Annotated in this window: 43 protein-coding genes and 1 pseudogene; 35 read left to right on the top strand and 9 right to left on the bottom strand. The window is 70.9% G+C overall.

The genetic code is table 11. From position 1 onward, the window contains the following. Nucleotides 1-66 precede the first annotated feature (66 nt). Nucleotides 67-1716 (top strand): chaperonin GroEL, encoded by a 1650-nt coding sequence (gene groL, locus ACPYOM_RS03340; protein WP_481341255.1) that lies wholly within the window; start codon nucleotides 67-69, stop codon nucleotides 1714-1716. 9 nt (nucleotides 1717-1725) lie between these two features. Next, nucleotides 1726-1875, top strand: coding sequence for a hypothetical protein (locus ACPYOM_RS03335; protein WP_481341256.1), 150 nt, complete (start codon nucleotides 1726-1728; stop codon nucleotides 1873-1875). A 99-nt stretch (nucleotides 1876-1974) separates the two neighbouring features. On the opposite strand, the gene ACPYOM_RS03330 is transcribed toward ACPYOM_RS03335, so the two are convergent. Beyond that, a complete protein-coding gene (locus ACPYOM_RS03330) occupies nucleotides 1975-2178 on the bottom strand; it encodes a hypothetical protein (protein ID WP_481341257.1) in 204 nt (67 codons plus the stop codon). A 151-nt stretch (nucleotides 2179-2329) separates the two neighbouring features. Here ACPYOM_RS03330 and ACPYOM_RS03325 point away from each other — a divergent pair, with 151 nt between their 5' ends. The 5 genes and pseudogenes from ACPYOM_RS03325 to ACPYOM_RS03305 all read left to right on the top strand — a co-directional run bounded on the left by ACPYOM_RS03325 (nucleotide 2330) and on the right by ACPYOM_RS03305 (nucleotide 8259). Further along, entirely contained in the window at nucleotides 2330-3589 is a 1260-nt protein-coding gene (locus tag ACPYOM_RS03325) for an Nramp family divalent metal transporter (protein ID WP_481344878.1), read from the top strand. Between the two features lie 129 nt (nucleotides 3590-3718). Next, nucleotides 3719-4478, top strand: a pseudogene (locus ACPYOM_RS03320) ((Fe-S)-binding protein); the annotation flags it as partial. Between the two features lie 284 nt (nucleotides 4479-4762). Beyond that, on the top strand, nucleotides 4763-6070 hold the full coding sequence (locus ACPYOM_RS03315; protein WP_481341259.1) for a multidrug effflux MFS transporter: 1308 nt from the start codon (nucleotides 4763-4765) through the stop codon (nucleotides 6068-6070). Nucleotides 6071-6202: 132 nt separating this feature from the next. Then, nucleotides 6203-7051 (top strand): alpha/beta fold hydrolase, encoded by an 849-nt coding sequence (locus ACPYOM_RS03310; RefSeq protein WP_481341260.1) that lies wholly within the window; start codon nucleotides 6203-6205, stop codon nucleotides 7049-7051. Nucleotides 7052-7083: 32 nt separating this feature from the next. Further along, on the top strand, nucleotides 7084-8259 hold the full coding sequence (locus tag ACPYOM_RS03305; protein ID WP_481344877.1) for an acyl-CoA dehydrogenase family protein: 1176 nt from the start codon (nucleotides 7084-7086) through the stop codon (nucleotides 8257-8259). A 140-nt stretch (nucleotides 8260-8399) separates the two neighbouring features. Here the strand turns inward: ACPYOM_RS03305 and ACPYOM_RS03300 are convergent, their stop codons facing one another. Then, the gene (locus ACPYOM_RS03300) at nucleotides 8400-9206 is read right to left on the bottom strand and encodes an IclR family transcriptional regulator (protein ID WP_481343219.1); all 807 of its coding nucleotides are present in this window, start codon (nucleotides 9204-9206) and stop codon (nucleotides 8400-8402) included. A 312-nt stretch (nucleotides 9207-9518) separates the two neighbouring features. On the opposite strand from ACPYOM_RS03300, the gene ACPYOM_RS03295 reads away from it, so the two are divergent. The 14 genes from ACPYOM_RS03295 (at nucleotide 9519) to ACPYOM_RS03230 (ending at nucleotide 22729) form a co-directional block, all read left to right on the top strand. Continuing rightward, a complete protein-coding gene (locus ACPYOM_RS03295) occupies nucleotides 9519-10514 on the top strand; it encodes an ABC transporter substrate-binding protein (RefSeq protein WP_481343218.1) in 996 nt (331 codons plus the stop codon). 33 nt (nucleotides 10515-10547) lie between these two features. Beyond that, nucleotides 10548-11339 (top strand): ABC transporter permease, encoded by a 792-nt coding sequence (locus ACPYOM_RS03290; RefSeq protein WP_481343217.1) that lies wholly within the window; start codon nucleotides 10548-10550, stop codon nucleotides 11337-11339. A gap of 1 nt (nucleotide 11340) precedes the next feature. Then, complete coding sequence (locus ACPYOM_RS03285; protein ID WP_481343216.1) at nucleotides 11341-12123, top strand: ABC transporter permease; 783 nt, start codon at nucleotides 11341-11343, stop codon at nucleotides 12121-12123. Further along, nucleotides 12120-12974 carry an ABC transporter ATP-binding protein gene (locus tag ACPYOM_RS03280; protein WP_481343215.1) on the top strand — a complete coding sequence of 285 codons (855 nt, stop codon included), beginning with the start codon at nucleotides 12120-12122 and terminating at the stop codon, nucleotides 12972-12974. Before ACPYOM_RS03285 ends, ACPYOM_RS03280 begins: the two co-directional genes overlap by 4 nt. Further along, nucleotides 12971-13447, top strand: coding sequence for a GlcG/HbpS family heme-binding protein (locus tag ACPYOM_RS03275; RefSeq protein WP_481343214.1), 477 nt, complete (start codon nucleotides 12971-12973; stop codon nucleotides 13445-13447). Before ACPYOM_RS03280 ends, ACPYOM_RS03275 begins: the two co-directional genes overlap by 4 nt. 77 nt (nucleotides 13448-13524) lie before the next feature. After that, entirely contained in the window at nucleotides 13525-14709 is a 1185-nt protein-coding gene (locus tag ACPYOM_RS03270) for a flavin reductase (RefSeq protein ID WP_481343213.1), read from the top strand. Between the two features lie 106 nt (nucleotides 14710-14815). Then, a complete protein-coding gene (locus ACPYOM_RS03265) occupies nucleotides 14816-15685 on the top strand; it encodes a VOC family protein (RefSeq protein WP_481343212.1) in 870 nt (289 codons plus the stop codon). Nucleotides 15686-15708: 23 nt separating this feature from the next. Further along, complete coding sequence (locus ACPYOM_RS03260; protein ID WP_481344876.1) at nucleotides 15709-16875, top strand: acyl-CoA dehydrogenase family protein; 1167 nt, start codon at nucleotides 15709-15711, stop codon at nucleotides 16873-16875. Continuing rightward, nucleotides 16875-17759 carry an alpha/beta fold hydrolase gene (locus ACPYOM_RS03255; protein ID WP_481344875.1) on the top strand — a complete coding sequence of 295 codons (885 nt, stop codon included), beginning with the start codon at nucleotides 16875-16877 and terminating at the stop codon, nucleotides 17757-17759. Before ACPYOM_RS03260 ends, ACPYOM_RS03255 begins: the two co-directional genes overlap by 1 nt. A 145-nt stretch (nucleotides 17760-17904) precedes the next feature. Then, a complete protein-coding gene (locus ACPYOM_RS03250) occupies nucleotides 17905-18696 on the top strand; it encodes an IclR family transcriptional regulator (RefSeq protein ID WP_481344874.1) in 792 nt (263 codons plus the stop codon). A 135-nt stretch (nucleotides 18697-18831) separates the two neighbouring features. Further along, a complete protein-coding gene (locus ACPYOM_RS03245; protein ID WP_481344873.1) occupies nucleotides 18832-19569 on the top strand; it encodes an IclR family transcriptional regulator in 738 nt (245 codons plus the stop codon). A gap of 92 nt (nucleotides 19570-19661) precedes the next feature. Next, the gene (locus ACPYOM_RS03240; RefSeq protein ID WP_481344872.1) at nucleotides 19662-20552 is read left to right on the top strand and encodes a fumarylacetoacetate hydrolase family protein; all 891 of its coding nucleotides are present in this window, start codon (nucleotides 19662-19664) and stop codon (nucleotides 20550-20552) included. 9 nt (nucleotides 20553-20561) lie between these two features. Further along, nucleotides 20562-21530: a cupin domain-containing protein gene (locus tag ACPYOM_RS03235; RefSeq protein WP_481344871.1), complete on the top strand. Its 969-nt coding sequence runs from the start codon at nucleotides 20562-20564 to the stop codon at nucleotides 21528-21530. 11 nt (nucleotides 21531-21541) lie between these two features. Continuing rightward, nucleotides 21542-22729: an FAD-dependent monooxygenase gene (locus tag ACPYOM_RS03230; RefSeq protein ID WP_481344870.1), complete on the top strand. Its 1188-nt coding sequence runs from the start codon at nucleotides 21542-21544 to the stop codon at nucleotides 22727-22729. 86 nt (nucleotides 22730-22815) lie between these two features. Here the strand turns inward: ACPYOM_RS03230 and ACPYOM_RS03225 are convergent, their stop codons facing one another. From ACPYOM_RS03225 to ACPYOM_RS03210, 4 genes are all read right to left on the bottom strand, one after another. After that, nucleotides 22816-24225 (bottom strand): MmgE/PrpD family protein, encoded by a 1410-nt coding sequence (locus tag ACPYOM_RS03225; protein WP_481344869.1) that lies wholly within the window; start codon nucleotides 24223-24225, stop codon nucleotides 22816-22818. 70 nt (nucleotides 24226-24295) lie between these two features. Then, nucleotides 24296-25096: a cyclase family protein gene (locus ACPYOM_RS03220; protein WP_481343041.1), complete on the bottom strand. Its 801-nt coding sequence runs from the start codon at nucleotides 25094-25096 to the stop codon at nucleotides 24296-24298. Further along, on the bottom strand, nucleotides 25093-25974 hold the full coding sequence (locus ACPYOM_RS03215; RefSeq protein WP_481344868.1) for an HpcH/HpaI aldolase/citrate lyase family protein: 882 nt from the start codon (nucleotides 25972-25974) through the stop codon (nucleotides 25093-25095). The genes ACPYOM_RS03220 and ACPYOM_RS03215 overlap by 4 nt, the downstream gene beginning before the upstream one ends. Continuing rightward, the gene (locus ACPYOM_RS03210; protein ID WP_481344867.1) at nucleotides 25975-27237 is read right to left on the bottom strand and encodes a CaiB/BaiF CoA transferase family protein; all 1263 of its coding nucleotides are present in this window, start codon (nucleotides 27235-27237) and stop codon (nucleotides 25975-25977) included. It abuts the gene before it with no gap. A 209-nt stretch (nucleotides 27238-27446) separates the two neighbouring features. On the opposite strand from ACPYOM_RS03210, the gene ACPYOM_RS03205 reads away from it, so the two are divergent. From ACPYOM_RS03205 to ACPYOM_RS03150, 12 genes are all read left to right on the top strand, one after another. Further along, on the top strand, nucleotides 27447-29030 hold the full coding sequence (locus ACPYOM_RS03205; RefSeq protein WP_481344866.1) for a thiamine pyrophosphate-binding protein: 1584 nt from the start codon (nucleotides 27447-27449) through the stop codon (nucleotides 29028-29030). A gap of 54 nt (nucleotides 29031-29084) precedes the next feature. Further along, the gene (locus tag ACPYOM_RS03200; RefSeq protein ID WP_481343037.1) at nucleotides 29085-30269 is read left to right on the top strand and encodes an acyl-CoA dehydrogenase family protein; all 1185 of its coding nucleotides are present in this window, start codon (nucleotides 29085-29087) and stop codon (nucleotides 30267-30269) included. Between the two features lie 3 nt (nucleotides 30270-30272). Next, nucleotides 30273-31751: an MmgE/PrpD family protein gene (locus ACPYOM_RS03195; RefSeq protein ID WP_481344865.1), complete on the top strand. Its 1479-nt coding sequence runs from the start codon at nucleotides 30273-30275 to the stop codon at nucleotides 31749-31751. Beyond that, nucleotides 31748-32905, top strand: a complete 1158-nt coding sequence (locus ACPYOM_RS03190) for a beta/alpha barrel domain-containing protein (RefSeq protein ID WP_481344864.1) — start codon at nucleotides 31748-31750, stop codon at nucleotides 32903-32905. The genes ACPYOM_RS03195 and ACPYOM_RS03190 overlap by 4 nt, the downstream gene beginning before the upstream one ends. Further along, the gene (locus tag ACPYOM_RS03185; RefSeq protein WP_481344863.1) at nucleotides 32902-34170 is read left to right on the top strand and encodes a CaiB/BaiF CoA transferase family protein; all 1269 of its coding nucleotides are present in this window, start codon (nucleotides 32902-32904) and stop codon (nucleotides 34168-34170) included. Before ACPYOM_RS03190 ends, ACPYOM_RS03185 begins: the two co-directional genes overlap by 4 nt. Continuing rightward, on the top strand, nucleotides 34167-35630 hold the full coding sequence (locus ACPYOM_RS03180) for an aldehyde dehydrogenase family protein (RefSeq protein ID WP_481344862.1): 1464 nt from the start codon (nucleotides 34167-34169) through the stop codon (nucleotides 35628-35630). Before ACPYOM_RS03185 ends, ACPYOM_RS03180 begins: the two co-directional genes overlap by 4 nt. A 26-nt stretch (nucleotides 35631-35656) precedes the next feature. Further along, complete coding sequence (locus ACPYOM_RS03175) at nucleotides 35657-36436, top strand: enoyl-CoA hydratase/isomerase family protein (protein ID WP_481343996.1); 780 nt, start codon at nucleotides 35657-35659, stop codon at nucleotides 36434-36436. Nucleotides 36437-36521: 85 nt separating this feature from the next. Continuing rightward, entirely contained in the window at nucleotides 36522-37817 is a 1296-nt protein-coding gene (locus ACPYOM_RS03170; protein ID WP_481344861.1) for an MFS transporter, read from the top strand. Nucleotides 37818-37922: 105 nt separating this feature from the next. Then, nucleotides 37923-38771 carry a 2-keto-4-pentenoate hydratase gene (locus tag ACPYOM_RS03165; RefSeq protein WP_481344860.1) on the top strand — a complete coding sequence of 283 codons (849 nt, stop codon included), beginning with the start codon at nucleotides 37923-37925 and terminating at the stop codon, nucleotides 38769-38771. Then, nucleotides 38768-39748 carry an acetaldehyde dehydrogenase (acetylating) gene (locus ACPYOM_RS03160; protein ID WP_481344859.1) on the top strand — a complete coding sequence of 327 codons (981 nt, stop codon included), beginning with the start codon at nucleotides 38768-38770 and terminating at the stop codon, nucleotides 39746-39748. The genes ACPYOM_RS03165 and ACPYOM_RS03160 overlap by 4 nt, the downstream gene beginning before the upstream one ends. Then, on the top strand, nucleotides 39745-40842 hold the full coding sequence (gene dmpG, locus ACPYOM_RS03155) for a 4-hydroxy-2-oxovalerate aldolase (protein WP_481344858.1): 1098 nt from the start codon (nucleotides 39745-39747) through the stop codon (nucleotides 40840-40842). Before ACPYOM_RS03160 ends, dmpG begins: the two co-directional genes overlap by 4 nt. A 539-nt stretch (nucleotides 40843-41381) precedes the next feature. Continuing rightward, nucleotides 41382-41705, top strand: coding sequence for a histone-like nucleoid-structuring protein Lsr2 (locus tag ACPYOM_RS03150; protein WP_481343116.1), 324 nt, complete (start codon nucleotides 41382-41384; stop codon nucleotides 41703-41705). 345 nt (nucleotides 41706-42050) lie between these two features. Here the strand turns inward: ACPYOM_RS03150 and ACPYOM_RS03145 are convergent, their stop codons facing one another. Next, nucleotides 42051-42464 carry a cupin domain-containing protein gene (locus ACPYOM_RS03145; protein WP_481344857.1) on the bottom strand — a complete coding sequence of 138 codons (414 nt, stop codon included), beginning with the start codon at nucleotides 42462-42464 and terminating at the stop codon, nucleotides 42051-42053. 520 nt (nucleotides 42465-42984) lie between these two features. On the opposite strand from ACPYOM_RS03145, the gene ACPYOM_RS03140 reads away from it, so the two are divergent. Both ACPYOM_RS03140 and ACPYOM_RS03135 read left to right on the top strand, forming a co-directional pair. Beyond that, nucleotides 42985-44871 (top strand): NAD(P)/FAD-dependent oxidoreductase, encoded by a 1887-nt coding sequence (locus tag ACPYOM_RS03140; protein ID WP_481344856.1) that lies wholly within the window; start codon nucleotides 42985-42987, stop codon nucleotides 44869-44871. After that, the gene (locus ACPYOM_RS03135; RefSeq protein WP_481343113.1) at nucleotides 44864-46306 is read left to right on the top strand and encodes an adenylate/guanylate cyclase domain-containing protein; all 1443 of its coding nucleotides are present in this window, start codon (nucleotides 44864-44866) and stop codon (nucleotides 46304-46306) included. Before ACPYOM_RS03140 ends, ACPYOM_RS03135 begins: the two co-directional genes overlap by 8 nt. A 160-nt stretch (nucleotides 46307-46466) precedes the next feature. Here ACPYOM_RS03135 and ACPYOM_RS03130 read toward each other — a convergent pair whose 3' ends face one another. Both ACPYOM_RS03130 and ACPYOM_RS03125 read right to left on the bottom strand, forming a co-directional pair. Continuing rightward, complete coding sequence (locus ACPYOM_RS03130; protein WP_481344855.1) at nucleotides 46467-46649, bottom strand: hypothetical protein; 183 nt, start codon at nucleotides 46647-46649, stop codon at nucleotides 46467-46469. Between the two features lie 527 nt (nucleotides 46650-47176). Then, nucleotides 47177-47465, bottom strand: a 289-nt coding sequence (locus ACPYOM_RS03125) for a DUF4386 family protein (protein ID WP_481344854.1), incomplete at its 5' end; no start/stop codon positions are given.

Here is a 47465-nt window from a genome sequence, read left to right as displayed (position 1 = left end):
CGGCCGGTCCGGCCGTCATCGGCGGCCGGCCCCGACCACGTCCGAATCACGAAGGACTGACACACCATGGCCAAGGAACTGCGCTTCAACAAGGACGCCCGACGACTGCTCGAGTCCGGCGTCAACGCCCTCGCGGACGCCGTCAAGGTGACGCTCGGACCGAAGGGACGCAACGCCGTCCTCGAGAAGCTGACCGGACCACCGACGATCACGAACGACGGCGTCACCATCGCCCGCGAGATCCAGCTCCGGGAGCCGTTCGCCAACATGGGCGCCCAGCTCGTCAAGGAAGTGGCGATGAAGACCAACGGTGTCGTCGGTGACGGCACCACGACGGCCACCGTGCTCGCCCAGGCGATGGTCCGGGAGGGGCTTCGCGCCGTCGATGCCGGCGCCAACCCCATGCGGGTGCGCCGGGGCATCGAGCGGACCGTGCCCGTCGTCGTCGAGACCCTCACCGGTTGGGCGGCCGACGTGGGTGGCCCGGGCGACCTGCGCCACATCGCCACGCTGGCTGCCAGCGACGACGAGTCCATCGGTGACGCCGTCGCCGAGGCCGTGGGCAAGGTGGGCCGGCGAGGCATCGTCACGACCCAGGAGTCGGACACGCTCGGCCTGTCCGTCGCGGTCGTCGACGGCATCGAGTTCGACCACGGTTACATCTCCGGCTACATGGTGACCGACCGGGAGCGGATGGAGACGGTCTACGACAACCCGCTCATCCTGCTGACGAACAAGAAGATCAGCCAGGTGCAGGAGATCATGCCGACGGTCGAGGCGGCCAAGCGCGCCGACCGGCCACTCGTCGTGCTCGCGGAGGACGTCGACGGGCCGGCGTTGCAGCTGCTCGTCGGCGGCAACATGCACCAGACGATGCGCTCGGTGGTGGTGCGCGCGCCCGGCTTCGGGCACCGGCGCGTGGCCGAGCTGGAAGACCTCGCCATCGCGCTCGGGGGCCAGGTCGTCGCCAAGGACACCGGGCTCGAGCTCTCGGAGGTCGCGCTCGAGCACCTCGGAGGATGTGACCGGATCACCATCACCGAGGAGTCGACGACGATCGTCGGCGGCCACGGCGACCAGACCCAGGTCGAGTCGCGGATCCGCCAGCTCGAGACCCAGTTCGAGCGGGCCCGGATCGAGGCGGACCAGGACAGCCTCCAGCTGCGCATGGCGCGGCTCTCCGGACAGGTGGCCGTCATCCGGGTGGGTGGTGCGACGAGTGTCGAGCTCAAGGAGCGGATGCTGCGAGTCGAGGACTCGCTCGCTGCCACGCGTGCTGCTCTCGAGGAAGGCATCGTTGCCGGCGGAGGGACGGCCCTGACGCAGGCCCACGATGCCGTGTCACGCGTCGAGCTCACGGGTGACGAGGCGGTCGGGCGCGAGGTGGTCCGACGGGCCCTGTCCGAGCCCCTCCGATGGATCGCGATCAACGCCGGCTTCGACGGCGACGAGGTGGTGCACCGGGTCGCGACCCTGCCCGTGGGCCACGGGTTCAACGCCCTCGACGGCGCCTACGGCGACATGTTCGACTTCGGCGTCATGGACCCCCTCAAGGTGACCCGGGCGGCCTTGGAGAGCGCGGCGTCCATCGCAGCGCTGCTCATCACGACGGAGACCGCGATCGTCGAGGAGGTCGACGTCCATCCAGGGGCCATCATGGCTCCGGGCTTCGGTGACCTCGCCGAGGGCATGGTCCGCCCCAGCAACATCTACTGAGGCGTCGAGATGGCGCACGGGTCGTCACTTCTCGTGACCCTCCTGCAGGGCGCGGCCGTTCTTGTACCGGTGGCGCTGCCGCGCCTCGTCTGGTCACGCGTCCAGCAGCGCCGTCTCAGCTTCCTGCTGTTGCAGGGGCCTCACGACGGCGGGCTCTAGCCGACTCATGGCGAAGCCGCCCCCACCCTCGCCGGGTGGGGGCGGCTTCTTCGCACGTCCGGAGCGCTCCGGGGAGGCCCGCCAGCGAGCGGAACGACGTCACCCAGCCTGCTGCTGCTTGCGGGCGCGGACGGCTGCGCACTCCGGGCACCGGCCTCGAAAGAGCATCTCTATCCGCTCGACGACGAACCCTTCGGTGTCGTGCATCGCGTCGGATGGCCAGGGGGTGGGAGCGACCTCCGCGACGTGCGTCCGTGCGCAGTCACGGCAGACCAGCTTCTCGGAGCGAGGCGTCTCGAGCATGGCTCCACGCAACCATCGGGCGCACCGAGCGGCACCATGCCTTCTCAGGTTGAGACGGCTGGTGTCCCGAGGTCTGGGCGCGACCTGTCGATCTGTCTCAATCGCAGACGCCGGCACGAGTCAACGAGCCCGGGGCGCGATGCTGTCTGCCATGGGTGATCGCCTGATGCAGGCTACGCGCGTCGAGGAACGCTCTCCCGAGCACGGGCTCGGCGGCACGTTGAGGACGCCCAGAACCTTCGTGCCTGCGCTGCTCGCCGCGATCGCCTATGTCGACCCCGGCAACTTCGGCGTCAACATCAGCTCGGGCGCCCAGCACGGCTACGCCCTCGTCTGGGTCGTCGTCTTCGCCAGCTGCTCGGCGATGGTCATCCAGTACCTCGCCGCGAAGCTCGGGATGGTCACGGGGATGAGCCTCGCCGAGCACAGCGCCCGTCGATATCCCGGTGTCGGCCGGCTGCTGCTGTGGGCCCAGGCCGAGATCGTCGTCATCATGACCGACCTCGCCGAGATCGTCGGTGGCGCCATCGCGCTCCACCTGCTCTTCGGGCTTCCACTCATGTGGGGGGCCGTCGTCGTCACGCTGTTCAGCTTCGTCGTGCTGTTCCTCAGGGTGCGCGGCCGGAGCCACTTCGAGTCCGTCGTACTCGTCCTGCTCGCGGTCATCATCGGCTCGCTGCTGTGGCAGGTGCTCGTCGCCGACGTCGACCGCGTGCAGCTGCTCCGCTCCGTCGTGCCCAGCCCGCTCCAGTCATCTGCCGCCCTGCTCGCCGTCGGCATCGTCGGTGCCACCGTCATGCCACACGCCCTGCACTTCCACTCGGCCGCCTCGCGCGCGCGGGACGACGCCACGCTGGAGCCGACGCGGCAGAGGAGGATGCGGGCGGGCCGCCAGACAGTGCGCTCCGTCGTCGTCGCCATGACCATCGCCGGCGTGGCCAACATCAGCCTCGTCGTCTTCTCGGCCGCGCTGCCGTCCGAGGCCGGCTCGAGCATAGAAGCGGCGTACACAGCCCTGGGGGCCAACGCCGGCCAGCTGGCTGCGACGATCTTCGCGCTCGCCCTGCTGGCCGCGGGTCTGGCATCAACCCTGGTCGGCGTCCAGACCGGAGATGTCGTCATGCAGGGCTTCGGCCGCCGACCGATCGCGCCCCTGCCTCGCCGCCTGCTCGCCGTCATCCCGGCTCTCGTCATCCTCGGCGTGGGTGTCGAACCAACCGATGCGCTCGTCTGGAGCCAGGTCGTGCTCTCCTTCGCCCTCCCGGGAACGCTCGTGCCATTGCTGCTCTTCACGTGCGACCGCCAGGTCATGGGCGTCCTCGCCAACCACCGCATCACGACCGTCGTGGCATCGCTCATCACCGCCGTCATCGTCGGCCTGTGCGGCTATCTCGTGGCCACCGGACTCTGACTCCTGCCCGAACGCGGTTCGTCTACGGGCAAGGGTCGGCAGGCCTGTTCCGCGGCGCTTTCTCGGCACTAGCGAGCAGGCCGGTCAAGAAGGTGGGATCAACATTGCCTCCGGACACCACCGCCACCGCTCGTCTGGGACAAGCGCCTGACCCCGGTGGCCCGCCCCGGCGACGCCGCGTCCAGCGGGACCCTCACCGGCGCCGCGTCCACCGGCGCCGCGTCCACCGGCGCCGCGTCCACCGGCGCCAGGGTCACCTGACGACCCGTGCTACCTCGGCCGGCACAACCAGGTCTACGCCCCGCCTCGCGAGCTGCTGCAGATCCTGCCCGGCGTCGAGTAGGCCGAGATGCCCCGCTCGAAGGAGACCTCGTTCTGCTGCGGCGCCGGCGGGGCCCGGATGTGGATGGAGGAGAAGCTCGGCACCCGGATCAACACCAACCGCACCGCCGAGGCCCTGGCCACCGGCGCCGACCGGATCGCCGTCGGCTGCCCCTTCTGCAAGGTCATGCTCACCGACGGCGTCAACGCCGCCGTCCAGGACGGCACGAAGGCCGAGGGCGAGGGCGAGGTCGTCGACGTCGCCCAGATGCTCCTAGCGGCCGTCCGCCGCGGCAACGAGGGCGGCGAGCACATCGAGATCAACGCGGAAGGCCCAGGCTCAGGGGCGGAAAAGAGCAGGCCGCAGGGCACGCCGCGAGAGAGCGTGCTTGGCCCAGCGGCAGATGGGCCGAGGTTACGGTTTGGCGGGCGACGTCGGATCTGCCGGCAGGGCGGTGGGGACCGTCGCCGAAGGCTCATTTCACTCGATCCGGCGGTCGGCAGCGGAGACGCCGGTCAGGGCCTCTCGCCTGTACGTGGTTCGGGTATGTGTCGCCGCCACCGCTGACTCCGACGCTTCCTGTGGCAGGGCTGCCCACATCCGTCGCCAGGAGTTGGCGGCGCGCCCGCTCGACAGCGGATCGGATCCGCGCGGCGCTGGCCTGGTGGTTCAGCGGAATGACACGCACCCGAGGCCGGAGCGGCCTGCCCCTCGGCGCTCTGAACGTCGTGTTCCGCCCGGCGGCACGCGGCAATGGAGAGTCGCCCACCCGCGCAGCACGCTGGGCCGCGGGCGCTTGGCACGCGCAGCAGACAACGACAAAAGGTACTGATGAGACGCGAGGGCAGCAGATGGTGGGCACCGTGTCGAGCGGGGCACGGGAGAAGATGGCCGCCCCAGTCGGGATCGCCGCAGTCACTCCCGCGCTCTTGCCGCCCCCTCGCAGCGGCGCTCGGGCAATCCTGCTCGCATCGCTGGCCCTCCTGTCGATGATCTCGCCGTTCGCGACGGACATGTACCTTCCGTCCTTCCCGCGGATCGCCGTCGAGCTGTCGACCGTGCCCTCAGGTGTCCAGCTGACCCTCACGACCTTTCTCGTCGGCGTGGCTCTCGGTCAGCTCTTCTTCGGCCCGTTTTCGGACCGCCGCGGGCGCAAGCGACCCCTGGTCGGGGGTTCCCTGGTGTGCGTGGTCGCCTCCTTCGTGGCGGTCTACGCGCCGTCCATCGAGGTCCTGCTCGCCGCGCGCCTCTTCCAAGGGTTCGGAGGCGCCGCCGGGATCGTGATCGCGCGCGCCATCGTCGCAGACCTGTTCCGCGGGGCGGAGGCGGCGAGCATCTTCAGCGTGCTCGCTGTCCTCGGTGGGCTCGCACCGATCGTGGCCCCGGTCACTGGGGGATTGCTGGCCGGTCCGGTCGGGTGGCGCGGAGTGCTGGGAGTGCTGGCCGGCCTGACGGTCGTCATGAGCCTCGTCGCAGTGTTCGTCGTCCGCGAGACCTCGCCGGCGCAGCGTGGCAACGCGGCATCCTCGGTCACTTCCCATTCGTCATCGTCTGCGGGAGTCGCGAAGAGCCCCAACCTCGGGATGGTGCTACGCCGTCCCGGCTTCGCGGCGTACGCCCTCGTGAAGACGTTCAGCTTCGCCATCCTCATGGGATACATATCGGCGTCGCCCTTCATCTACCAGGACTACGTCGGTGTCGGCGAGCTTGCAGGAGCGGCCCTGTTCGCGCTGAACTCGCTCGCGATGATCGGTGCCAATGCGGTGAACGCGCGACTCGTGCGCACCCGGGGCCCGGCCTACATGCTGCGCGTGGGACTGGTCCTGCTCACGACCGCAGTCGTCGCCCATTCGCTCATTGTGTTCCTGGCGGCGTCGCCGCGGATCCTCGTGCCCGTCTTCGTGCTGCTTGTGGGCAGCATGGGGCTCATCTTCGGCAACTCGATCGGACTTGCGATCGCCCACGTTCGCGATGCGGCCGGGTCCGGATCTGCCGTCATCGGCTTCGGGCAGTTCGTCGCCGGCGCAGCCGTCGCACCCCTGGTCGGGCTCGGGGCGCGAGCCACCCCGGTCCCCATGACCGTGCTGTTCATCGCTGCCACCGGTGCGACGTGGGTGTGTGCCGTCGTGGCGAAACGCGTCGGCGCGCCTGTCGACTGAAGAGCCGGTCCTCGGGGGGCGTTCCACGAGGTGGCACGACCGGCTCGGCAACCTCAGGCGCCTGAGCGATGCTGCTTGGAACGCCGGTGTCGAGCCTGACGCCGGACTGACACCGCTACGAGGAGTTGGCCGATGACCACCACGACTGTGGAACTGACCGAGCAGAGCACCAGCCGCACGGTCGAGACGCCCAGCGGCACGATCCACTACAACGAGGCGGGGGAAGGGCATCCCCTGCTCCTTCTGCACGGCAGCGGTCCGGGTGCCACCGGCTGGAGCAACTTCGGCCCCAACCTGAAGGCGCTGAGCAGGCAGTTCCGGGTCATCGCAGCGGACATGCCGGGCTGGGGCAAGTCCTCGCCCGTCACCTACGAGCGTCGCGACCACGTCGCTGCGGTGCGAGACCTGCTGGATGCGCTTGGCATCGACAAGGCGGCCATCGTCGGCAACTCGATGGGCGGCGCGACGACGTTGAAGTTCTCGGCGGTCCACCCCGAGCGGGTGTCCCACCTGGTGACCATGGGAGCCGGTGCAGGCGGAGCTCGCCTCTTCTCCCCGAGCGACGGCCCATCCGAGGGACTGAAGATCCTCAACCAGGGCTACCTCGAGCCGTCGGTCGAGGTCATGGCGAAGCTGGTCGACATCATGACCTACGACAGCGGTAGCAAGAGCGACGCGCTGGCCAAACAGCGTTACGACAACGCCACCGCCAACCGCGAGCACCTGCAGAACTTTGCCGCGGGGATCGGCAAGCCCCGCCGCGGGACGGCCACCGACGAGGAGCTGGCCAGCATCGCGGCCCCGGCCCTCATCGTCCACGGCCGTGACGACAGGGTCGTCGGCTACGAGCACAGCCTCAAGCTCGTGACAGTCATCCAGAACGCACGGCTCGTGCTGTTCAACCGTTGTGGACACTGGGCCCAGCTCGAGCACGCCGATGAGTTCAACCGGCTCGTGGCCGACTTCGTGGCCAACAACTGACCGGACGACAGTGAGAAGAGGGCAACACCGCGATGAACACCGTGCTCGACCGCGTTGAGGAGCTGGCCGTCTTCTTGCAGGAGCAGGCGGAGGAGGCCGACGACCTGGGTCGCCTGCCCGACGAGACGCGCAAGCGTCTGGAGGACACCGGGGTCATTCGCATGCTGCAGCCCAAGGACTTCGGCGGCCTGGAGAGCTCGCCGGTCGAGTTCTTCGAGACGGTCCTGGCGATCGGATCCCGGCATGGGTCCTCGGGTTGGGTCGCCGGCGTCGTCGGGGTGCACCCGTTCGAGCTCGCGGTCGGCACGAGGGAGATGCAGCAGGAGATCTGGGGCGAGGACCCGGATACGTGGGTGGCTTCGCCCTACGCACCCTTCGGCCGCGCTCGTCCCGTCGACGGGGGCTTCCTCTTCAGCGGACGCTGGCCGTTCTCCTCCGGCACGGACCTGTGCGACTGGGTCGTGCTGGGCGGCATGGTCACCGATCAACAGGGCGAGGTCACCGAGCCCAACCCGGTCAGGCACTTCATCGTGCCGCGCTCCGACTACGAGATCGTCCAGGACTCCTGGCAGGTCGTCGGCCTCCGAGGTACGGGCAGCAAGGACGTCATCATCAAGGATGCGTTCGTCCCCGCCCACCGGGTGATCGACCCCACGGACCTCGAAACGGGCGCCGCAGCGGAACAGGCCGGACGGGCGGACGTGCCCCTCTATCGGATGCCGTTCCACACGATGTTCAGCGGCACGATCGCCTGCGCGACCCTCGCCCTGACGGAGGGTGCGCTCGCGGCTTTCGTCTCGCACAGCCGGTCCCGGGTGAGCCGGGCAGGTCACCAGGTCAGCCAGGACCCGCACCAGCTGGCCGCACTCGGCGGGGCGGCGTCGGACATCCAGGCCAGCCGGGTCCAGTTCCTCTCCGACATGGAGCGGCTCTGGGACCTGGCCCAGCGCAACGTCCCGATCGACGTGGCGGTGCGGGCGGAGGTCAGGAGGAACCAGGTGCGGGCAGTCCGACGCGCCGTGGACGCCGTGGACCGCATCGTGGCCCACGCGGGTGGTCACGCCATGCGTCTGGACAATCCGATCCAGCGGTTCTGGCGCGACGCGCACACCGGGCTGGCCCACGCCTCCAACGTCGCCGACCCCGTCTACGCGGTCTACGGCCTCAACCTGTACGGGCACGACCTGCCCCCGGGTACACGCCTCTGAACGGGGCCGGAACGTCCTGTCGATGGCGGTGAAGAGCTGGCCCGGGCCTCAGGCCCGGGCCAGCTCTTGGTTCGTCGTGGTGTCGTGCGCAGCGAGTCGCGTCCGGCCGGCGGCCTCAGGACGGCGACCGGGCAATGGCCTCAGGACACCTGGGACATGTTCAGCGCGTAGGCGCTGCTCACTCCGCGGGCGGCGTGACGCACGTGCGACTCGATGCGCCGCCAGCTCGTGCCGTGGGGCGGGCCCGACGCAGAGATGGCGGCGACGACCCGTCCCTCGACGATGACCGGGGCGGCGACGCAGGTGAGCCCCAAGGTCCCTTCCTCCCGGTCGTAGGCCACCCCGGCTTCACGGATGCGGCGCAGCTCGCGCACGAAGCGGCCCGGCTCCGTGATGGAGTTGCGGGTGCGGCGGGGCAGGCCTGCCTCGACGACCGCACGGACGGTCGCGCCGTCACTGAAGGCCAGCATCGCCTTGCCCAGGCCGGTGCAGGAGGCCGGGAGCCGGGCTCCGGGCACCGTCACCAGACGCACGGGGTTGCCCGCGTGCACCTTCTCGACGTAGACGATGTCGGTTCCCTCGAGGATCGCCAGGTGCGCCGTCAGGCCGGTGTTGATGTGCAGCTCGCTCAGGTCGTGGATGGCCACGTCACGCAGGCCGTGCGGGCGACAGAAGCCGACCCGGCTGCCGAGCTCGAACAGGGACAGGCCCAGCCGGTACTTGGCCCCCGACCGCGCGACGAATCCGGCGCGCTCGAGGTCACCGAGGAGCCGGAAGGCCGTGGACTTCGGCATGCCGGCCCGGCGGGCCAGCTCACTGACGCCGAGCTCCGGGATGGTGCCGCGGAACGCGGCCAGCAGCTCCAGCGCCTTGCCCACTGACGTCATCTGCCGGTCGTCGCACTCCGGGGAGACGTCCTGCAGCGGGCTTCGGACGGAAACGGTCATCGGTTCTCCTTCGCCACGACACCTCGTCGTCGAGATGCGCTCGTCGTCACAGTCCCAGCCGTTCGGCTCAATGGGACGTGCGTCCCATTATGCGGAACTCTGCAGAGAGGTGGAGGAGTATTCCGCATGGTGAGGCAAAGCAGTTCCCGGGGCGCCGACGCGTGTCACCGTCATGTTCCGAAGGACGGCACGAGACGCATCCGTGATTGCCACAGGCGTGGCGATCATGACTGCGGCGAGGTCGCCGACCTGCCGACGTCAACGTAGACGAGATGACACCGGGCCCAGCGGGCGCCGAGTAAGGAAACGATCATGGTCACAACAGGTAGAACCCGCCGGGCGGTTGTCGCGCTCGTCGCGATCACCTCGGTCAGCCTCGCCAGCGCCTGCAGTTCCGGTTCCCAGGCCGCGACCGGCACGGGCGGCGGTGTCGAGAAACCGGACATCTCCGTGGCGGTGTTCCCGAGCTTCAACGCCTTGGGCGCACAGGCGGCCAACGCCGACGGCACCTTCAAGGCCGAGGGCCTCAACGTCACGCTGACCAAGGTCGCGACGCCGGCCGAGGGCATGCCCCAGCTGCTCGGCGGCAAGGTCCAGTTCGCGCTCATGGACATGACGGTCCCGGCGGTGGCCCGCAGCAAGGGCGTGCCGCTCGTGCTCGTCGCGCCGGGCGCCAAGGGCACGCCCCCCAAGGACGGCTTCGGAGTCGGCAACCTCTGGGTGAGGGCCGGCAGCCCCATCAAGACGATGAAGGACGTCCAGAATGCCACGTTCGGCATCCCTCAGATCAACAGCCAGATCTGGGTGGACATCCGCTCGGCGGTGGACGAGGCGGGCGGCGACTCCTCGAAGATCACGTTCGTCGAGGTGCCCAACACCCTGTCGGCCCTCAAGGCCGGCAACGTCGACGTCACCACGACCTCCGAGCCGGCCGGGACCGCGGCCCTCGGGGACAGCTCCATCCACCGGCTGGCGGGCTACACCGCCGCCGGCGCGGACCTCGCCTACGCCTACGTCACCACGAAGGAATTCGCGCAGCAGAACCCCAACACCGTCAAGGCGTTCGAGCAGTCGATCCTCAAGGCCAACTCGGCAGTGAACGCCGACCCGGCCAAGCGCGTGCAGGTCGCCTCGACCTACGTGAAGGCGCCCAAGGCGCTGCTCGAGAAGGCGCACTACCCGGAGTTCGGCACGGAGCCGATCAGCCCGTCGTCGGTGCAGACGGCCCTCGACCGCCTGGTCAAGTACGGCCTGCTCGAGCAGGCCAAGGCCCCCAAGGCGGCCGACCTGATCGTCGCCGGCCAGTAGATCGCAGCGGCCCGGGAAGGAAGGAGACTCGCGATGGCGCGATCGGAACCCCAACGCGCGAGCGCCGGCTGGCGCCTGTCCCGGCAGGTGGCGGCGGTCCTCATCGCCCTCGTCATCTGGCACCTGTTCGCCGTCGGCCCGGGTCGGGCAGCAGACGTCCCGACGCCGTGGCTCACCCTGACCACGGCGATGGAGATGGCCAGGACGGGTGACTACTGGACCGCCGTCGGCAACACGCTGCTCACGGCGAACCTCGGGCTCCTGCTGTCCATCCTGGTCGGTGTGCCGCTCGGACTCATCAACGGGTCCAGCCGCAAGGTGGCCCTCAGCTCCCAGTTCGTCGTCGACTTCGGCCGGACCATCCCGGGGGTGGCCATCCTGCCGCTCGTCCTGCTGCTCTTCGGCGGCACCCGCGCGATGGCCCTGATCCTGGTCATGTTCGGCGCCGTCTGGCCGATGCTGGTGCAGTCCACGTACGCCGTGCAGCAGGTGTCGCCGCAGCTGCGCCAGGTCAGCGCGGCGTTCCACCTGAGCCTCACCGACCGGATCAGGACGGTCTACCTGCCGAGCGCCATGCCCTTCCTGACCACGGGGCTGCGCATCGCCGCGACGATCAGCCTGCTCCTGGCCATCTCGGCCGAGTTCCTCGGCGGGACGGACGGCCTGGGACGCAACCTGTTCAACGCCCTGACGGTCAACAACCCCGACGAGATGTTCGTGTACGCCTTCACGGCGTCCCTGCTCGGGGTCGCGCTCAACCTCATCCTGCTCGCCGCGCAGCGTCGGATCCTGTGGTGGCACCCCTCCCAGCGAGAGAGAGCCTGACATGAAGTCGCTGCGCTCGAAGGTCCTCTGGGAGATCTGGCTCCCCGTCCTGCTCCTCGTCATCTGGTGGGTCGCCAGTGCGAACAGCACGTCGTTCTACTTCCCGCCGCTCGCCACGATCCTCACCGAGTTCAAGGCGCTCTGGATCTTCCAGAACGTGCCCACGGAGATCGTGCCCAGTGTGGGTCGGCTCGCCGCCGGCTTCGCCATCGCCATCGTCGGCGGTGTCGCTCTCGGCCTACTGCTCGGCTCGGTCCGCGCGCTCGAGGAGGCGGTTCGCCCGATCATCGAGTTTCTCCGGGCCACCCCCGGTGTCGCCATGCTGCCCATCATGATGCTGCTGCTCGGCATCGGGACCCCGATGAAGATCGCCATCATCGGGGTGGTCAGTGCGTGGCCGGTCCTGCTCAACACCATCGACGGCGTCCGCTCCGTGGAGCCGGTGCTGCGGGACGTCTCGAGGAGCTACCGGCTCTCGCCGTGGGACCGGATCCGCTTCATCATCCTTCCGACCGCGACGCCCCAGGTCTTCGCCGGGGCCCGGACCGCGTTGGCGATCGGGGTGGTCGCCATGGTGATCTCCGAGATGGTCGGCACCCCGGGCGGCATCGGCTACTTCATCCTCAACTCGCAACGCGAGTTCGACATCCCCGCGATGTGGACGGGCATCATCGCCCTGGGCATCGTCGGTTACCTGCTCAACAAGCTCTTCGGCCTCGTGGAGAACCGGGTCCTGAGCTGGCACAAGGGCATGATGGCCCACCACGAAGGAGGCGGCTCATGAACGAGACCGATGACCAGAGCGCAGCGTGCGGCACCGTCCTGGAGGTGACCGGGCTCGGCCACTCCTACGGACAGCACACGGTCCTGCAGGGACTCGACTTCGCCGTCGCCAAGGGCGAGTTCCTCTGCATCGTCGGTCCCTCCGGCGCCGGCAAGACCACCCTGCTCCAGTGCCTGACCGGCCTGCGCAAGCCGACGGAGGGTCGTGTCGTCTTCGAGGGCGAGGTGGTGCGCGACACCCCACGCGGCATGGCCGTCGTCTTCCAGGACTACAGCCGGTCCCTCATGCCCTGGCTGCGTGTCATCGACAACGTCGCCCTGCCGCTTCGCTCGGCGGGCGTGCCGAAGAGCGAGCGGCTCGAGCAGGCACGGGCGGCGCTGGCCGAGGTCGGCCTCGCCGACTCCACCCACGCCTACCCGTGGCAGCTCTCCGGAGGCATGCAGCAGCGCGTCGCCATCGCGCGCGCGCTCGCCTTCCGACCCCACGCCATCGTCATGGACGAGCCGTTCGCCTCGGTCGATGCCCAGACGCGTGCCGACCTGGAGGACCTCGTCATCCGGCTCAAGGAGCGACTCGGCATCACCGTCGTCCTCGTCACCCACGACATCGACGAGGCCGTCTACCTGGCCGACACCGTCCTGGTCCTGTCGGGCAAGCCGGCCAGCGTCGCGGCGCTCATCCCCGTCGACCTGCCGGCGCCCCGGGACCAGCTCGCCACCAAGGCGCTGCCGGCCTTCGCCGAGCTGCGCAGCCGCGTCTACACCCTGATCCGCAAGCCACCCTCCGCGGGTGCCGAGCAGCCGGACGACGAGCGCGACGTCGCGCCGGTCAGCGCGGGCACGGGGGCGTGACGGACCCCCGCGACCACGTGCTGACTGCAGCCGGGGCCCAAGCCTTGGTGCAGTCGGTGCTGGAGTCCGCTGCGCAGCTCCGGTTGCGGGTCAGCGTCGCCGTCGTCGACGAGCGCGGCTTCGACCTCCTCGTCGTGCGCGGCGACGGGGCGAGTTGGTTCACCCCCGAGGTGGCCCGCACCAAGGCGCGGACCGCGGCAGTGTTCGCCCGCCCCTCGGAGAGCCTCTCCGAGCTGCGCGCGGCGCATCCGGACCTGTTCGTGCTGCTCGGCGAGGGGCTGCCGTTCAGCCCCACGCCCCTGCCCGGCGGCCAGCCCGTTCGCCAGGGCGACCGGCTCATCGGCGGGCTCGGCGTCAGCGGTGCCAGCCCGGACCAGGACGTCCGTCTCGCGGAGGCTGCTCTGCCGGCTGTGGCGCTGCCCGGGGAGCGCTCCGGCCAAACGTCCCGCCCGCCGGGACGACAGCCTAGGTAGGGCTCGCCCGGCGGACGAGACTGGGGCGCGCGGGCCGCCAGGTGGTGGCCCCACCACCACCACACGAGGAGACACCGATGACTCAGCTCGACACGACGGTGGCTGTGGGTGACGACACCATCGACCCGGCACTGTTCCGCGAGACCCTCGGGCACTACCCGACCGGCGTGGCCGTGGTCACCGGGATCGCCGAGGACGGCACGCCGGCGGGCATGGTCGTCGGCTCGTTCACCTCGGTCTCGCTGGACCCGCCTCTGGTGGCGTTCCTGCCGACGCGCGAGTCCGGTAGCTTCGCCAAGTTGCGCACGGGAAAGACCTTCTGCGTCAACGTGCTCGCCTCTGACCAGGAGCAGACCTGTCGCCGGTTCGCCTCACGGGCGCCGGACAAGTTCGAGGGCGTCGCGTGGTCACCCGCCCCGGCCGGGGCGCCCATCCTGGACGGGGCGGTCTCGTGGATCGAGTGCACCTACGAGGACGTCCTGGAAGGCGGGGACCACTACATCGTCCTCGGACGCGTCCGCCACCTCTCGGTGGCCCGGCCCTCGCTGCCGCTGCTCTTCTTCCAGGGAGGCTACGGGCGCTTCGCGCCTCCGTCGCTCGTCGCGCCGTCACACCCCGACCTCATCCACGCGGTGCGGCTGGCAGAGCTGGCGCGGCACGACATCGAGCAGCTCAGCGCCGAGCACGGCGTCGACTGCGCGGTGCTCGCGAAGGTGGGCGGCGACGTCGTGTTCGTCCTCACCTCCAACCAGTCGCAGGAGCGGACCACGCCTTCCGTCGGGCACCGGGTGCCGCTCGTCCCGCCGCTCGGTTCGGTCTTCCTGCGCGATGCCTCGGAGGAGGACGTGCAGGAGTGGCTGGCGCGTGCACCGGGACAAGGGGCTGCCACGGTCGAGACGTTCCGACGCAACCTCGACCGGGTTCGCGAGCGCGGCTTCTCGCTGTCGCTCATGCCCGACCCGACGGTGGACCGCATCTCGTTGATGTCGGACTACTCCTCGACAGATCGACTGCCGAAGCACGAGCGGCTCATGAAGCAGATGATCGCCGACACGGCAGCCCTCTACGAGCCCGACCTCGACCCCGAGCAGACCTATCACCTGCACTCGATCGTCGTTCCCGTCCCGGGGCCGGCCGACACGCCCCCCATCGCGATGCGGATGTCCGGCCTCCCGGCCGGCGCCGCGACCGGTCAGGTGCAGCAGTGGGTCGAGGCGCTGTCCCGGGCTGCGTCCTCCGCTGCCGCGAGGTTGTGCCGATGATCGGCCCCACGTCCCCGGCATTCCGCCATCTGGCACGGTTCGCTGGTCGGGCCGGCGCCGAGGACAGAGCATGACGACCAGACAACGTGTGATGAAAGGACCAACGATGGATGCACGCGTCAAGGCCCTCGGGTATGCCGTGGTGTCGAGTACCGACCTGCAGGCCTGGGAGCGCTTCGGTGCCGACCTGCTCGGCCTGCAGGTCGCCCAGCGCACCGAGGACCGACTCACCCTCCGGATGGACCAGTACGTCCACCGCGTGGACATCCGCCGCTCGGACAGGAACGGTGTCATCGCACTCGGGTGGGACGTGGGCAGCCAGTGTGCCCTCGAGGAGATCTCGCAGCGGCTGGAAGCGGCCGGCTACGAGGTGACCCAGCGCGATGCCCAGTCGGCGGCCGAACGCGGCGTCGACGGGCTGGCCAGCTTCCGCGACCCCGACGACAACTACGACGTCGAGCTGTTCTGGGGGCTGCGCAACGCGACCGAGCCGTTCGTCTCCCCGATCGGGGCGACCTTCGTGGCGCGCGAGCTGGGCCTCGGGCATGCCTTCCAGGTCGTGCGTGACGAGCAGACCTACCGCCGGCTGTACTTCGACCTGCTGGGCTTCCGTCTCAGCGATCACATCGACATGCCCGGGGGAGTCACCGGCGTCTTCACGCACTGCAACCCGAGGCACCACTCGTTCGCGTTCGCAGCAGCGCCCAGCCGGCCCGTCGGGGTCGGTCACCTCATGTTCGAGATCGACGACCTCGACGTTCTCGGCCGCAACTACGACAAGGTCCTCGCCGGAGCGGCCCCGATCCTGTCGACCTTCGGAAAACACACGAACGACAAGATGATCTCCTTCTACGTCCGGTCACCCTCCGGCTTCGGGATCGAGTACGGCATCGACGGCATCCTCATCGATGACGAGACCTGGCTTCCCACCCGCTACGACGTGGCCCACTACTGGGGACACCAGCGCACCCCGTGACCAGATCGACGAAAGGAGCGGCCATGGCCGTCCTGGACGACATCGAGCAGATCGCGGACCTGCTCGAGACCAACGCAGCAGCAGCGGAGGAGCTGGGGCGACTCACCGACGAGTCCGCATCGGCACTGCGGGCGTCGGGCGTGATCCGCATGCTCCAGCCCAAGGACTTCGGTGGGCTGGAGTCGCACCCTGTCGACTTCTTCCGTGCCGTCCTCGAGATCGGGTCGCACGACCCCAGTGCGGGATGGGTCGCCGGAGTCGTGGGCGTTCACCCGCACGAGCTGGCCCACGGTGACCGCCGGGTTCAGGCGGAGGTCTGGGGAGAGGACCCGGACACCTGGGTGGCCTCGCCCTACGCGCCGATGGGCCGGGCCAGGCCGGTGGACGGCGGCTACGTCTTCAACGGGCGCTGGAACTTCTCGTCCGGAACCGACCACTGCCAGTGGGTCATGATCGGTGGCCTCGTCACCGACCAGGACGGCAACGTCGCCGAGCCGGACGCGGTGCACTTCCTCCTCCCACGCCCGGACTACGAGATCGTGCAGGACTCCTGGGACGTCATGGGGCTGCGCGGCACGGGCAGCAAGGACCTCGTGGTGCGCGACGCCTTCGTCCCGGCATACCGCACGATCGAGACGAAGGGCGTGACCGAGGGCACCGGGGGCAAGGACCCCAGCCGCGAGTCGGTGCCGCTGTTCCGGATGCCGCGCAACGTGATGTTCTCGGGAGCCATCACGACGGCCACCCTGGCGATGGCCAAGGGCACCCTGGCCGCATACGTGGCAATGACCCGTTCGCGGCAGGGGCGCGGCGGTCGGGCGGCCCTCGACCCGTTCCAGCTGTCGGCGATGGGCGCGGCGGCCGCGGACATCGACGCGAGCGTGCGTCACGTGCTCTGGGACGTGGAACGCGTCTTCGAGACGGTGTCGCGCGGAGAGGTCGTGCCGCTCGAGCTGCGTGCCGAGGTGCGTCGCAACCAGGTCCAGGCGAGCCAGCGTGCCGCCGCCGCCGCCGACAGCGTCTTCCGGCTCAGCGGAGGAGGGTCGCTGCACCACAGCGGCGCCCTCCAGCGTCGGTGGCGTGACACCCAGGCTGCGCTGCACCACGTGCAGAACGGGTCCGGACCGATCTTCCAGGCCTACGGTCTCAACCTCTTCGGCCACCCGATCCCGGGCCACGTGAAGATCTGATGTCCACGACCGTTCCCGCTGCCGTGACCGTCCCCGTCACCGCCGAGTCGACGAGCCGCTTCGTCGACGCCAGCGGCGTCCGGGTGCACTACCACGAGGCCGGGTCTGGCCCCGTGCTGCTCTGTGTCCACGGCGGCGCCCCGGGGGCCTACGGCTGGGGCAACTTCGGGGCCAACGTCCCCGGCCTCGCCGAGCGCTTTCGGGTGCTCGTGGTCGACCTCCCGGGCTACGGCCGTTCGGACAAGCCCGAGATCAGCGGAGGCCGGTACGCCTTCTACGCGAAGGTCTTCGCCGACATGTTGGCCACCCTCGAGATCGAGTCCGCCCACGTCCTCGGGATGGCCACGGGTGGCGCCGCGGCCATGATGCTGGCCATCGAGCACCCCCAGGTCGTCGACGACCTCGTCCTCGTCAGCTCCGCCGGGGGGCTCCCCCTGTTCACGCCCATGCCGTCCGAGGGTCAGAAGCTCATCCAGTCCTACTACGGCGGCGACGGGCCCTCGCGCGCGAAGATGCGGTCCTACCTCGAGATGATGATGTACGACACCTCGTCGATCACCGAGGACCTGGTCGAGGAGCGCTACCTGGCGAGCGTCGAGCCTGAGTTCATGACGGGCGCGCCCGAGGGCCGCGGCGCCCAGAACCGCCCGGTCACCGAGCAGGTGTGGCGCGACGTCGACCGCATCCGCGCACGCACGCTCGTGGTCTGGGGGCGCGACAACCGCGTCCAGGGCTACGACAACGCGCTGTTCCTGCTCAACCGCATCCCGGACGTCCAGGTGCACGTGTACGGGCGGACGGGTCTCTGGGTGCCCTTCGAGCGGACCGACGAGTTCAACGCCCTCGTGGTCGGCTTCCTCGCCCCCTCCCGCGACGACCGTTGACCTCCGGCCCGGCGCGGCGCCCGGCCTCCCGGGGTGGTCGCTCGACGAGCCGGGCCCCGGGCCCCCGTACCTCTTGACAGCCGAGAGAGCGCGACTCTACCGTTCAGCATATTGGAATAGAGTTCCGAATAATGGGAGGCAGACGATGGAGTCCGGAAACCTGCTCGACGGCGACCACAAGCGCTCGGTCCTGGGGCGAGCGTTCGACATCCTCGACTGCTTCGGTGCCGAGACCCCCGAGCAGACCATCGCGGGAGTGTGCTCCCAGACCGGGCTCCCGCCGGCGACGGTCCACCGGATGCTGGCGCACCTCGTCGAGTGGGGCGCCGTCGAGCGCGCGTCCCGCGGCCGCTACCGGCTCGGTCGCCGACTCTGGCGGCTCGGCTGGGGGGTGCCCGAGGTCCGCCGACTGCGCGACGTGGCACGACCGTTCCTCGTCGACCTCTACTCGGCCACCGGCGCCCCTGTCGCCCTGTGGTCCCGTGACCGCGACCACGCCATCCTGAGCGACCTCATCTGCGGCCACCAGGCGTCGGGCTCCTGGCAGCCCGATCGGCGAGTCCCGTTGGCGCAGGGGGCGGGTGGCCTCGCCATGCTCGCCTACCTTCGTCTGGACGAGATGGCGGACGAGCCGGGCGGGCCGCTCGGTGACGGCAGCGACTTCGTGCTGCGTCAACGGCTCGGCGACGTCCGCCGCCTCGGGTATGCCGTGAGCCGCTCCAGCGTGCAAGAGGAGGGCATCCTGATCGCTGCCCCGGTCTTCGACGAGGACGGTCAGGTCCGTGCTGCCGTGTCGGTCAGGCTGTCCTCGGAGCCCCTGAGCCCCGCCGCGCTGGCTCGTGTGGTCGTCGAGGCTGCCCTGCTGACCTCCCGCGGCCTCGGGTACCGGGGTCTTGGTCGTCGGGGCGGTCTGCAGCCCGTGCGTCGATACGCCTGAGACGTCCGGTCACCCGCGGACGCTGCTGCTGCATACCCTTTGACCGCCGACCTCGGGCGGCCGTCGCGCGGCGTCGGTTGTCGCGGGCGGCAGCTGCCCGCCGTCGGCGGAACCTCGACAGAAGGAGCACCACCGATGTCAGTGTTGGTCAAGACGACCCAGGCGATCGACAGCCTCGCGCGGGCCGGGCGACCGATGCGTCTTGCCGAGGTGGCCGAGGACCTCGGAATGCCCAAGTCGTCAGTCCATCGACTTCTGACGGAGCTGACAGAGCTTCGGATCGCACGTCGCACCTCCGAGGGGCTCTTCGCCCTGGGCCCGCGGCTGCTCTCCTGGGGCGCCAGCGCAGCCGACTCCTTCGTGATCCGCGGGGTCGCCGAGCCGTGGATGCACCGGCTGCGCGACTCCACGGGCGAGAGCGTGCACCTCTACATCCGGCACGGCTCCCATCGCGTCTGCCTCGCCTCCGTCGAGGGACGGGCGGCCCTGCGTCCCGTCGTCCCCACCGGCGGGCAGCAGCCGCTGGGGATCGGGTCCTCCGGCAAGCTGCTCCTCGCTTTCGCGCCCGCCTCGGTGGTCGAGGAGGTCCGCGCTGAGGCGAAGAAGAACCGGAGGCCGGTGCCCGACGACGAGGAACTCGCCATGATCCGGGAGACGCACTGGTCGGTCTCCATCGACGAGCGCGAGAAGGGGCTCAGCGGCGCCGCGACCTCCATCCGTGGCAGCGACGGTGAGGTGGTCGCTGCCCTCAGCATCTCGGGGTCCTCCACCCGACTGACGCTGCAGCGGTACGCCGAGGTCAAGGACGACGTCCTCACCATCGCGAACGAGATCGGGGCAGCCGTCGGCGGTCGTGCGGAGCGACCCGCCTGAGGGGCGTTCCGGTAGGTGCGAGGAGCTCTGCCGGGGGCGTAGCCGGGCTCGCAGGATGAGCAGGAACCACCTGCCTAGTCCCAAGGAGCGCCATGAGGATCGCCCGTTTCGACGATGACCGCATCGGTGTGGTCGTCGGTGAAGGCGTCGTCGACGTGACGGACGCGCTGGAGCTCAGCGCGGGGGAGTGGCCGCCAGTCGGTATGAACCGGCTGATCCGCGACTTCCCGATCGTCCGCCCGGTGCTGGTCCGGGCGGCTGCCCGGGGAACCGTCCACCCGCTCTCCGAGGTCACCCTGCGCACACCGGTGCCCTGGCCCAACAAGGTGATCGCCTTCCCGGTCAACTACCACGACCACGGCAGGGAGATGCAGGCGCAGTACCGCGCCGACGTGCAGGGGTTCTTCCTCAAGCCGCCGTCGTCGCTCTCCGGAGCCGGGGAACCGGTCGTCCTGCCCGCCCTCACCGGCCGGGAGGTCCACCACGAGTCCGAGCTGGCGATCATCATCGGTGCCGGGGGGCGCGACATCCCCCGCGCCGACTGGCAGGCCCACGTGTTCGGCTACGCCTGCCTGCTCGACATGGTGGTGCGCGGTCGCGAGGAGCGGGTCTTCCGCAAGGCCTACGACACCTTCTGCCCCGTCGGTCCGTGGATCACGACGGCCGACGAGGTCGGGGATCCCACCCAGCTCGGGATGCGGCTCTGGGTCGGTGACGAGCTGCGCCAGGACGCCAACACCCGTGACCTCGTCCTCGACATCCCAGGGATGGTCGAGATGGCCTCGGCGGTCATGACCCTCCACCCCGGGGACATCATCGCGACCGGCACCCCCGCCGGCGTGGGGCCCGTCACCGACGGCGACACGATCCGCATCAGCATCGAGCGCGTCGGCGTGATGAGCGTCGACGTCGTCCAGGGCACCAACGGGCGGACCGAGGTGTTCGCCCGCCCGTACGACCCACCCATCGTCAAGCAGCACTGAGGAGCCGACATGACCACGACCCCTTCCACCTCCGTGGAGGACATCGACAACCTCGATGACCTGTATGCCGTGTTCGACGCCCTGAGCGTCGAGGGTGGCTGGCACCGTCGCGCTCCCGCGCTGTGGCCGGAGCCGCGACGCAACTTCCTGCCGCACGTGTGGCACTACGCCGAGCTCAAGGCCGTCCTCGAGGTGGCCGGCGATCTCGTCGACCACCAGATGGCCGACCGGCGCAACCTGACCCTGACCAACCCCGTGGAGGGCAACCTCTACGCCACCGTGCGGACGCTCGTGGCGGCCTACCAGCTGATCAAGCCCCGTGAGGTCGCTCTGGCACACCACCACACGCCCGCCGCCCTCCGGATCATTCTCGACGGACGCGGCACCCACACCGTCGTCGACGGTGACCGCGTCGAGATGCGTCCGGGCGACGTGCTGCTCACGCCCAGCTGGGCCTGGCACGAGCACTCCGCGTCGGGTCCCGACGACTGCTACTGGGTCGACATCCTCGACGTGCCGCTCGTCCACCTCCTCGAGCCGATGTTCTTCGAGAAGCACCCCGACGGCGTCCAGGCCCAGCCCCGTGAGGTCGAGACCTCGCCCATCGCCTTCCGGTGGGAGGACTCCCTCGCACGCCTCGCAGAACAGACGACGGCGCCCGCGCACGGCATGGCCGAGCGCGAGATCGAGCTGGGAGGGCCGGCGATGCCGACCATCGCACTGCACGTACAGGAGCTGCCGGCCAACTTCACGTCCGCCCGGCGGCGGACGACGGCGAACTCGATCTTCACCGTCGTCGAGGGTGCAGGTCAGACCGTCGTCGACGGCGAGACGCTGACGTGGGAGCGCGGCGACATCGTGGCCGTCCCCGCGTGGCGGCCCTACCAGCACGTGGTGTCCGAGTCCGCCCGGCTCGTGCGGTCGAGCGACGAGCCGGTTGTGGCCGCCCTCGGCCTGCTGCGCACCGAGACCCTCTGAAGGAGAAGCTGATGCACGTGGTCCTGGCCGGCGGTGGAGTCGGCGGAATGACAGCGGCCCTGGCGCTCTTGCAGCGCGGGGTGCAGGTCACGGTCCTGGAGCAGGCGCGGGAGCTCACCGAGGTCGGAGCGGGAATCCAGATCAGCCCCAACGGAAACCGGGCGCTCGACCACCTCGGCGTCTTCGAGGAGCTGCGGAGGCAGTCGTGCGATCCGGTGCGCAAGGAGTTCCGGCTCTGGAACACCGGACGCCCCTGGCCGATGTTCGACCTCGGCCCGATGGCCGTGGAGAGGTACGGCTACCCCTACCTCACGGTGTACCGCCCCGACCTGCTCAAGGCGCTCGAGGACGGCGTGCGAGCCGCCGGGGACGACGTCATCCGCCTCGGCACCCGGGTCGTCGGCGTCGAGCAGGACGAGTCGTCGGCGAGCGTCCTTCTGGCAGACGGGAGCCGGGTGACCGGTGACGTCGTCATCGGGGCCGACGGGGTGCGCTCAGTGGTGCGCAACACCGTGTGGGGCCCGAGCGACCCACAGTTCTCGGGCATGGTGGCCTGGCGCGGGCTGATCCCTATGGACGACCTGCCGAGGCACCTGCAGGCGCCCGTCGGATCGACGTGGATCGGGCCGGGCGGGCACGCTGTCACGTATGCGCTCCACGGCGGTGCGCTGATGAACTTCGTCGCCACGATCGAGGGCAAGACCTGGACCGCGGCCGGCGGCAACGAGCCGGGCACCGTCGAGGAGTGCCTCGCCGACTTCGACGGTTGGCACGAGGACATCCTGACCCTCATCAAGGCCTCGCCCCGACTGCTCAAGTGGGCCCTCGTCAGCCGCGAACCGATCCCCTCCTGGACCTCGGGACGGATCAGCCTTCTCGGCGACGCCGCGCACGCGACCTTGCCGTTCCTCGCGCAGGGGGCCGTCCACTCCATCGAGGACGGGGTCGTGCTGGCCCGCGCGCTCGTCGCCTTCGGGGACGACCCGGCTGTCGCCCTCAAGCGCTACGAGGAGGCACGGATCGACCGCACGAGCCGGATGGTCCGCGGAGCGACGGCCAACACGGACCGGTTCCACAGCCGCGAGCTCGCGACCGAGGAGACCGCGCAGGCCTACCTCGAGCGCGAGTGGAGCGACGAGCCGATCGCCGACCGGTACGACTGGCTCTACTCCTACGACGCGGTGACGGCCCCCGTCTGACGACCGCGTGCGGCGTGCGTCGGCCTGTGGCCCCTCGCAGTGCAAGGGGCCACAGGCCTGTCACGGGATGAGAGGCCCCAGGCCCGTCAGAGCGTGAGCAGGCCGGCCACGGTGGGGCGGTCGAGGACCCGCGCGATGCGCTCCGCCAGGACGTCGGCCCCGGCCCCGAGCCGACGGGCGTTGAGGTCGTACTTCACCTGGACCTCGGCGTCGCTGAGGGGACGCTGCGCCGTGCCTCGGTTGGTCAGCACCTCCTCGCGCAGGACGCGTCCGTCGACGGTGCGGACCTCGACGACCGACGGGAAGTGCCGCGGGAAGATCTGCTCACAGCGCGGGTCCGACGCGTGCTCCACCGTGGCGGCCACGCGGAGGTTGAGCGGATCGCGCACGGCGGCGTCGGTGAAGTCGTCGAGGTAGACCCCGAGCCCACCACCACCGCGCAGCGCGAGCGCGAAGGTGAACGGCCCGCTGAACTGGGCGTGGTAGCCCGACTCCGGCCGGATCTTGGCGTCCCGCGGCTCGGCGATCGTGCGCAGTGTCGCCGCCGCCACGCCGATGCGGACCGACTCGACCTCCTCTGGGCGCAGCCCCCGCTCCCGGAGCGCGACAGCGGCATCGATGCCGGTGTGGGTGAAGACGTTCGTCGGATACGGCTTGACGAAGCACGAGGCCGTCTCCCACTCGGTGCCGAGTCCCCCGAGCAGGGCGCCCTCGTCGTAGATGTCGCCACAGTAGGCACGGAAGAAGCCGAACCGCCCCTCGAGGACCGTCGGGGGACCGGTCAGCCCGGCCTGTGCCGCCTGGGCGGCGGCCACGCCGCCGTGTGCAGCCCAGCCGCAGTGCATCCGCTTGACCGATCCGCCGGCCCGGTTGGCCTCGAGCAGCCCGGCGCCCATGCTGCACGCGATCGCCATCGCGTGGGCGAGGCGCTCCGTGTCCAGACCCATCGCGACGCCGGCAGCAGCCGCGGCGCCCACCGTGCCGCAGATCGAGGTGGCGTGCAGTCCCCGGTCGAAGAAGACGGAGTTGTTGATCGCCGGGTCGTAGCCGGCGTTGCCGAGGCGGATCGTGATCTCGTTGCCCACCGCGATGGCGGCCAGCAGCGCCCGGCCGGAGGCCCCGGCGTCCTCGGCCGCAGCCAGGGCGGCCGGCACGACCGAGGCGCTCGGGTGCAGGATCGAGGGCACGTGCGTGTCGTCGAAGTCCAGGGCGTGAGCGAGGGTCCCGTTGACGAGGGCAGCCGACGGGGCAGGGACGGCGAGGTCGAGACCGATCGCACCCGCCGCCGGCTGTCCGCCCCAGCGGCGGGCGAGGGTCCGGACCACGTTCGCCGGCGCGGTGTCCAGGGCCGCGACCGAGATGCCCACCACGTCGAGCAGGCGCTGGCGGGCATCCTCGAGCGCCTCCTCGGGCGGTGCAGCCGCCACGGCAGCGGCGAACTGTGCGAGCCGGGCAACTGCGGTGCCCTCCATGGGTGTGGTGGCAGCGGCGGCCATGTCTTCCTCCGGGCGATGGACGGTGGAGTGCTCGGCCCTGTGGGCGGCGCTCCGGGACGGTGCGGATGGTTCAGTGCACGAGCGCCAGCGGGCGCAGCGGCGAGCCGGTGGCACCCAGGAGCCGCAGGGGCGCTGCCACGACGGTGAAGGCTTCGGGAGACAGCGCGGCCAGCTCCTCGAGGTTCAACATCTCGATGATGGGGATCCCCTTCTCCACCAACAGGATCCGGTGGCCGGGCAGGCGCGCGTGGCCACGTCCCGCGGGAATGTGTTCGAAGGCGGTGGTGTCGGATCCGACGACCCGTGGCCGGTGTGTGGCCAGCCAGGCGACGGCGTCCTCATCGGGTCCGGGCACCCCGCCCTCGTGGTCGAGGAAGGCAGTGGGGTCGTCCCACAGCTGCGCCCAGCCGGTCCGCACGAGCAGCGCCGAGCCGGGCGCGGGCCGACGGTCGCCGAGGGCAAGGGCCAGCTCCTCGGCCGTGACGGGGTGGCCGGGGTCCAGCCGTCGGACGCCGAGTGCCGCTGGCACGTCGAGCAGGTGCCCGACGCACACGATGGGCGCGACAGCGTGGACCCCGTGCTCGAGGTACCGACCGCCCACCTGTGCCTCGAGGGCGGAGACCCCTCCGTGCAGCAGGCCGTCGTGGCTGATGTGGGCGAGCGCGTCGAGGTGCGTGCCGGTGTGGGTGCCCATGACCAGCAGGTCGTTGGCTCCCGACGTGCCGTCGGCCCTGACCGCGTCGCCGTGCCGGCGTAGCAGGGCGTGTCGGAAGCCGGGGTGGTTGGGTGAGGTGGGGATGCCGGGATGCAGCGGCTGGGCGAGGTCGACGACGCGGACCGTCGCCCCGTCCGCGGTACGCCCGGTGCTCACGCGTTTGCCCGCTCGTGGATCAGCCGCGCCTGGCGAAGGATCGCCGGGTCGACGAAGCTCCCGTCGTCCAGGGTGGCGGCGGCCGAGCGCGAGCGATCCATCGCTGCAACCGTCTCGAGCACCTCCCTTGCCCAATGGAGCTCGTCGGCGCGGGGCGCGAAGGCGCCGCGCACCACGGGAACCTGTCGGGGGTGGATGACCGAGCGACCGTAGAACCCGAGCCGGCGCAGCGCCTCGCACGACCGGCGCAGTCCGTCGAGGTCGGTCACGTGGGGGTGGACGCTCGCGACGGGGGAGGGGAGGCCGGCCGCTCGTGCGGCCTGCACGACGGTCAGACGCGCGAGGAGCAGGCCGTCCTCGCTGCCGTCCCGCGGCAGCCCGAGGTCGGCGCGCAGGTCGCTCTCGCCGAGGGTGAGAGAGTGCACCCCGGTCTCGGCGGCGATCTCGGCAGCGTGGAGCAGGCCCAGGGCCGACTCGATGAGGGGGACGAGGTGCGGCCGGTCCAGGAACCGGCTCGAGGCGGCGTACGCCTTCCTCACGTCCGTCGCTGACTCCACCTTGGGCAGCCGGATGCCGTGCACCCTTCCCTCGGCGAGAAGGGGGCCGACGGCCGCGAGGTCCGCCGCGAAGTCGGCCGAGTCCACCGGGTTGACCCGCACGACGACCGGGACGTGACCGTCCCCTGGGAACCCCGTGCTGGCGCCGGCCGCGGCGGCCAGAGCGGAGGGCAGCAGGGCCCTCACGCCCGGACGGGCCGACGGGTGGACGGCGTCCTCGAGGTCGATGACGATGCCGTCGGCCGTGCGTGCGGCCTTGGCCAGCAGCTCGGGCAGCCGGCCACCGGGTACGTACAGCCAGGTGGCGATGTCGGCCAGCACTCAGATCACACCCGTGCGGCGCAGCCGAGCGAGGCGCTCGTCGTCGACACCGATCTCTGCGAGCACACGCTCGGTGTCGGCGCCGTGCTCCCGCCCGGTGTGTCGGATCGTGCCGGGCGACTCCGACATGCGGAAGAGCACGTTGGGCATCCGCACCGGTCCGAGGTCCTGGTCCTGCACGGTGGCGATGGCGCCGATCGCCGCGTACTGCTCGTCGGTGACCACCTTGGACACGTCGTTGACCACGGCGAGCGCGGCCTGTGCGCGTGCGAACTCCGCGACGACCTCGCACGTGGGTCGCTGTGCGATCCACGTGCCGACGGCCTCGTCGAGCACGTCGGCGTGCTGGGCGCGTTGGAAGCCGTCGTGGAACCAGGGCTCGCGCACCAGGTCGGGCCGTCCGACGAGCGTCATCACCCGTTCGGCGATCGAGTGGGCGCTCGTCGAGATCGCGACCCAGTCGCCGTCCGCGGTGCGGTAGGTGTTGCGCGGCGCGTTGTTCTCGGACCGGTTGCCACGCCGGTGCGTGACGATGCCGAGCTGGTCGTACACGGTCACCTGCGCACCGAGCATCGCGAGGATCGGCTCGATGATGGCCAAGTCGATGACCTGACCCTCGCCCGTTCGCTCGCGACGGTGGAGGGCCGTCAGGGTGGCCACCGCGGCCGCGAGGCCGCTGATGTTGTCCGCGAGGGCCAGCGGCGGCAGGGTGGGCGGGCCGTCCGGCTGGCCGGTGGAGTGGGCGAAGCCGCTCATCGCCTCCGCGATGGTGCCGAACGCGGGCTCGGTGGCGCGAGGCCCGGTCTGCCCGAACCCGGTCACCCGGGTCAGGATGATGCGCGGGTTCACCGCGCGGAGTCGGTCGTAGCCCAGGCCCCACCGCTCGAGCGTCCCGGGCCTGAAGTTCTCGATGACGACGTCCGCCGTGCGGACCAGCTCGAGGAAGACCTCCTGCCCCTCGGGATGCGAGAGGTCGAGGGTCACGGCGCGCTTGTTGCGCCCGAGGATCTTCCACCACAGGCCGATCCCGTTCTTGCTCTGGCCGTGCGTGCGCGCCGGGTCCGGCTTTCGGGGGTGCTCGACCTTGATGACGTCGGCGCCGAAGTCGGCCAGGACGGTGGCCGCCGACGGCCCTGCGAAGAGCGTCGCGATGTCGAGGACCCGGATGTCGTCGAGGGCGGCGCCCCTGGGAGACGGATCCGGTGCGGCGGTCTGCTCGGCGTCTGCTGACGCCGGTGCCGGCGTACCCGTGGTCGTTGACATGGTTCCTCCTGCTCGAGCGGGACACCGGCGACGTTAGGGGCCGCAACCACGGACGGTCAGGCGACGCCTCACCCAGTGAGAGGAAGGACGCGCCGCCGGGAGGCTCTTCCGCTGGGTGCGACAAGGCCTGCCACCGGCGTCGGTGCCCCTTGACGATGGCGGTGTCCGGGGCACCTCCTGCCCCGGTTCCCAGCAGAGAGGAGCAGGCCGTGACGACGGTGCGCGATGCAGCGTTCGAGGTGCTGCGCCAGTTCGGCATGACCCGGCTGTTCGCCAACCCCGGCTCCACCGAGGTGGCCCTGCTCACCGACCTGCCCGACGACTTCGAGTTCGTGCTCGGGCTGCACGAGGGGTCGGTCGTCGGGATGGCCTCGGGTCATGCCCTGGCCACGGGGACACCCGCCCTCGTCCTGCTGCACACCACCGCCGGCTTCGGCAACGCGGTCGGGGCCATCGCGACCGCGCGCACCAACAAGGCTCCGCTCGTCATCCTCGTCGGCCAGCAGGATCGCCGCCATCTGGCGTCGGACCCCTTCCTGGCCGGGCACCTCGAGGGACTGGCCGGCCGCTACCCGGTCTCCCTCCGTCAGCCCGCCCGCCCGGCCGACGTGCCCGCTGTCATCGCCAGGGCCGTCCACGAGGCGACCCTGCAGCGGGGCCCCGCCGTCGTCGTCGTGCCGATGAGTGACTGGTCCGAACCGGCCGACGAGACGATCGACCTGCCCGCGCCGGCTCGCCTGCGCGTCGCCAGCGGCGTGGGCGAGGAGCTGGCCGCCGAGCTGACCGCGCTCGTCGACGCGTCCGGCACGCCTGCTGTCGTGGTGGGTCCCGGCGCCGACTCGACCGACGCGTGGAGCGGCCTCACGGCGCTCGCCGAGCGCCTGGCCTGCCCGGTCTGGCAGGAGGCACACGGCTCGCAGTCCGGCTTCCCGCAGGACTCGCCGCGATTCCGCGGCCACCTGCCCCCGACACGCAGGGCCCTGCGCGAGACCCTGGCGGGCCACGACCTCGTGCTCGTCGTCGGCGGCCCGGCCTTCCGCCAGGGCACCTGGGAGCCCGGACCGTTCGTCAGCCCCGGCACGACCGTCGTCGTCGTCACGTCGGACCCGGAGGAGGCGGCGTACAGCGCAGCAGACCTGGCCGTGGTCGGCGACGTGGCCGGCATCGTCACAGAGCTGGCGGGCCGTGTCGCCCCGCGAGCGGAGGCCGCGCCATCCCCAGCCCGCCGACCGGTACCCGTCCCGGAGGGTGGCACCCTTCGGGCCGAGCACGTGTATGCCGCGCTCGCCGAGCGCCTTCCGGAGGACGCGACGGTCTTCGAGGAGAGCCCCTCGACCCGGCGCCTCCTGCTCGACCTCATCCCGACCCGCCACCCGTTCGGCTTCGTCACCGTGGCGCAGGGCGGCCTGGGCTTCGCCCTTCCGGCGAGCATCGGCGTGCGAATGGCGCGGCCCGACCGGCCCGTGGTGGCCCTGCTCGGCGACGGCGCGTCGCTCTACAACGTGCAGGGACTCTGGAGCGCGCAGCACTACCGGGTCGGCGCCCTCTTCGTCGTCCTGTCCAACGGCGGGTACGCCGTGATGGACCGGCTGGCCGCAGCCCACGGCGGCAAGCCACCGTGGCCGCACTTCGACGACGTGAGCGTGTCCACCATCGCGAGCGGATTCGGTTGCGCAACAAAGCGGGTCACCACGCATCAAGAGCTGGTCGAAGAGCTGGACCGCATCGTCCCCACCTTGCGGGAGAGGGCCGAACCCCTCCTGCTCGAGGTCGCCGTGGAGGCGACTGCCTGACCACCCGCGCGGGCGGAGCGACCCGCGCACTCCCAGAACGAGAAGGAGGCCGCCATGGCCCAGGACTGGCTCGCCGAGGACATCCTCACCGAGGACCAGGAAGCGTTGCGCGACACGGTGTCGGACATCGCCCGCGCGTACGACATGCAGTACTGGATCGAGGTGGAGGAGTCGGGTCGCTACCCCGCCGAATGGGTCAAGGACCTGAGCGACGGCGGGTGGCTCTCCCTGCTCATCCCCGAGGAGTACGGCGGTGGCGGTGGCACCATCCCCGACGCCGCCCTGTTCCTCGAGACGCTGAACCGGTGGGGCGGCAACGCCGGGGCCATCCACGCGCAGATGTACCAGATGGGTGCCATCCTGCGGCACGGCACCGACGAGCAGAAGAAGCAGTGGCTGCCGCAGATCGCCAACGACGGACTGCGCCTGCAGTCCTTCGGGATCACCGAGCCGGACGCCGGCACGGACACCACCCGCATCCGCACCTTCGCGCGGCGGGAGGGGGACGAGTACGTCGTCAACGGGGGCAAGATCTTCACGTCTCGCTTCCACCAGACCGACCTCATGCTCCTGCTCGTGCGCACCGAGAAGTACGAGGACGTGGAGAAGAAGACCGACGGCATCACCGTCCTGCTCGTCGACGTGCGCGAGGCCAAGGAGAACGGCCAGATCGAGTACCGGCCGATCAAGGTCATGTCCGGCCACCACACGAACCAGCTGACCATCACCAACCTGCGGGTGCCGGTGGAGAACCGGATCGGCGAGGAGGGCAAGGGGTTCCGCGTCATCCTGTCCGGGATGAACTCCGAGCGTCTCCTGGTCTCCAGCGAGTACATCGGCTCCGGGCTCTACTTCATCGACCGTGCCGTGCAGTACTCCAAGGAGCGCGAGGTCTTCGGCCGCCCGATCGGGATGAACCAGGGGATCCAGTTCCCGCTGGCCACCGCCTTCACCGAGCTGCGGGCCGCGAGCCTCATGCGCTGGCACGCGGCCAAGGTCTTCCAGGAGGGGAGCCGGGACGGCTTCTACGCCAACACCGCCAAGCTGCTCTCGTCCAAGGCGTTGTGGAACGCCGCGAACGCGGCGATGGACACGTTCGGTGGAGCGGGACTGGCCTCGGAGTACGGGATCGAGCAGAAGTTCCGCGCGGCTCGCGGGCCACTGATCGCTCCGATCTCCACCAACCTGGTCCTCGCGGGCATCGCCCACCGGGACCTGGGCATGCCGAAGAGCTTCTGAGCCATGACTACTCCCGGCTCAGCACCTCCCGCGCCGCCCCACCCGCAGGACCGCTCGGACGCGCTGCGTGACGCCGACGACGGGGCCACGTACGCCGTCGCCTCCTTCGCCGTCCAGGCGGCCGCTCGGCGTGCGGGCAGCGCGCGGTCCGACGCCGTGCTCTCCTCGCTCGTCGACACGTTGGCCGTGGGCGTCGCGGGTGGCCGCACCGCTGCCGTCGAGGCTCTCCTCAGCCTGCTCGAGGAGGAGCCGGCGCCCGGTGGCTGCAGCATCTGGGGCTCGGACCTGCGCGTCGGTCCGTCGGCCGCGGCACTGGTCAACGGCACCGCCGCCCATGCGCTGGACTGGGACGACGCCTCGCCCACCATGCCGATGCACCCGGGGGCGGTGCTCTTCCCCGCGCTGCTCGCACGGGCCGGGGTGACGCCGGTGACCACCGACCGGTTCGTCTCGGCGTACGCGGTCGGCTCGGCGGTGTTCCGTGCCGTCTCCGAGGTGCTGCCCCTCGAGGTGCACTACGGCCGCGGATGGCACAACACCTCGACGACCGGCCGCCTCGCGGCCACGGCCGCGGTGGCCAGCCTGGCCGGGCTCGACGTGGAGACGACGCGTCATGCCCTCGGACTGGCTGCCTCGACGGCGTCGGGGAGTCGGGCCAACTTCGGCACCATGACCAAGCCACTCCACGCCGGGCTGGCCGCGCGCGACGCGGTCACCGCCATCGCGCTGGCCTCTCGCGGGTTCACGTCCCGGGTCACCCAGCTCGAGGCGCCTGGAGGCTTCTTCGCGCTCTTCGGCGAGACCGACGCGGCGATGCTCGCCGAGCTTCCCGAGCGGCTCCGCCGCTGGGAGGACGGCTGGAGCGACGACTGGGCGATCAAGCGCTACCCGTCCTGCTACGCGACGCACCGGGCCATCGACGCCGTGCTCGACCTGCGCCCCGGGCTCGACCTCGCGGCGATCTCGTCGGTGGAGGTCACGGTGCATCGCGGCGGGCTGAAGCCACTCCTGCCGCACCTGCCCAACAGTGGGCTGGAGGGCAAGTTCAGCCTGCCGTACACCGTGGCGCGTGCTCTGCGGACGGGGCTCGTCCGACTTGCCGACTTCACCGACGAGGCCGTCCGCGACGCCGAGGTGCGCTCGCTGATGGACGCGGTCGTGGTGCGCGAGGGCGCGGACCCGGACGACCCTGCATCGACCGAGCCGTTCACGGTGCTCACGGTGCGGACCGCCGACGGTGCGACGCGCACGCGACGCGTCGACGTCAGCCGGGGAGACTCGCGCAACCCGCTGACGCCGGAAGAGCTGGAGGACAAGGCGATCGACGCCTTCGCCTCCGTCGGCTGGGCGTCCGATCGGACGCGTGCGCTCCTGTCCGACCTGACCGCGCAGTGGCGAGGAGGCGACCTGGCCGGCTTCCAGGACGTGCTCGCCGGTCCGCCCGTGGGCGCGCCGGTCCTCGTCGGGAGGGCGGAGGCATGAGCGGTCTCCCCCGTGTCGAGATCATCGAGGAAGGCATGCGCGAGGGCATGCAGATCGAGAGCTCCGAGATCCCGGTCGAGGCCAAGATCCGACTGCTCGACGCCCTCTCCCGGACCGGGCTTCGCACCATCCAGGTCGGCTCGTTCGTGAGCCCCAAGTGGGTGCCGCAGATGGAGCACATCGAGCAGGTGATCGCGGGCTTCACGCCCGTCCCGGGCGTCCGGTACACCGCTCTGGCCCTGAACCAGAAGGGCGCCGAGCGTCGCGCCCGGCACGTGCCGCCGCTGGCCCCGCAGGAGGCGGCCGCCCGCACGACGGTCCACCTCTGCGACGTCTTCGTCCAGCGCAACACGGCGCGCACCCAGGCGCAGGAGATCGCCGCCGTGCCTGCCACCGTCGCCTCCGCCGTCGAGCGGGGCGTGACCGAGGCCGTCGTGGCCATCAACGCGGCCTGGGGCTCGAACTGGCTCGGAGCCTTCTCGCAGGAGCGGCGCACGGAGCTCATCCGGCTGCAGATGCAGGCCTGGGAGGCGGCCGGGATCACCCCGCACACCGTCTGGATCGGCGACCCGATGAGCTGGAACTCCCCTGGGGCCGTGGAGGAGCAGCTCCAGGTCATCCGCGGGGAATGGCCGCAGGTGCACACCTTCCACCTGCACCTGCACGACGGCCGGGGCAGTGCCCTGACGTCGGCCTACGTCGCGCTGAGGGCGCTCTCGTCGGAGCACACGCTGGTGCTGGACACCTCGATCGGTGGGATGGGCGGGTGCCCGTACTGCGGCAACGGGCGCGCCACCAAGATGATCCCCACCGAGGACCTGGTGCACCTGCTCGAGACCGAGGGCATCGACACCGGCATCGACGTTGCGAAGCTCGTCGAGGCGGCGCACCTGGCCGAGGAGGTCGTCGGCCACCCGCTTCACGGCAAGGTCAGCAAGGCCGGACCGCGTCCGAGCCTCGAGGCGCTCTACCCGATGGACATGCCGCTCGTCGAGACCGAGGAACAGGCGCAGCACTTCCGTCTGGGGCCTTCGACGTATGCCGGGTGCCCCAGTCCGTGGAGGCAGCCGATCACCTCGCCCGCGCGGGACGAGATCGACGGGATCCGCCGCGCCGGCCGTCCCGAGGGAGGCGCACGGGAGGACGTGCCATGACAACGACGGAGTCGACGATGCAGAGCCAGATCCCCACCGGGACCGCACCGGGGTCGCTGGTCGGCCTGCGCGTGGTCGAGCTCGGAACGAGCGTTGCCGGGCCCACGACCGGCCAGATCCTCGGTGACCTCGGCGCCCAGGTCATCAAGGTCGAGCGGGTGGGTGCCGGTGACGACACGCGTGGCTGGGCGCCCCCGTACTGGGGGAGCGAGCCGATGGCGTTCCTCGGCCTGAACCGCAACAAGAAGAGCCTGGCACTGGACTTCAAGGACGGCCGCGGCTCGCAGGTGCTCGAACGGCTCCTCGCCGACGCCGACGTCCTGGTCCAGAACCTGCGGCCCGGCGCGCTCGCCAAGGCCGGCTTCGACGCCGAGCGTCTGCGCGAGCTCAACCCCCGTCTGGTCTACTGCGAGATGAGTGGCTTCGGCTCTGTTGGCCCGAGAGCCAGCGAGCCGGCGTACGACCCTCTGCTGCAGGCGTATTCAGGCATCGTCAGCATGCTGGACACGGGCGATGGGCCGCCCATGCGGGTGCCGCTGTCGATCCTCGACAAGGGCACGGGCATGTGGGCCGTCATCGGCATCCTCGACGCCCTGCGCCGTCGGGACCAGTCGGGGGAGGGGAGCCACGTGCAGGTGTCGCTGCTGCAGACGGCGGTTTCCTGGGTCGACCAGAAGGTCATGGGTTCCAGGGCCGGCAACCCGGCACCGCGCAACCTCGGGTCGGGCCACGCAGGTGTCGTCCCCTACGGCGCGTTCCCCGTCGCGGACGGTCACGTCTTCATCTCGGCGGGCAACCAGACCCTGTGGACGCGCCTCGTCGGGGCCCTCGGGGCGCCGGAGCTGCTGGAGCGACCGGGCTTCGGGTCCAACCCGGAGCGCGCGGAACACCGGGCCGAGGTCAACGAGGCAGTCTCCGCAGCGACGCGTGCCTTCACGGCCGAGGATCTGCTGGAACGCCTTGCGGCGGCGGGCGTCCCGAGCGCCCCCGTGCGGCCGGTGCACGAGGTGGCCGACGACCCGCAGGTGCGTGCCGTGGGTCTCGTGACGCCGTTGCCGCACCCCAACGTGCCCGAGCTCGAGGTCGTGCACCTGCCGGTGACCTTCGACGGGGCGTACCTGCCGCACCAGTGCCCTCCGCCGGAGCTCGGGCAGCACAGCGCCGAGGTGCTCCGGGACCTCGGCTTCAACGACGACGAGATCGACGGGATGCTGGCTGACGGCGTGGTCGGGTGTGCGGAGGCAGCCGTGGGGTCGCCCGCATGAGCTCGCCGCTGCTGTGCGAGAGCCACTGGTCGGGGCGCTACTTCAGCGACGGCTGGCAGCCCGGCGTGTCCCAGGGGCCCGTCATCGAGAAGGCGACCGGGAACCAGCTGGAGACGGTCGGGCTCGCGGACGCGTCCGCCGTGGAGCGCGCCGTCGACGTGGCGGCGGCCGCGCAGCCGGGATGGGCGGCGCGCGGCTACGACACACGCGCCGCGGTGCTGCGCCGTGCCGGACTGCTCTTCGAGCAGCATGCGGACGAGGCGGCTGAGTGGACGGCGCGGGAGTCGGGGGCGCCACTGGCCATGGCCCACCGTGCTCAGGCCGTCGCGGCGCAGGAGTGCTTCGAGGCGGCCGGACTGGCGAGTGCACCGTACGGCGAGCTCCTGCGCTCGACCGCTCCCCGCCTCTCGTTGGCGCGCCGGAGGCCGGTGGGCGTCGTGGGCGTCATCGCACCCTTCAACGCGCCGCTGCTGCTCGCGATCCGGGCGGTCGCTCCGGCGCTCGCCCTGGGCAACGCCGTCGTGCTGAAGCCCGATCCGCGGACCGCGGTCAGCGGTGGCGTGCTCATCGCCCGGGTGTTCGAGGAGGCCGGGCTGCCCGCGGGTCTGCTGCACGTGCTCCCCGGTGGTGCAGACGTCGGCCAGGCCGTGGTGGCCCACCCTCGAGTGCCGGTCATCTCCTTCACGGGGTCGACGCCGGCCGGCCGAGCTATCGCGCGCGCCTGCGCCGACCAGCTCAAGCGCGTTCACCTCGAGCTCGGTGGCAACTCCGCCCTCGTCGTCATGGCCGACGCGGACGTGCGGAGGGCGGCCGCGGCCGGTGCCTTCGGGTCATTCCGCCACGCCGGCCAGATCTGCATGGCGAGCGGACGGCACCTCGTCCACGAGTCCGTCGTGGACGACTACCTCACCGAGCTGACGCGCATCGCCACGTCGACGAGGGTCGGCGACCCGCTCGGCGCGGGCGTCGGCTACGGCCCGCTCATCGACGCGGGTCAGCGCGACCGCGTCCACGGCCTCGTGACCCAGTCGGTGGACGCCGGCGCGTCGCTGCTCGCCGGCGGAACGTTCGACGGCCTGTTCTACCGGCCCACGGTGCTTTCCCAGGTCCCCGTCGAGGCGCCCGCCTACGCGCAGGAGGTGTTCGGTCCGGTGGCGCCGGTGGTCTCCTTCGCCGACGCGGACGAGGCCGCCGCTCTCGCCGCCGACTCCTCCTACGGGCTCTCGCTCGGCATCATCACGCGCGACGTCATGGGAGCGCTCGAGCTGGCCGACCGGGTGCCGACCGGGTCGGTGCACGTCAACGACCAGACGATCAACGACGAGCCCACCGCTCCGTTCGGTGGTGTCGGCGAGTCGGGCCTGGGGGCACGCCACGGCGGCCACCAGGCCAATCTCGAGGCGTTCACCGAGATGCAGTGGGTCACCGTGCGGCGCGAGGCGCCCGTCTATCCCGCCTGAAGGCTGCTCGACCGAAAGGACGACCCATGAGCGACGACATCCTCCTCGTCGAGGACCGGGGCCACGTGCGCTACCTCACCCTCAACCGGCCCGAGGTGCGCAACGCCCTGAACCGCGATCTCAACGACCGTCTCGTCGACGCCGTCATCGAGGCCGACCACACCCCCGAGGTCTATGCCATCGCCATCACCGGCGCCGGTTCGGCGTTCTGCTCCGGCGCGGACCTCAAGGACGCGCGGGACCTCGCGGCGGCGGGCAAGCCGTTCTACGGGCCGCTCCACAACAACCGCCGCAGCCTCATGGAGGTGATGATCGACTCGCGCAAACCGACGCTCGCGATCATCAACGGGCCCGCGATGGCGGGCGGCTTCGAGCTGGCGCTCTCGTGCGACATGCGGATCGCCGCCGAGGACAGCGTCTTCGGGGTTCCCGAGGCCAAGCGGGGCCGCGGAGCGCACTTCGCCTCGGTGCTGCTGCCGACCACGGTCCCCCCGGGCATCGCGATGGAGTGGCTCTACACCGGTCGGCGGATCGCCGCCACAGAGCTTGAGCGGTGGGGACTGCTCAACCGGCTGGTGCCGGCCGACCAGCTGCAGAGGGCAGCCAAGCAGCTGCTGGACGATGTCGTCGCCTCGGCGCCGCTCTCCCTCCAGCGACTCAAGCTGACCTATCGCAAGACGGCAGGCATGTCACCCCACGCAGCGATCCGGTTGGACACCGGCCCGGACGTGTACCTCTCCGAGGACCAGAAGGAGGGCGCGCGCGCGTTCCTCGAGCGGCGAGAGCCACGGTGGCAGGGCCGGTGAGTAGCCCGAGGCGCCACCAACCGGGCCGAGACCGAGTGACCTCAGTGCGGTGGCCTACGGGCGGGCCGCAGTCACGGACCGTCCTATGACTGAACTCGAGCAGCGAGCGGAGCTCCCGGCCCGAGGACTGCGCCACTCCCTTCGGGCCTTCCGGCACCGCGACTACGCCGTCTTCTGGATGGGTGCGATCACCTCCAACACGGGCGGGTGGCTCTCCAACTTGACCGTGCCCTTCGTCGTCTACCAAGTGACCCACAGCGCTTTGTGGGTGGGGCTCGTGAGTGTCTTCCAGTTCGTGCCGAACATCGCCCTCGGGCCGTGGGGTGGTGTGCTGGCAGATCGGCACGATCGGCGCCGGGTCCTGCTCGTCACCCAGTCCGGGATGGCGCTCAGCGCCCTGCTTCTGTGGCTCGTGTGGATTGCGGGCGTGCGCGAGCCGCTCGTCGTGATGGCACTTGTCGGGGTGGCCGGGATCTTCCAGGGCATCAACATGCCCAGCTGGCAGTCGTTCGTCAACGACCTCGTCCCGCGCTCCGACCTCGACTCTGCCGTCGCCCTGAACTCCCTCCAGTTCAACGCCGCCCGGTCGTTGGGACCGGCGGTCGCCGGACTGATCCTGGCGACCATCGGGCCGGGACCGGCTCTCCTGCTCAACGCCCTGTCCTTCGTCGCCGTGCTGCTCGCCCTGGCAGCAGTCAGGGTACGCAACCGCCCGCGGACGACGGACCCCGCGCCGGTGTGGCGTCAGTTCGCGACGGCTGTCGGCTACATCCGCGGGCAGCCCGGAATCCAGATGGGCCTGCTCGTCGCGGTCGCGGTCGGTCTGCTCGTGAACCCGATCTTCCAGTTCACCGTCGTCTTCGCCGGCAGCGTCTTCCATGTCGGTCCCTGGACCTTGGGGTTGCTGAATGCCGCCCTTGGTGTCGGTGCGCTGGTCGCCGCGCCGGTGCTCGCCGGCTGGAGCCACATCCTCCCCCGGTCGCTGCTCACGCAGGTCGGCCTGATCGGACAGGCGGTGGGGCTCGCTGGATTCGCGCTCTCCCCGTCACCCGGCTGGGCGGCGACAGCCCTGCTCATCGTCGGCTGGGCGCTGCTGCTCACCATCTCGGCAACCAACACGGCGGTACAGATCATCGTGGCCGACCGACTCCGCGGCCGGGTGCTCGCGGTTCGGATCATGGCCTACACGGGGTGCTTCCCGGTGGGTGGTCTGGCCCAGGGCGCCCTCGCCGATGCTTTCGGTCCGCGCGCCACGGTGCTCGGTGCAGGGATCGTGCTCCTCGCCCTGGCCGGGGTGCTGTCATCGTGGCGCGGGCGCCTGCGGATGCAGCGTCTGGACGATCCCCACGACGACCTGCTGCCCAGCATGGGCCGCAGCTGAGCGCCGCTGTGGCGCAGCGACAAGCGTTCCACCCTGCGGCACCAGTCGGTGGCGCGTGACGACGGCCGACGCGCACGATGGCACCCATCTACCCGGGAGGTCCACATGAACGTCACATCCGAGCCACCCACCACGCTGGCGCCCTCCACCGCGATCGACCGTGCGGTCGAACGTCTGGAGACCGCCTCACGCACCGGCACGCCCTGTGCACCGGTGCGTGACCTTCTCGGTGAGGACGACCTCGAGAGCGCCTACGAGGTCCAGCGACGCCTGGCGCACCGGCGGTCCCTCGCAGGCCGCCGTGTCGTCGGGCGCAAGATCGGCCTCACTTCGCCGGCGGTGCAGCAGCAGTTGGGCGTCGACCGGCCAGACTTCGGCATTCTCCTCGACGACATGGACGTGTCGGCACTGGCAGCGGTCCCGATGAGCGGACTGCTGCAGCCGAAGGTGGAGGCCGAGGTCGCGTTCGTGCTCGGTGCCGACCTCGACGTTCCCGATCTCGACGCCGCCGACGTCCGCGCGGCCGTCGACTACGCGGTGGCCGCCCTGGAGATCGTCGACAGCCGGGTGGCTGGCTGGGACATCACCATCACCGACACCATCGCCGACAACGGGTCGAGCGCCCTGTTCGTGCTGGGGACCGACCGCCTCACTCTCGAGGACTTCGAGCCCGTCTCGGTCAGCATGCAGATGCATGCCGACGGCGCCCTGGTCTCAGAGGGCAGCGGGGCCGCGTGCCTCGGCGACCCGCTCAACGCGCTGCTGTGGCTCGCCCGTACGGCGCAGGACGTCGGCGACCCGCTCCGTGCCGGGCAGGTCGTGCTGTCCGGGGCCCTGGGCCCCATGCACCCGGTGACCCCGGGCACCACGGTCCGTGCCGACATCACCGGCCTCGGCTCCGTGACGGTCTCCTTCGCCCCAGCCGAACACTCTGCCCTCGAGGAGCGCTCATGACCAAGACCAAGGTGGCCATCATCGGTCCCGGCAACATCGGAACCGACCTGATGTTCAAGGTGATCCGACTGTCCAGCACCCTCGAGGTGGCAGCGATGGTCGGCATCGACCCGGCCTCCGACGGGCTGCGCCGCGCCGCGAGCCTGGGCATCCCGACGACCCACGAGGGCGTCGACGGGCTCATCGCCCTCGACGGCTTCGACGAGATCGACATCGTCTTCGACGCCACCTCCGCGAAGGCCCACGTCGCCAACGCCACCAAGCTTGCGGCACACGGCAAGAAGCTCGTCGACCTGACCCCAGCGGCGATCGGCCCGTACGTCGTGCCGCCCGTCAACCTCGACCGGTACCTCGAAGACGACGGTGCCGGCATCGAGAACGTCAACATGGTCACCTGCGGCGGCCAGGCCACGATCCCGGTCGTGGCAGCCATCTCCCGGGTGACGACCGTCCCCTACGCCGAGATCGTCGCCTCCATCGCGTCGAAGTCGGCCGGGCCCGGCACGCGGGCCAACATCGACGAGTTCACCGAGACGACGACAGCCGGGATCGAGAAGGTCGGCGGCGCCCTGCGCGGCAAGGCGATCATCATCCTCAACCCGGCCGAGCCACCCCTGATCATGCGCGACACGGTGTTCGCCCTCATCAGCGAGGACGACGAGCAGACGCACGAGGCGATCCGCGCCTCCGTCGACGAGATGGTCGCGAAGGTGCAGCAGTACGTCCCCGGCTACCGGCTCAAGCAGCAGGTGCAGTTCACGCCCATCGCGCCCGACGAGCCGGTGCGCACCCTGCTACCCAAGGGCGCTCCCGCGGTGACGACGAAGGTGAGCGTCTTCCTCGAAGTCGAGGGCATGGCGATGTACCTGCCCGCGTACGCCGGCAACCTCGACATCATGACCTCCGCCGCCATGCGCGTGGCCGAGAGCATCGCCGAGCGCGCGCGCCCGCGCGCCGGTTCGGCGGTGACCGCGTGAGCACCTCGACGGCCGACACCGACGTCGTCGCCCCCACCCCAGGAGACCCCACCGTGACCCGCCCGAGCACCGAGACCCACCTGCTCTACGTCCAGGACGTCACCTTGCGCGACGGGATGCACGCCGTACGGCACCGGATCAGCCCGAAGGACGTCGGCCGGATCGTCGCCGCACTCGACGCGGCCGGCGTCGACGCCATCGAGGTGGCGCACGGCGACGGGCTCGCGGGCGGCAGCCTCAACTACGGCCCCGGCTCGCACAGCGACTGGGCGTGGATCGAGGCGGCAGCCGAGAACATCAGGCAGGCCACCCTGACGACGCTGCTGCTGCCCGGCATCGGCACCATCACCGAGCTGGAGGACGCGTACTCCCTCGGTGTCCGGTCGGTCCGCGTCGCCACGCACTGCACCGAGGCGGACGTCTCGGCCCAGCACATCAGCAAGGCGCGCGAGCTCGGAATGGACGTCTCCGGCTTCCTCATGATGAGCCACCTGAGCGACGCTGCGGAGCTGGCCACCCAGGCCAGGCTCATGGAGTCCTACGGCGCACACTGCGTGTACGTGACCGACTCCGGCGGCCGCCTGACCATGAATGGTGTGCGGGAGCGCGTGCGGGCCTACCGCGACGTGCTCGACCCGCAGACCCAGATCGGCATCCACGCCCACCAGAACCTGTCGCTCGCCGTGGCCAACTCGGTGGTCGCGGTCGAGGAGGGCGTCGTGCGCGTCGACGCCTCGCTCGCTGGCCACGGAGCGGGAGCGGGCAACTGCCCCATCGAGCCGTTCGTCGCCGTGGCCGACCTCAACGGGTGGAAGCACCGCTGCGACCTCTTCGCCCTGCAGGACGCCGCCGACGACCTCGTGCGGCCCCTGCAGGACCGACCCGTCCAGGTCGACCGGGAGACGCTGACCCTCGGTTACGCGGGGGTCTACTCCAGCTTCCTGCGCCATGCCGAGGCTGCGTCGCAGCGCTACGGCATCGACGTGCGCTCGATCCTGCTCGAGGTCGGGCGACGCAAGCTCGTCGGCGGCCAGGAGGACATGATCGTCGACATCGCGCTCGACCTGGTGGGTGCCCAGCAGCGCGCTGGCTGACACCTCCACCTGACGGCTGAGGCCGGCGTCCGCGGAGCGCGGCGCTGAGGACCCTATCGATCCTCGGCTGACGGCGGGGGCGAGTCAGCGCGGCTGCTTAATAGCCGCTGCCCCCACCACCACCGCCACCGCCACCGCCACCGCCGAAGACGATCGCGAGAACGACCACCACGACAGCCACTGCGACAAGTCCTGCGATCACCCATCGCTTGGGTAGCACCCTGACCATCCCTTCCATCGGGCGCCAATCCTTCAGGGTCGGCCACACACATCACGACGCACCGCGCCGATGCATGGTTCAAGCGTGCGACGGGACATCGCCCGCTCGACCTGGCGACGGACTCCGTCTGGAAGGTCCGTGAGGCCCCAGGAGGCTGCGTCCGGTGACCAGCGAGCGCCCGGGCTCTCAGCGCGGCGATACCGAAGCGCGGCGAGGGTCGTACGGCCGCTTGGCCAGGGTGGGGTCGTACCCGGAGGCTCAGCGCCTCACCCTGGGCGGCTAGACAGGGGGACGTCGCGGATGCCAGTACGTTGAGCGCATGGCATCGCAGCTCATCACGACTTTGGTTGACGACATCGATGGCAGTGATGCCGCCGAGACGGTCAGCTTCTCGCTGGACGGCGTGGACTACGCCATCGACTTGAGCACCGTCAACGCTGCGGCACTGCGCCGAGCCATCGCGTCCTGGGCCTCGGCTGGTCGCCGTATGGGGGGAGCCCCGACGTCGCGCCGTGTTCTCAAGCCGGTGGGGGACTCCCGCGGTGCCTTGATCCGTGCGTGGGCCGCGAGGGAAGGTCTTGCCGTGCCGGCTCGCGGACGCATCCCGAGGGACCTGCAGCGCCAGTACGACGCCGCGCACTGACGCAAGGGCGGCCGGCCCGCCGGCATCCGGAAGCCAGCGACACGCTCGGACATCGGAGCCGCAGCCAGAACTCCTGACTGCTCGGGCCGCCGGTCGGCGGCCGTGGGCGAGCCTCGCGTCGAAGCACCCCGACCGGGTGTCTCGGAGCGTCGCTGCGCGGCGGGCCTCGAGACGCCGACCGCGCTGTTCGGATGACACGCGCGCGATCGATTGGTCTTCAGACGGAGCGTTATCGAGGCGCACGTTCGACCGTCTCGTCGTCGCTGCTCTTCATGTTGTCGAGATGCAGCGGAGGACGAGGAGCCCACGCGGGGAACCCTGCCGAGTCGGTCGACTTGTGAGCCTTCAGATCTCCCAGTAGCCGAGCAGATCGGTGTCATCGCCCGCAGGATTGGGGCCGTAGATCGCGATCATCCGCGCATGGACAGGCGCCCAGTAGCGCCCGACCTGTCCTGGCGGGACGATGACGGTGTCCCCGGCGGAGGCGACGACAGTCGCTCCGCCGGACTCGACGTGCAGCTCGCCCTCCAGCACGACGTTCGTCTCCGAATGAGGATGACGATCCGACCAGCCTGCCGCCGTCAGCTCCCACTCGGACAGCGCCATGTCCGTCCATCCCTCGCTGTGGGGCGGCAGGATCCACCGAGTACGCATCCGGGGTCGATCGGCCTGCGCCTGCAGTCCCGGGGCGCCGCTGATCACCCGCGGGGTGCTCGAGTCTCGCGCGGGTTGCCCCGCCGGTTCCTGGCTCTTCGTCACGCGACGAGACTACGGCGAAGACTCTGAGAAGCGATGGGTGCACGTCCCGGGTGTCCTTCGGCGTCCGGGACATCTGTGGCCCCCGTCGCCGCCACCGACAACGAAGATCGAGGCGCCCCGCTCATCGGAACGACCGCGCGAAGCGCGGCATGGAAAGGCGTTCTGCGCGGCGGGGCCCTGCGTGGCGAACGCCCTCCTGGCGGCGTTGGACTGGGCCGCCGACCGGGCCTACGCGAAGGGGTTCGCTGGGGTGACGGTGGCGTGGGAGCCGACCGGGCACCGGTGGATGGTCCTGGCGCAGCTCGCTGCGGAGCGCGGGATCGGGTTCGTGTGCGTACAGCCGGCCGCGTCCTCATGGGCCCACGCTGATGAGCGGACGGTGTCGTTCAAAGCCCTATGGCCCCATCTGGGCCGAAGGGTAGCCCGTTCCACCGTTCGGACCCGGGCGAGCGGTCGACCGGCCTAACGTTGACAGGAGGGGTGGTCGTATCGACCCCGCACGCTCTGGTGAGGAGTGACCATGACCCGCCCTCTCCTGCTTGTCGTCGATCCCGACCTTGATGCTCTCGCCCGCACGGAGGCCGAGCTGGCCCGGCGTTTCAGCGCGGACTTCCGGATCCGCGGTGAGTCCGACAGTGCAGTCGCCTCAGAGCAGCTCGAGCTCGCCGCCGCGCGCGGGGATCCCGTCGCGCTGGTCCTCGCCGATCCGTGGCTGCCCGGGCTCACAGGTGCCGAGCTGCTCCGCTCGGTGCGCACCCTCCACCCGAATGCCGCGAGGGCCTTCCTTGTCCCCTGGGGGGCGTGGGCCGACGGACGCACCGCGGACGCCATCCTGCGTGGCATGTCGATGGGTGACATCGACTACTACGTGCTCGAGCCGTGGACCTCCCCCGACGAGCTGTTCTGCCGCACCGTCTCGGAGTTCGTGCAGGCGTGGTCGCGCACCGTCGAGAACCGCCGGCGCGAGGTCGTGGTCGTCGGCGCAGCCCGTGACCCGCGCGGGCACGCCGTGCGCACTCTCCTGACGCGAAACGGCATACCCCACGCATACCTCGATCGCGGAACGCCGGAGGCGGTCGCGGTCCTCGAGTCGGTGGCAGCGCCGCGGCCCGCGGACCCGGAGGGACCCCTCGTCATCTGGTTCGCGGCGCTCGGCGGGCGGGTGCTGCTCGACCCGACGGACGTCGAGATCTGCCAGGCCTGGGGCATCGGCACCGACTTCACCTGGCCGGACGGGGTCGAGCTTCGCGAGTTCGATGTGCTCGTGGTCGGTGCCGGGCCCGCTGGCCTGGCGGCCGCCGTCTACGGCTCGTCCGAGGGACTGTCGGTCCTCTGCGTCGAGGAGCTGGCGCTCGGCGGGCAGGCGGGGACGAGCTCGCTCATCCGCAACTACCTCGGCTTCTCGCGGGGCCTCTCCGGCGCAGAGCTGGCCCAGCGGGGCTTCCAGCAGGCGTGGGTCTTCGGCGCAAGGTTCGTCCTGACCAGGCGGGTCACCGCGATCGAGCCGCTCGGCGACGGAGCGGGCTTCCTCGTGACAGTCTCCGACGTCGGTCAGGTGCGCACCCGGGCGGTGCTCCTCGCCACGGGGGTCGCCTACCGCCGGCTGGGGGTTCCCTCGCTCGAGGCCCTCACCGGGTCCGGCGTCTACTACGGCGCCAACGTCTCGGTGGCGCACGGCCTTGCCGGCGCGCACGCCGTCATCGTCGGCGGTGGCAACTCGGCCGGCCAGGCGGCCCTGCACCTGCAGCGGTATGCCGCGGACGTGACCATCGTGATCCGCACTCCGGACCTGTCCGCGACGATGTCGCGCTACCTCATCGACGAGATCGAGGCCTCCGACACCATCTCGGTCGTCGGCAACGCCGAGGTGGTCGGCGGGGGCGGCGACGGGTGGCTGTCCGAGGTGGTCGTGGCCGACCGGACGACGTTCGAGCAGCGGGCGCTGCCGGCCGACGGCCTCTTCGTCATGATCGGGGCGGAGCCGCACACCGCGTGGCTCCCGGACGCCGTCGTGCGCGACCGCTGGGGGTTCGTCGTCACCGGCGCCGACCTCCGCGAGTCCGGAGCCTGGAGCCTGGAGCGACCCGCAGGGGCCCACGAGACGTCGGTGCCCGGCCTGTTCGCGGTGGGCGACACTCGGGCCGGATCGGTCAAGCGGGTCGCCTCGGCTGTCGGCGAGGGGTCGGTCGTGGTGTCCGAGGTCCACCAGTACCTCGCGCTCCTCGACGCCGGGCGCCGCCCCGAGTCTTCGAGCGGCGCGGTCCGGGCGAGAGCGACGAGCACAAAGAGCACGGAGAGCACGAAGAGCACGCAGAGCACGGAGAGCACGCAGAGCACGCAGAGCACGGAGAGCACGGAGAGCACGGAGAGCACGGAGAGCACGGGAGCCGCCGGTCGCCATGGCTGAGCAGCCGTCCGCCGGACCGGCCGCGAGCACCACGGCGCCGCCGGATGGTCATGCCCGGGCGGGGGCCGCGCGTCGCCTCGCCGTGGGAGCGGCCGCGCTCGCCCTGCCGCTGGCCGGTCTCGTCGTGCTCCGGCTCTCAAGCGGCCTCGACCTGCAGTGGCAGCACGACACGACCCACTTCTGGATCGTCTTCGGCGCCGCTCTGCTCAGCGCGGTGACGGCATACGGCACGGGGGCAGCGGCCGCCCGACGCGGCGACCTGCGCGTCATGTACGTCTCGCTCGCCTTCCTCTCGGCTGCAGGCTTCCTCGGCCTCCACGCCCTCGCCACCCCGCACGTGCTGCTCGACATCCCGTCCGTCGGCTTCAACGTGTCGACGCCGACCGGCATCGCGCTGGGCTCGCTGTTCGCCGTCGCGTCCGTGCGTGAGGTCGCCGCGGACGAGGCGGCCGCCGCGATGCGCCGGGCCCGCCGGCTCCGGATCGCGCTCCTGGTCGTCATGGCGGCCTGGGGCGTCGCCTCGCTCCTTCGGTTGCCGCCGTTCGACGTCGGCCCCGGTCCCGAGCACGGCTCGGGACCGCTGGTCATCGCAACGGTGGTCGCAGTCGTCCTCTACGCTGTGGCGACGGTGACGTACGGGCGGCTCTGGTGGCGGCGTGGTGGCCTGCTGCCGGCGGCCATGGCCTCCGCGATGGCGCTGCTGGCCGAGGCGATGGTCGCCGTCGCGGTCGCGCCCAACTGGCACCTGTCGTGGTGGGAGTGGCACCTGCTCCTGCTCGCGGCCTTCGCCCTCGTGGCATGGGGCGCGCAGCAGTCCTGGCACGAGGAGCGGTGGGCCGACCTCTACACCGCCGACACGCTCGCCGGGCACCGGGAGATGTCGATCCTCTTCGCCGACCTCAAGGGCTTCACGACCTTCTCGGAGACGCACGACGCCGCCGTGGTCACCGAGATGCTCAACGCGTACTTCACCGTCGCGATCCCGGCCGTGGTGAAGCGGCACGGGGGCACGGTCGACCGGCTCATCGGAGACGCCATCATGGCAACGTTCAACCGGCTCGGTGACCAGCCGGACCACGCCCGTCGCGCGGCGCTGGCCGGCCTGGACCTGCAGACCGAGACCTCCCGGATCGCCGATGCGCACCCGGGCTGGCCGCGGTTTCGGGTGGGCATCAACTCCGGTGAGGTGGTGGTCAGCGTGCTCGGCAGCGAGGGTGGACGCACGGCCACCGTCATCGGGGACGCCGTCAACGTCGCCTCCCGCATCGAGGGCCAGGCGCCCGTGGGACGCGTGGCCGTCACCGTCAGCACCCTGGACGCCCTGCCGGGTGCGGTCACGCAGCCGCTCGGTGCCCTCACGCTGAAGGGCAAGGACGAGTCCGTCGAGGCCTTCGTGCTCGTGTCGCTTCCCGACCACACGACGTCCGCGCCCTGACACGGTCGGCCGAGCCCCGCTCGTCCGTGCGGTTGAGCGGCATGCTGCGCGCTGGGGTCGCCGGCCTGCGGCGGGCGGCTCGAGCGTGGGCGGCGGTGCCGGACCGGTCGGCGGATGCCGGGGCGAAAGGGCGGACCTCGTCGTCACTCCGGGCCGTTCATCAGCCCGGGTCCGGACCATCTCCCTCGGCGAGCGCGAGCAGCAGGTCCTCCACCGAGGCCTTGCGCCCGGTCTGGATCTCGCGCGCCCAGTCCTCGGCGGAGATGAGTCCCCGCGCTGCGGCCCAGGCCTCGGCCCGCTCCTCCTCCTGGAAGGGGTTGGGCAGCGACAAGCGGTGCCTCATGGCTTCCTCGGCGCCGATCAGGTGCGCAGCGCGCACGGGATTCGCGAGCGCGACGAGGATACGGTCCCGGAAGGCAGCTCCCGCACGGCGGCCTCCTTTCCCACCGTTCCGAGCGTGAGTGCTGGGATTGCGGCTCGTCAAGGACGTCGTGGCGCTTCCACAGGTGTGCCGGTGCGAGTTGACGCCAGCGCTGCCGCCCCGTCTCGAGGGCGCGTAGACCTTGCGCGCCAAGGGGGCGGCGCCCGCCTTCGCGGTGCGCTGGCCGACCGCCGTAAGACGTGCTCACCACGACCGTTGCCTGCCAGCGTTCGGGCATCGAGCCGAGGGCCCGGCCAATCCCGTCATGGAAGGGCACAGCCGGGCCGAGCCCCGGCACCGCCATCAGCGGCTACGGTCGAGGACGCCCACCTGGGCGGGAGTCGCCAGTGTGACGGGCGACTCCGCCACGGCGATGCTGCGCCAAGCGCTCCAGCGTTCCACGACCCTCAGCCGACCCTGTCCGACAGGGAGCCGGCCGCCTGGTCGACTCAGTGGGCTTCAAGAGGGGTGGTAGGGAATCCCTTGGCAACGAGCCAGATACCCAGGGCCAGCTCCCAGAGGGCCACGGGCAGTGCAGCCAGGACGGCGAGCGGGGACTGTGGGCCGTAGGCGCCCCAGAGGATTGCGGCATCGGAGGCCAGCAGCAGCGGGGCGCCGAGCAGGCCGAGCAGGGGGATGCCGCGTGGCACGAGGCGCGCCCGGTACAGCACCGACCCGAGGCACAGCGCGCTGAAGGCGGGCATGAGGCTCTGGCTGAGCAGGAAGGCCTGGTGGTAG

This window comes from Monashia sp. HAY1-2A (assembly GCF_056755315.1).
This window is presented reverse-complemented; position numbering and strand designations above follow the sequence as displayed.

Coding starts and splice junctions, on each gene's coding strand:
- ACPYOM_RS03325 (WP_481344878.1), top strand. CDS start 2,330: ATGGGTGATCGCCTGATGCAGGCTACGCGCGTCGAGGAACGCTCTCCC.
- ACPYOM_RS03175 (WP_481343996.1), top strand. CDS start 35,657: ATGAGCGACGACATCCTCCTCGTCGAGGACCGGGGCCACGTGCGCTAC.
- ACPYOM_RS03240 (WP_481344872.1), top strand. CDS start 19,662: ATGAGGATCGCCCGTTTCGACGATGACCGCATCGGTGTGGTCGTCGGT.
- ACPYOM_RS03245 (WP_481344873.1), top strand. CDS start 18,832: ATGTCAGTGTTGGTCAAGACGACCCAGGCGATCGACAGCCTCGCGCGG.
- ACPYOM_RS03170 (WP_481344861.1), top strand. CDS start 36,522: ATGACTGAACTCGAGCAGCGAGCGGAGCTCCCGGCCCGAGGACTGCGC.
- ACPYOM_RS03185 (WP_481344863.1), top strand. CDS start 32,902: ATGACAACGACGGAGTCGACGATGCAGAGCCAGATCCCCACCGGGACC.
- ACPYOM_RS03300 (WP_481343219.1), bottom strand. CDS start 9,206: ATGACCGTTTCCGTCCGAAGCCCGCTGCAGGACGTCTCCCCGGAGTGC.
- ACPYOM_RS03165 (WP_481344860.1), top strand. CDS start 37,923: ATGAACGTCACATCCGAGCCACCCACCACGCTGGCGCCCTCCACCGCG.
- ACPYOM_RS03270 (WP_481343213.1), top strand. CDS start 13,525: ATGACTCAGCTCGACACGACGGTGGCTGTGGGTGACGACACCATCGAC.
- ACPYOM_RS03180 (WP_481344862.1), top strand. CDS start 34,167: ATGAGCTCGCCGCTGCTGTGCGAGAGCCACTGGTCGGGGCGCTACTTC.
- ACPYOM_RS03310 (WP_481341260.1), top strand. CDS start 6,203: ATGACCACCACGACTGTGGAACTGACCGAGCAGAGCACCAGCCGCACG.
- ACPYOM_RS03210 (WP_481344867.1), bottom strand. CDS start 27,237: ATGTCAACGACCACGGGTACGCCGGCACCGGCGTCAGCAGACGCCGAG.
- ACPYOM_RS03130 (WP_481344855.1), bottom strand. CDS start 46,649: ATGAGGCACCGCTTGTCGCTGCCCAACCCCTTCCAGGAGGAGGAGCGG.
- ACPYOM_RS03290 (WP_481343217.1), top strand. CDS start 10,548: ATGGCGCGATCGGAACCCCAACGCGCGAGCGCCGGCTGGCGCCTGTCC.
- ACPYOM_RS03305 (WP_481344877.1), top strand. CDS start 7,084: ATGAACACCGTGCTCGACCGCGTTGAGGAGCTGGCCGTCTTCTTGCAG.
- ACPYOM_RS03190 (WP_481344864.1), top strand. CDS start 31,748: ATGAGCGGTCTCCCCCGTGTCGAGATCATCGAGGAAGGCATGCGCGAG.
- ACPYOM_RS03200 (WP_481343037.1), top strand. CDS start 29,085: ATGGCCCAGGACTGGCTCGCCGAGGACATCCTCACCGAGGACCAGGAA.
- ACPYOM_RS03335 (WP_481341256.1), top strand. CDS start 1,726: ATGGCGCACGGGTCGTCACTTCTCGTGACCCTCCTGCAGGGCGCGGCC.
- groL (WP_481341255.1), top strand. CDS start 67: ATGGCCAAGGAACTGCGCTTCAACAAGGACGCCCGACGACTGCTCGAG.
- ACPYOM_RS03315 (WP_481341259.1), top strand. CDS start 4,763: ATGGTGGGCACCGTGTCGAGCGGGGCACGGGAGAAGATGGCCGCCCCA.
- ACPYOM_RS03260 (WP_481344876.1), top strand. CDS start 15,709: ATGGCCGTCCTGGACGACATCGAGCAGATCGCGGACCTGCTCGAGACC.
- ACPYOM_RS03285 (WP_481343216.1), top strand. CDS start 11,341: ATGAAGTCGCTGCGCTCGAAGGTCCTCTGGGAGATCTGGCTCCCCGTC.
- ACPYOM_RS03135 (WP_481343113.1), top strand. CDS start 44,864: ATGGCTGAGCAGCCGTCCGCCGGACCGGCCGCGAGCACCACGGCGCCG.
- ACPYOM_RS03250 (WP_481344874.1), top strand. CDS start 17,905: ATGGAGTCCGGAAACCTGCTCGACGGCGACCACAAGCGCTCGGTCCTG.
- ACPYOM_RS03330 (WP_481341257.1), bottom strand. CDS start 2,178: ATGCTCGAGACGCCTCGCTCCGAGAAGCTGGTCTGCCGTGACTGCGCA.
- ACPYOM_RS03265 (WP_481343212.1), top strand. CDS start 14,816: ATGGATGCACGCGTCAAGGCCCTCGGGTATGCCGTGGTGTCGAGTACC.
- ACPYOM_RS03140 (WP_481344856.1), top strand. CDS start 42,985: ATGACCCGCCCTCTCCTGCTTGTCGTCGATCCCGACCTTGATGCTCTC.
- ACPYOM_RS03235 (WP_481344871.1), top strand. CDS start 20,562: ATGACCACGACCCCTTCCACCTCCGTGGAGGACATCGACAACCTCGAT.
- ACPYOM_RS03255 (WP_481344875.1), top strand. CDS start 16,875: ATGTCCACGACCGTTCCCGCTGCCGTGACCGTCCCCGTCACCGCCGAG.
- ACPYOM_RS03160 (WP_481344859.1), top strand. CDS start 38,768: ATGACCAAGACCAAGGTGGCCATCATCGGTCCCGGCAACATCGGAACC.
- ACPYOM_RS03230 (WP_481344870.1), top strand. CDS start 21,542: ATGCACGTGGTCCTGGCCGGCGGTGGAGTCGGCGGAATGACAGCGGCC.
- ACPYOM_RS03280 (WP_481343215.1), top strand. CDS start 12,120: ATGAACGAGACCGATGACCAGAGCGCAGCGTGCGGCACCGTCCTGGAG.
- ACPYOM_RS03195 (WP_481344865.1), top strand. CDS start 30,273: ATGACTACTCCCGGCTCAGCACCTCCCGCGCCGCCCCACCCGCAGGAC.
- ACPYOM_RS03225 (WP_481344869.1), bottom strand. CDS start 24,225: ATGGCCGCCGCTGCCACCACACCCATGGAGGGCACCGCAGTTGCCCGG.
- ACPYOM_RS03150 (WP_481343116.1), top strand. CDS start 41,382: ATGGCATCGCAGCTCATCACGACTTTGGTTGACGACATCGATGGCAGT.
- ACPYOM_RS03295 (WP_481343218.1), top strand. CDS start 9,519: ATGGTCACAACAGGTAGAACCCGCCGGGCGGTTGTCGCGCTCGTCGCG.